Origin of the sequence: Flavobacterium pectinovorum, from assembly GCF_006438875.1 — a bacterium.
In the GTDB taxonomy this organism is placed as follows: domain Bacteria; phylum Bacteroidota; class Bacteroidia; order Flavobacteriales; family Flavobacteriaceae; genus Flavobacterium; species Flavobacterium pectinovorum_A.
Genome location: NZ_RCZH01000016.1, coordinates 1 through 57,671, shown reverse-complemented (window position 1 = coordinate 57,671; position 57,671 = coordinate 1). Strand labels below are relative to the sequence as shown.

Sequence of the window (57,671 nt, the reverse complement as noted above, 5' to 3'; positions counted from 1 at the left end):
GCTTCGACATAAGGATCGATTCCGTTTTTATTACCTAAACTATATTGATGTGCAAAAGCTTCGGTATATAATTCGATTCTGTCCGTTCCTATTTTTTTGGCTCCTTCGATAATTTCCAGAACCGGATCAACAAAAATCGAAGTTCTGATTCCGTTACGCTGAAATTCCTGAACAACTTCGATTAAGTATGCTTCATTTTTTTTAGTATCCCAACCCGCAGAAGATGTAATCGCTCCAATTGCGTCCGGAACCAAAGTTACCTGCGTAGGTTTGCATTCTAATACTAAATCGATAAAATTATGTTGGGGATTTCCTTCAATATTATATTCGGTATGTACGATTGCTTTTAAATCACGTGCATCCTGATAACGAATGTGACGCTCGTCCGGACGTGGGTGAATGGTGATTCCCTGAGCTCCGAAATTCTGAAGATCTGTGGCAACTTTCAATAAATCAGGAACATTTCCGCCACGCGCATTTCTTAAGGTTGCAATTTTATTGATATTTACACTTAACTTTGTCATATAAATAGATAATTAATTCTAGTAACACTATATTTGTTACGACAAAAATACAAAGTAAAACGTAGCAGTTTTTGCTATTTTTTGATTATTTTGCAATCAAATATCTCCAATTGATTTATGACAGAAATTACAAATTATATCACCAATGATTTCAGAGCGATTGATAGTCAGGAAACGATAGCCTCTGTTCAGGACTTTTTTGCGGATTTGAATTTCTCGCATTTTCCGGTTTTGGAGAATGGAATTTTCATTGGAAGTATTGCTTCTGATGATGTTGAAACTTTTGACACGGATAAAAAAGCTATTGATTACAAATATACTTTAGAACGTTTTTTTGCCCGAAAATCAATGCTTTGGCTGGATGTTTTAGAAGTTTTTGCTAAAAATCATACCAATGTGATTCCCGTTCTTGACGAAAATAATGCCTATATTGGTTATTATGAAATGGAAGATATCATGAAATTTTTTCAGGAAACTCCGTTTTTAAAAGAGCAAGGCGGAATTATTATTGTCCAAAAAGGTCTTTTAGATTATTCTATGGGTCAGGTAACGCAGATTGTAGAGAGTAATAATGGTAAAATTTTAGGCTGTTTTATATCCGAAGCTGATTTGGAAAATGTGCAAATCACGATAAAGATTGGCGTTGGTCCCATGAATGAAATCATTCAGACTTTTAGACGCTATAATTATGATATAATCTCAGAACATCAGGAAGACGCCTATATTAATAGCTTAAAAGAACGCTCAGACTACTTAGACAAGTATCTTAATATATAAAATTAGATAATGAGTCAATTAGATAATTAGATAATTTCTGAGTCCTTCTAATTGACACATTGCCAAATTATCTAATTGACACATTGCCAAATTATCTAATTAAAAAAAATGAAAGTAGCCATATACGGACAGTATTATCAAAACAGTACCGAACCTATTATTAAGGACATTTTTTCATTCTTCAATTCCAATAATGTTGAAATGGTAATTGAAGAAAATTTTCTAAAAATGCTTCACGAAAAACAACTCGTTGACAAAGGGTATGAAACTTTTTCGTCAACAACGTCTTTAGATAATAGTTTTGAAATGTTAATTAGTATTGGTGGCGACGGAACCATTTTGAGAGCAGCGACTTTAGTTCGTGATTCCGGTGTTCCTATTTTAGGAATTAATGCCGGAAGACTGGGATTTTTGGCTACAGTTCAAAAAGAAAACATCGACAGCTTCTTGCAATTTGTGATCGATAAAAACTACACTACTTCCGAAAGGACTTTACTAAGCCTTACTTGTGATCCAAAAAACGAAGCAATTGAAGATTTGAATTTTGCTATGAATGAGGTTACTGTCAGCCGAAAAGATACTACATCAATGATTACAGTTGAGACCTATCTAAATGATGAATACTTAAACTCATATTGGGCAGATGGTTTGATTATCTCAACTCCTACCGGTTCTACCGGATATTCCCTGAGTTGTGGCGGTCCGTTATTAACTCCGGATGTCAAAAGTTTAGTAATAACTCCTATCGCACCTCATAACTTAACAGCAAGACCTCTGGTTATTCCTGATGATACCGAAGTTAAATTGCGTGTTTCCGGACGAGAAGATCAATATTTAGTTTCCTTAGATTCGAGAATAGCTTCGGTAAAAAACGAATCTATTTTGACCATCAAAAAAACTGATTTTAAAATAAAAATGGTCGAAATACCGGGTGAAACTTTCTTGAAAACATTAAGAAATAAGCTACTTTGGGGAGAAGACAAAAGAAACTAAGTCCTTTTCTGACATCCCACTATACGATAATACCACTTTTTCTCGTTCTGCATGTATCGAATCTTCATTAAATGTCTGAAATTCATACCGTAAATTTAAAAAAAAGCACATTTAACTAAAGCAACGTTGATTCGTATCGATAATTATTATATTTGCACGCAATTTTGAATTAAATGAAGAAAATTTTTAATTTATTGTTATGTTTTTTCCCCTTTATCACACTAAATGCTCAAATCAATGAGATAGGTGTTTTTCTTGGCGGAAGTAACTTTGTTGGAGACGTAGGAAGTACAACCTATATCGCTCCCGAGAAACTAGCTTTTGGTGTTTTGTACAAGTGGAACAAAAGTCCACGTCATTCTTATCGCTTTTCTTATACACAATCTTCTGTAGCCGGAAATGATTACGATTCGAAAGAAACAGGACGAAATAAAAGAGGTTATAGTTTTGAAAATACGGTACAGGAATTATCTGCCGGTTTAGAATTTAATTTTTTTGATTTTAACCTGCACGATTATCATCCAAAAGTTACTCCTTATATATTCTCCGGTTTAAGTTATTTTAGATACGATGAATTGTATAGACAAGTATCCAACCCAAATATTACTACTTCACAAAGATCTGGTTCGTTTGCTATACCTATTATATTAGGTGTAAAATCGAATATAGCGCCACATTGGATTCTAGGTGCCGAAGTTGGAGCTCGCTATACTTTTACAGATGATATTGACGGAAGTAATCCTAATACAAGCAACTCGAATATAAAAAAATTCGGGAATTTAAATAATAATGACTGGTACGTCTTCTCAGGTATTACTTTAACCTATACCTTTGGACAAAAACCTTGCTATTGCGCATATTAATACAATGAACTTACTAGACTCTATAGATCAAACAAATTTACCCAAACATCTGGCCATTATTATGGACGGAAATGGTCGCTGGGCAAAACAGCAAGGCTTTTTAAGAGCTTTTGGCCATGAGAATGGAACGAAATCTGTTAAGAAAACAATTACCACTTGCGCCAAAATTGGCATTGAGTATCTTACCTTATATGCTTTTTCTACAGAAAACTGGAATCGCCCAAAACTGGAGGTTGATACATTAATGAAAATATTGATCAATTCTCTAAAAAAAGAGCTGGTTACTTTACAAGAAAACAACATCAAACTTAATGCAATTGGTAATCTTGATAAATTACCAAATTCTGCACAAAAAGAACTTCTTGATGTAATTGATAAGACCAAAAACAATACACGTCTCACGCTAACACTGGCTTTAAGTTACGGATCACGAGAAGAATTGGTAAATGCTGTGAGAATCATCAGTGATAAAGTTAAAAATAATATAATTTCAATAGACACTATTGACGATTCAATTATAAATGAGCATCTTTACACGCAAAATTTACCTGACGTAGATTTATTAATACGAACAAGTGGAGAACATAGAATAAGTAATTTTTTGCTGTGGCAAATAGCCTATGCAGAATTATATTTTACTAATGTCTTATGGCCAGACTTTAAAGACCAAGATTTATATGAGGCTATTATTAGTTATCAAAAAAGAGAACGTAGATTTGGAAAAACCAGTGAACAAATTAAATAATTTTTTAGTGTTACAAAAAAGAGTACAAATAGTCCTTACCCTTCTTCTTTTGGGTAGTTTTTCACAAATAAAAGCACAAGAAAGAGTTCCTTTTGATCAAGGGAAAAAATATATTCTTGCTAAAGTTTCTGTTGTTGGTAAAATAAGTTTCAATGAACAAACTGTAGTCACATTTTCCGGTCTTCAAAAAGGTCAGGAAATAACTGTACCTGGTGAAGAAATCAGTGGCGCTATCAAAAAATTAGGTAAACTTGGTCTTTTCGACGAAATTGCCTTCTATATTAATAAGGTAGAAAACGATAGTATTTATTTAGACTTAAATATTGTCGAACTGCCTAAACTAAACGAAGTAAAATTTGTTGGTATTAAGAAAAGTAAAGTCGAAGGATTAATTAAAGACAATAACTTAACAAAAAGTAAAATTGTCAACGAAAATTTAATTACTACTACCAAAAATTACATAGAAAACAAATACAAAAAAGACGGTTTTTATAATACCAAAGTTACCATTACCACTACTCCGGATACCATAAACGGACATCAGGTAAACATGCTCGTACGGGTAGACAAAGGTGATAAAGTAAAAATAAGCAGTATTGATTTCATTGGTAATACGCAACTTACAGACTCACAGTTAAGAGGCGCAATGAAAGACACAAAACAAAAAAATGTACTTCGCGTTTTAAAATCTTCAAAATTTATTCCTGAAAAATACAAAACCGATTTAGAAAAGGTTGTATCTACTTATAAAGAAAAAGGATATCGCGATGCTCGTATTATTTATGATTCTGTTGTTTACAACAAACAGAAGAATATGCTTGCAATCAAAATTAATGTCGAAGAAGGAAATAAATATTACTTCGGAAATATTAAATTTTTAGGAAATACGGTTTACTCTGATCAATTATTAAATCGTTATTTAGGAATCAAAAAAGGGGAAACCTATAATGGTGTTTTACTTGAAAAAAGAATTGCTGATAAATCAAAACCTGATGCAGAGGATATAACAAACTTATACCAAAACAATGGTTATTTGTTTTCGAACATCAATGCAGTAGAGGTAAAAACAGTAAACGACACGATCGATTTTGAAATTAGGGTAACTGAAGGACCAATTGCTTATTTCAATAAAATTTCGGTTGTTGGAAATGACAAAACAAATGACCACGTAATCTATCGTGAGCTTAGAACTAAGCCGGGAGAAAAATACAGTAAAGAACAATTAGTTAGAACTATTCGTGAAATTGGACAATTAGGGTTCTTCGATCCTGAAGCAATCGAGCCAAAATTCAAAAATGTAGATGCCGGAGCTGGAACTGTAGACATTGAATATAATGTTGTAGAAAAAGGATCCAGTCAGGTTGAACTTCAAGGAGGTTACGGTGGTGGAGGTTTCATTGGTACGTTAGGTTTATCATTTAACAACTTCTCTGCCAGAAAACTGTTTGATAAAGAAGCGTATAAGCCTTTACCTATGGGAGATGGACAAAAAGTAGCACTTCGTTTACAAGGAAGTACGTATTTCCAAACGTACAGTTTATCCTTCTCAGAACCATGGTTTGGAGGAAAGAAACCAGTACAGTTTAGTTCATCTATTTCATATAGTAAACAATTTCTTAATAATTATGTCACCAGAAGTGTTGACAAAAGCAAAAGTTTTAATATTTTTACCATTCAAGTTGGTTTAGCAAAAAGGCTAACAGTGCCGGATGATTATTTTGTATTGTCTCAATCTGTAAGTTACCAACATTATGATTTGAATAATTACAACACAGGTTTATTTACCTTTGGTAATGGAGCATCAAGAAACTTAGCATACACAATAGGAATTTCCAGAAGTAATAAAGGGGTTAACCCAATATTCCCAATGTACGGTTCTGAGTTTAGTGTTTCTGCAAAAATTACTCCTCCTTACTCATTATTTAATGGTATTGATTACGGTGATTTAGCAAATCAAAAAGAATACAAGACGAGATGGACCGGAGAATCAACTTCTGGTGCAGATGGAAAACCATTAAACAATGGTGATTATATTCAGACAGGAACTAATGGAACAGTAAGTGTTGGATCTGATTATGCAAGCGCAACCACTGATCAGGGTAAAGTGGATCAGAAAAGATATAATTGGTTAGAATATTATAAAATTAAATTTAAAGCTGATTGGTATACTAAAGTATATGGTAAATTAGTTTTAAGAACGTTGACTGAGTTTGGTTTCTTAGGAGCTTATGATCAGGCAAGAGGAGTTGTACCGTTTGAACGCTTCTATTTAGGAGGAGACGGAATGGCTCAATACTCAATGGATGGTAGAGAGACAATAGGATTAAGAGGGTATAAAAACAGCTCTTTGACTCCTGTAAATGCTAACGGAGATCAAATTGGAGCAACGATTTATAACAAGTTCTCTTTGGAATTACGTTATCCAATTACATTAAAATCGTCAGCATCTATTTATGCATTAACGTTTTTAGAAGCCGGATCATCATATCCAACGTTTAAAGATTATAACCCATTTGATTTATACCGTTCAGCAGGTGCTGGTTTACGTGTATTTATGCCGGCATTTGGATTATTAGGTATTGATTTCGGATACGGATTTGATGCTGCACCAGGAATGCCATCTAATAAACCTAACGGTTGGGAAACACACTTTATCATAGGACAACAGTTCTAGATAAATAAATTTGGTTAAAAATTTCCAAATAAAGTAATGTTATGAGAAAACAGTTTTTATTTATATTTTTAGCCTTGATTGTAGCTAATACAAGTCAGGCACAAGGAAAAACGACTAGGATTGGCTACATCGATATGGAATACATTTTGGAAAACGTTTCTGATTACAAGGAAGCGAAAGCCCAATTAGAGTTAAAAGCTCAAAAATGGAAACAAGAAATAGAAGCCAAGAAATTAAACATTAATACTCTTAAAGAAAGCCTTAAAGCCGAAAAAGCTTTACTTACTAAAGAATTAATTGATGAAAGAGAAACTGAGATCAAATTTCTTGAAGACGAAATGTTGGATTACCAACAAAAGCAATTTGGTGCTGACGGAAGTTTAATTCACCAAAAAAAGGCATTGGCAAAGCCTATTCAAGATCAGGTTTTTACAGCTGTTCAAGATATAGCTGAAGCTAAAAACTATGATTTTGTGTTTGACAAGTCATCAGATTTAACAATGCTTTTTAGCAACAAAAGATTTGATATTAGCGATCAGGTATTGCATATTTTAAATAGAACTGACAAACGTGAGCAGTTAACTAAAAAACAACTAAAAGATCAGGAAGCTAAAGAAAGTAAAGAAAATGCGATCGATGAAAGTCCTGCATTGCAAGACAGACAGAAAGTATTAGACGAAAAGAAAGCCGCCAGAGATAAACTAATTGAAGACAGACGATTAGAGCAGGAAGCTAAGAAAAAAGAATACGACGACAGAAGAAAAGCAATACAAGCCGAGCGTGAAGCTAAAAAAAATGGCACGGTTTCTGAAACAGCAAAAACAACTGACGCCACCAAAACGGATGCTACAGGAAAAACTGTAACTCCTGCAGCGACGGGGACAGGAACTGAAACAGCACCGGCAACACCGGCAGTTAATAAAGCAGAAGAAAGACAAAAGCTTTATGAGCAACGTAAAAAAGAATTAGAGGAAAGAAGACAAAAAATCTTAGAGGAAAGAGAAGCGGCGAAAAAAGCAAAAGAAGCCGAAACACAGAAAACAAATACGACCAATAATTAATTAATATTTTAAAAATGATGAAACAATTCAAAACTTTACTAATTGCTGCCATTTTAATTTTAGGAGCAAGTAACACAATTAACGCACAAGCTAAGGTAGCTCATGTTGATGTTAGCGAGATTATGTCGAAAATGCCTGCAATGCTAGATGCTCAAAACCAATTACAAAAATTAAGTGGTACATATGATGCAGAATACAAAAAAATGGTTGATGAATATCAAGTAAAAATCAAAAAGTATGAGACTGAAGCTGCAACAGTAACTGACGCTATAAACGGAGATCGTTCTAAAGAAGTTCAAGACATGCAAAAAAGAATTGTTGACTATAGAGACAATGCACAAAAAGAACTACAACAAAAAGAAACTGATATCGTAAAACCATTAATGGAAAAAGTAAGAGCTTCTATCCAAAAAGTTGGAAAAGCTAAAGGTTTCCAATATGTTCTTGATGGTTCTACTTTATTATTAGCTGATGGTCCAAACATTACTGCTGATGTTAAGAAAGACTTAGGATTCTAAGAAATAAATCTTATTATAAAAATGGCTCAACTTTTTAAGTTTGAGCCATTTTTTTTTGCTTTTATAAATTTATACTTTTTTTACATTTTATTAATTCATTTATTTAAAATCCTGATTGTAGAAAAACGTAGAAATATGTAACTTTGTAATATGACGAACAACAATCCTATAGGCGTTTTTGATTCCGGTATTGGAGGAACTTCCATCTGGAGCGCCATCCACAATCTACTTCCAAACGAAAAAACAATTTATTTAGCCGACAGCAAAAATGCTCCTTATGGTCAAAGAACCAAAGAAGAAATTGTTGCATTGAGTAAAAAAAATGTTGATTTTTTATTAGAGCAAAATTGTAAAATCATTGTTGTTGCCTGTAATACTGCGACAACAAATGCAATTCTGGAACTTCGTGCTGAATATGATGTTCCGTTTATAGGAATTGAGCCGGCAATAAAACCTGCAGCCAATAATTCAAAAACCCAAGTAATTGGTATTCTGGCTACAAAAGGAACATTAAATAGTGAGTTATTTAATAAAACTGCCGAGATGTTTCAGCATACTACAATAATTGAGCAAGTTGGTCATGGACTTGTACAGCTTATTGAAGACGGAAATCTAAATTCGCCGGAAATGACTCAATTACTGGAATCGTATTTACAACCTATGATTGATGCCAATATCGACTACCTGGTATTAGGTTGCAGTCACTATCCGTATTTGATTCCGCAAATAAAAAAAATCCTTCCGGAACATATTCAAATTATAGATTCCGGAGAGGCTGTTGCAAGACAAACGCAAAATGTCTTACGTGAAAAAGTAGGTTTTACAGATGCTCAAAATAGCGACGAACCAACATTTTATGTCAATTCAAATCCTGCTGTTTTAAAATCTATTTTAGATTATAAATATCCTGTTATCGAAAAAGATTTTTAAACTTCTAATCTATTTTTCGCTTGACGAACCATATTCCGTCCAAAGATAAATTTAGCGATAACTTATGATAATTCTCTTTAATAAGATTATCTGAGATTCTTCCTTTTTGTCCGTAGGAGTACGAAATATTCACGGCTGAAAAAGTATTTTCGATTGGCAGCGAAATCCCAAATGAGATTGCTGCATTATTAATTCTTTTTCCGTCGATTTCAAGATAACCGGTATCAAAATTCACTCCTGTTGAATATTGAACTGTATCCCAATATTTCCTGACATTTTTTTTGGCGCGATAAGAAAAACCAAGCGCAAACCTGTCCTGGTTAACAAAATTTCCATATAATTCAGACTGATTGGTATCATTCCACAAACTCTTTTCATAATCAAGAGTCAGGTTTAAATTATTTTTAAAGCGTTTGCTAATCCCTACTCCCATTTCTAATGGCATATAATAATCATCTACATCACTTGCTACATTTGATTCAATACTGGTTGCGACATCATTTGTAATCGTTTGAACAGATTGTACTTTTGATGCGTTGATTTGAGTTGGCAGTTTAAAAGTTGTAGCAATTGTAAAAGTTGAATCAATTTTATACTGTGCGCCAAACGTGGCTCGCAGACCATTATAATTGGTCTTTTTACTCATTGTTGTAATTGAATTCGCAATCAGAAAACTTCTGTCATCAGTTGTGCTTCCAAATAAAACAGCGGCTGAAACTCCCAGAGATAATTTTTTTCCAAATCGATATCCATATGAAAAATCAAAATTATTTAATCCGCCGGAACCTGCTGCGGTTAGATAATAGTATTCCTGGCTATCTGTAATTGGTAATTTTAAATTAGAAATCTTAAATGCGGAACTTGAATAAGGACGCAAAGCAAGACTAAATCCCGAATTTTTAGTCACAGGAAATGCGAAAGCAATATGCGAAAATTGAAAATTATTTCGCTTTTCACTTCTGGAACCGCTTTGATACGTTGTTGCAATAGCTTTTCCTCCTATATCAAACATAAAATGATTTTGAGGTAAATAACCTAACGATGCAGGATTTAAGTTGTTTATAAAAGTGTCCGAAGGCAATGCCATACCTGAAGATCCAATTGAGGGAAGTGAGCCAAAATCAGAATCGTATAAACTTCCAACTCCGTATAATGAATATGGAGAACTCGAAATACTTTGAGCAAATGAAGTCAACGACATTAAAATGGCGGCACTTAAAAAAACTATTTTCTTTTTCATTTAATAAGAGATGTAATAAATTTTCAATTGAATTTTATTGTTCAAATGTTTTTGATCGCCTAAAACAACTCTGTTAACTGCTTTAGAAAGTACGGGCAGAGTAAGAATTAAGGAAGATTTAGAATCAGATTGTTTTAGCATTTCTTTTTGCAGAAATCCGCCAATCGGAATTGTATAACCAATGTTTTCGTTAAACTCATCGGTTTTTTTGTTTAAAATCCCATACACTGTTTTACTTTGAGAATTCAGCAAAGGACCGCTGACTCTATTTAAATTATCGGCCACATAAACACTTAAGGAATCGGCTAAAGGATATTTGTCCGAATAAGAATTATTGACTGGTTTTAAAAGTAATTCGGCGTCAACGATTGCACCGCTCGCTGAGATACGTTTAAATTCTTTGATGCTGGGAAAATCGATTCTGCAGGAAACTCCTGTTCCGGATTGAATAAATCCCTGATGCTCTGTTAAAGAACTTGCCAGCTTGCTTGCCGGAACCGGTAAATTCTGAAGCAGGGTTCCTGATTTATCAGACGAAATAGCATTAAACTGCTTTGACTTGTCTAATATGGTAAAATCTATGACATAAGGTACCTCTTCAACATTTGCCTGATATTTTGAATAATACAACCTGACTTTACTCGTCGTTGCACTAAAACCTATTACACTCGAAGAATTAGAAGATGAGGGAACTAAAACAAACCCTTTTAAATATTCTGTGAAAGTGTCAAAATCTGTGACTTCTCTTTTCTTTAATTTCTGAAAAAGTTCTTCTCCAAAAGTACTGCTCATTTTAATATTAATGGAATCTTTTTCAATTGGACGTGGCTTATATGAAATTGTCCCAAGACTTTCAGGACTATAACTCAATGCCGAATTATTATAGAAATTATTGTCTTCTGTATTAGGCTTTACCTTCTGAATCAGTCGATGAATATCAAATGTCTGCACTTTTGTAGTGTCTCCATAATAATAGTTATCATATTTTAGAATCATCGAAATAGAATCAAAAACAAATTTGACTGCCTCTGTATCTGAACCGCTATTATTTAAAGCATATGTGGTAGTTGACAATTGAAAATAACTATCAGACTTTATTTTTCCAAATAAAGGATCATCGTAATTCCCAATCAAAATTCGGCTTTGGCCAGAAGTGATAAGCGAATCCAAATTTATCGTAGACATCTCGACCGTCATTGTATCTACCAGAATAACTTTATTATTCAATGCCAAATAATCAGACCCAACAACAAACTCACCCGCATCTGTATCAGTACCACATGAAATTAGCGATAACGCAAAAAAGAACATCAATATAAACTTGTGCATAATCAATTTTTTGAACAAATATAAAATGGACTCCTCTGCACAACACTATAACATATACCGTCACGCGTTTTTAGCCTATAAATGGCAAAAAAACATCTACAATGCGTTATTACCATCAAATCCTTCATTCAGCCTTAAAAAGGGGCGTTTAGTCTATCAAAAAGTGCCATACATATATCTTCTTTTTTTTAAAACCATTACCCACCTACTTTTGAACCAATAAATAAGTAATGAAAGCAAGGTTTTTAATTTGGTCGATTTTTTCAATTTCGTTTTTCAGTATGAATGCACAGGAAAATCTTTCGGTAAATATGAATTTGAAAACGGAACCAACGGATAAAATTAATTTTAATGAAAGTAGTATTGGAATCACATTCAGTAAAAAATTAAATGCTAAAAATCAAATCACAAATACATTAGAATACTCGGGTTTGAAAGTGAATTATGAATTACTCAGTTTTAAAAACACAGAAAATCTGAATCAATTTAATAAGATCGAAAACACGTTTGAAATTAAGCATGATATCTCGAATGCAACAAAATTGGAATTGGCAATTACTCCTTCTGTAAATTTTCAGCAAAACCTAGATGCTTCTGATTTTTCGCTTTTTGGAAGTTTTGATATTAGCCAACAATTAAATTCAAAGACAACTATTAAAATTGGAGTGGCAAGATCAGCCATTTTTGGTTATCCTAAATTCATTCCAACTTTATCTGTAAACTATCAGATGAACGATCATAGTAATATGTTGCTTGGATTTCCGGATTCAAACATTTCGTACTCAAACAATATTCGGAATAAATTTAGTCTGACAAATAGTTTTAATGGAACTTTTTATCATTTAGATACTCCAAACAGTTTTTATGAGAATGCCACAAAAGCGAGTTTATCACAAATGACTTCGGCTTTTGAGTATGAAAGAAATGTTACCAAAAACTGGTTTCTAAATTTTAAAGCCGGATATGACTTTAACAAAAAATATAACCTGCAAGATACTGATAATCACAGACTCTATGATTTCAATACAGGCAATGGATATATTCTGGGCATCGGGATCAAATACAAACAATAAATAAATTTAATACACTATGAATAATTTAAAAAAAGGAATATTATTCGCGGCAATGTTTTCGAGCCTCTTTTTTATAGGCTGTAGTCATGATGATGACGATGAAGATTTGGTAGGAAACTGGATTAAAAAATCTGCATTTGATGGACCTGCACGATCCAGTGCGACTAGTTTTGTGATAGGAGATTTTGCTTATATAGCAACTGGTTATACTGGAGATGTATATTTAAAAGATTTATGGGCATACAACTCTACCGGAGATTATTGGGAACAGAAAGCTGATTTTTCAGGAGTTGGAAGAAGTTCTGCTTCAAGTTTTACGCTTAACGGAAAAGGATATGTTGGTCTTGGCTATGACGGAACCAACAAATTGAAAGATTTTTATCAATACGATCCAACTGCTAATAGCTGGACTCAAAAAACTGATTTTGGAGGAACCGGACGTTATGGAGCTGTAGGTTTTCAGGTGGGCGGAAAAGCGTATTTTGGAACTGGTTACGACGGAAATTATCTAAAAGATTTTTATCAATATGACGATCAGGCTAACAGCTGGACTCTTGTAAACGGATTTAGCGGAAACAAAAGACGTAATGCTACTGTGTTTGTAATTGATGCTAAAGCGTATTTGGTAACGGGAATAAATAACGGTGTTTATCAGGAAGATTTTTGGGAATTTGATCCGGCAACGGATGTATGGACGAGAAAACGTGACGTTGATAAAGACACGGATGACGACCCAACTTACAATGATGATTATGCAATTGTACGTGCAAATGCTTCTAGTTTTTCTATGAACGGACTTGGATATATTGTAGGTGGTGAAACTATCAAAACGGTTTGGGAATACAATCCATCAAATGATTTATGGGTTGAAAGAACTCCTATGGAAGGTGCAACACGAGCAGATGCTGTAGGTTTTGCAATCAACAACCGTGGTTTTTATATGTTGGGAAGAATAGGTTCGACTTACTTTGATGATGCTTGGGAGTTCAAACCTTTAGACGCGCAAAATGACGATGATAATTAATACTCAAATAAAATTCTTCTGGGCCAAAATCCAGAAGAATTTACTGTTTCTTTTACTTGTTCTGCAATTCGTTGCTTGTACAAAAAATGAAACTTTTAAGACTGAATCTTTCAAAACTAAATCTGGTTGGGGATATACAATTGTCTACAAAAGTAAAATCATAATCAAGCAATCTATAATTCCTGTAATTAGTGATTCTAAAAGTTTTTCAACGGAAGATGACGCATTAAAAGTTGCACATTTGGTAGTTGAGAAACTCAATCAGCAGATATCGCCAACGGTAACGAAAAATGATTTAATTTTATTAAAAATAAAATTATAAATGAAAATAGATACCATTAAAAATACGAGTTCCAATAAAATTTTATTCCACTGTATGATCTGGGTTTTCTTTATTCTGACTTCATTAATTCAGTTTTACGAAAGTCCGTTCAGGATCAACAATGATTTCTATGTACAATGGATCACAGGAATTCTTTTGTTTTATCTCAACTATTTTTACTTGGTTCCGGCTTTGCTTTTGCAAAAAAAATATTGGCTGTATTTTACTTTTGTTCTTATTCTGATTGCCGCTTTTATGATTATCAGAATCAATTATTTTATTCCTGAATTTAAGCATATCAGACCAAGACTGATTCCGCCGGAAGAACTTAAACTAATGTATAAAGGAACCCGAATAAGAGGAATAATGGCAACAAGACAACCTCTTTTTTTTAAAATTGGCCCATCGCTTTTCTATATCTTAATCATTACAATAAGTGCTGCGATTAGAACGCTCACAGAATTTTATAACAACCAACAAAACAAACTTATTGCCGAAACACACCGAACAAATACTGAATTGATTTATTTGCGCAAACAAACCAATCCGCATTTTTTATTCAATTCTTTAAATAGTATTTATTCTCTGGCACACAAAAAATCTGATTTGGTCCCCGATGCCATCGTCACGTTATCTGAACTGATGCGTTATATGCTTTATGAAACAGATAATAAAACGGTGGCTTTGGAAAAAGAAATCAACTATATCCAGAATTACATTGAATTACAAAAACTGAGGCTGAACAACATCGAAGACATTGTTATCAATGTTCATGGTGACACAAAAAACAAATTTATTGAGCCCTTATTATTGATTTCATTTGTTGAAAATGCCTTTAAATACGGAACGGATTATAAAGGCGCAGCGCACGTAAAAATTAAGATCTTCATCTTAGACAACAGTCTTGATTTTTGGATCGAAAACACGATTGAGAACTATATAAAAGATCCCGAAAATTCAGGAATTGGATTAGTGAACATTCAAAATCGACTGGATTTGCTTTATCCGGATGCCCACGAACTTACGATCACACAAGACAGTGATTTTTATCGTGTGCATTTGAATTTAAAATTGGATGAAATTCAAAATGCAATCAATTAAACACAACAAATCATGTATCACAGTAAAAAAGAGTTTGAAAATGAATTTTGTTTTTTATGAAAATTTTAAAACTTAATTCACTGGTTTAAAACTACTTTTGAACACCAAAATAAGATTTTTTAAAATTTAATCTCCAAGAAATGAAATGTGTAATTATAGACGATGAACCTTTAGCGGTTGAATTATTAGAAGATTTTGTTCGAAAAATAGATTCTCTTGAATTGGTCAGCACTTTTAATAATGCAATTGACGCCGTTTCTTTTATCAATCAAAACAACGTCGATTTGATTTTTTTGGACATTCAGATGCCACATTTCTCCGGTATTGATTTTTTAAACACAATCGAAAAAAAGCCATTAATCATATTTACAACCGCTTATTCTGATTATGCTGTTGAAGGATTTAATCTTGGTGCAGTTGATTATTTAGTAAAACCAATTCCGTTTCATCGTTTTTTAAAATCTGTTGTCAGAGCACAGCAACTCTTGAATCCTACGGCTACTGTTCAGGCAATTTCCGAAAACACAACCGCTCCGGAATTAGAGCAGGATTTTATGTTTGTAAGAGCTGAATATGAAAACGTAAAAATGAATTTTTCGGATATTTTATTTATTGAAGGCTTAAAAGACTATGTAAAAATTTACACCACAGACAGTAAATTTACCTTAACCTTAATTAGCTTAATAAAGTTAGAAAATTTACTTTCCAGCAAAGGATTTTCACGAATTCACAGGTCTTACATAATCAATATAAAACATGTAAAATCAATACAAAAAAATAAAGTTTTGATTAGTGACAAACGAATTCCTATTAGCGAAAGCTACAAAAATGCTTTCTTCGAAAGAATCAATTTATAACTTTTTAAAATTCCAAAAAAAGGAAAATTCCAAATCCCAATAAGTGTAATACAATTGGAATTTTTGCTTTTTATTTTTTATTTTTTAAAATTTATTTTTCGTCTTTGAGCCAGCCGGAATACATTACATAATTGTTTGAAATACGCTCTATTTCGCCTGCAAAGTCAGATTGATCAATATCTTTTACTTTTTTGGCAGGAACACCCGCATAAATACTTCCGGAAGTTACAACCGTATTTTGAGTTAAAACTGCTCCGGCTGCTATAATAGAGTTACTTTCTATCACACAATTGTCCATTACAATCGCTCCCATTCCTATCAAAACATTATCATGAACCGTACAACCGTGCACAATTGCATTATGTCCTATTGAAACATTATTACCAATAATAGTTGGGTGTTTTTGGTACGTACAATGTAAAATTGCTCCGTCCTGAATGTTAACTTTATTTCCTATTTTGATAAAGTGAACATCGCCGCGAATTACGGCATTAAACCAAACACTACAAGAATCTCCAAAAGTAACATCTCCAATAATCGTAGCATTTTCGGCAACATAACAATCCTCAGGAATTTGAGGTGTTTTTCCGTTTACAGATTTGATTAACATAATATTGATTTAATTAATAGCAGGACAATTACAATCGTAACGTTCTCTTTTACAAAATAAATTAACTCCTAAAGTAATCTGGTGATACGCACCAGTGTCAAACTTCACATCGCCTACAACTTGAGAATATGTATAAGCAAACATGAAATTATTGAAATTCACCCCAATTATAGGTGTGAAATATTGTAGTTTTTGAGATGAAATCCCGCTTCCGGCTCTATATTCTGCGCCATCAAAACTTCTTCTGTACGATAATGCAGCCCATAGACTTCCAAAATCCATACTTTTATAAGCTTTCATATTTAAGTCGATAGATTTCTGTTTTGTCTTATCAAATAATTGAAACAAAATAGACGGTTCCCAGGTAATATTTTCTCTTTTTCCAAAAACATAACCTGCACTAAGCAAATACTTTCTCAAATTATCACTTTCATAATCTGTATATAAATCTCTTCTGGTCTCTAATAATCCCTGAACAGTTGCATGCGCATAAAAATCTAAATAATTATAGGATGCTCCAACATCAACATTAAAGTAAGAATCTTTCTGAATTTGACCTGTTACAAGTGGATCAAAAGTGGTCCCAAATTTAGTTTCGTCTAATTGATTTTGAATCAAACCTGCATTTATACCAAACGAAAGCTGATTTAAATCTATTTCGTCTCTCGAGAACATAATATGATGTGCATAAGTAAGCTTTACTCCTTTTTGAGAATGATAACCATTTTTATCATTAAAAAGGATAATACCAGCTCCTGATCGCTCGCCAATCCTGCCGTTCATGCTTAAAGTTTGAAGTGACGGTGCGTCTTCCTGACCAAACCATTGTTTTCTGGCAGTCAGTCTTATTTTGGTACAATTGGCAGCTCCCGCCATTGACGGGTGAATTAAATAGTAATTATCGGATAAATAATCTGAATAAACCGGAATTCCTTCTTGAGAATAAGAATAAAAAGATGTGATAAAAAAAATGAATAAAACCTTGATTCTAAATTCCATAAAGGCAATTTTGTTTACTTATATTTTTGACTCTCATAATTTAATACGATTTATTTGAAAAGAGTCTTAATTATTTTATTAAAAAATCAAATATAGGTATTAGTAGAAAATAACTTTACTAAATTTGTAAAAAATTACAAATCATGACAAAAATCACCATAAAGGAAACTCAAAATCCAGCGATCTTAAAGTTCGAGTTTGAAGATTTCATTACCCAAAATCAAAGTTTTGAGTTCAAAAATATAGATGAAGCAAACGCTTCTCCTCTTGCACAACAATTATTTTATCTTCCGTTTGTAAAAACGGTTTATATTTCAGGAAACTTTATCGCTATCGAAAGATATAGTATTGTAGAATGGGATGATGTAAAAGACGCTGTTGCAGAACAAATTACAGCATTTGTTGACAAAGGTGGTGTTATTATAAATATTGACGAAACTACGACTAAAAAGCAACCTATTACGGTTTACGGAGAAACTACTCCAAATCCTGCTGCGTTAAAATTTGTAGTGAGCAGAATGTTAACCAGAAATGCTGTAGAATATAAAAATATCGATCAGACGGCTTCTTCTCCTTTGGCAAAAGAATTATTCAAATTTCCTTATGTAAAAGAAGTTTTCATTGATGAAAATTATATTTCTGTTACTAAATATGACATTAATAATTGGGACGAAATCACATTGGAAGTACGATCTTTCATCAAACAATTTATCGAAAACGGAGGAACTGTTTTAGATGAAAGTTTGATTGAAGTTGCTACTAAAAATGACATCACGAAAGATGAAAATTTTGATAAACTGGATGTTACTTCTCAACAAATCATCAATATCTTAGAAGAGTATGTAAAACCTGCAGTTGCTGCTGATGGTGGAAATATTGCTTTTGACTCTTATAATGAAAATGACAAAACAGTAAAAGTAATTTTGCAAGGTGCTTGCAGCGGTTGTCCATCATCTACTTTTACTTTGAAAAGCGGAATCGAAAATATGCTAAAAAGCATGTTAAATGATGAAGCAATTAAAGTAGAAGCTGTGAATGCATAATATTATATTCTTAATAAATAGAAAACGTCTGCCAATGGTGGACGTTTTTTTTGGATCAAAGCTAAATGTTATGGAAATACTCAATACTTATTTTTAACGCAGAGAACACGAAGTTTTTATCTAAGAATGCTTTAGAAAGCACAGAGTTCGCAAAGCTAAATTAATACATCCCGAAGCTTCGGGATTGCGAACTTTGCCTTTTATAAAAGTTAAGAGAAAAAACTTCGCGTTCTCCTGCGGTAATTTTTTTACTCTCTTCACAAGTTTTTGGGATCGAGCCGTTTTTTTTTATATCTCATTTATTATCAGTAAATTATTTTAACATAACACTACAATTCTTGTGAAAATGATTTAATATTGTATTCTAAACAAATCAAATTTCAAACCATGGGAGTATCATCATTTTTTAAGAACTTATTTGGCTCAGCCAAAGAAACTGCTACAGATTTAGCTAACCAGGCAGAAACTACTATTGAACAAGCCAAAGAAGCAGCTGCACCTTATGTAGAAAAAGCAGAAACTTTTGCCGAAGAAACTTTTGCAAAAGCCAAAGAGGCTTCAGAGCCAATATTGGACAGTGCTGCAGAATATGCACATCAGGCAAAAGATATCGTAAGCGAATATGTTGAAAAAGCATCTGATTCAATAAGTGATGTAATTGATACTGTAAAAGAAAAAGCTAGTGATATTACTGGCGATACTAAAACGGTTGCTTCTGAAACAGTTGCTTCTGAAACGGTTGTCGATGTTGCTGAAAAAACGGAAGATGCAACAGATAAAATTGTTGACGAAACGGCAGATAAGGAGTAGATTCTTATTTTTCTTATAATAGAAATATCTTTATATTTGCACCTCTAATATACCTTCTCTTTTTGAGAAGGTTTTTTTATTCTATAAACATGATGAGTCCTGAACAACTTAGTAATTACGCCACAAAATTCATTGACGTATTAGTTGATTATTCGCCTAAATTAATTTCGGCATTTCTAATTTTATTTGTTGGTATTTATGCCATTAGATTGATAAATAAAATCATTACCAAAGTAATGATCCAAAGAAATTTAGATCCTACATTAACCAAATTCCTTTCAGACATTTTAATATGGGCACTCCGAATTTTATTGTTCGTTACTTTTATTTCAAAACTCGGTATCGAGACTTCCTCGTTTGTTGCCATTTTAGGAGCAATGGGACTTGCAGTTGGTTTGTCATTGCAAGGTTCACTTTCTAACTTTGCCGGAGGAATGCTAATTATCGTTTTTAAACCCTTTAAAGTTGGTGATACTATCGAATCACAAGGTGTAATTGCAACGGTATCAGAAATTCAAATTTTTGTCACCAAAATGCTTACTGCCAATAATCAGACTGTTTTTGTACCAAATGGTGCTTTGTCAAACGGAACAATTATTAACTATTCAATGCAGGGAGAAAGAAGAGCAGATTTAACTTTTGCAGTTTCCTATGATTCTGATATCAAAAAAGCAAAGGAAGTTCTGTTGAATGTTTTAAATACAAACCCTAAAGTACTTAAAAAGCCGGCTCCGGAGGTTTTTGTAAAAAACTTAACAGCTAGTTCTGTTGAATTTGCCGTACGTCCCTGGGCTAAAAATGTAAATTATGGTTCTGTTTTTTCAGAAACTTTAGAGAATTGCAAATCAGCGTTGGATGAAGCGGGAATTAAAATACAGCCTTTTACAATTCAAAAATAATATAGTTTTATTACTTTTTAGATGGTAATGTCATCATAAAATCTTTCAAATAATACGGTTCAAAATAAGCGACATCTACAGTGTCGCTTTTTTGATATTTATCATAACTGATTTTACTCATTGCCGAAGCTGATGGGTATTTTATTTCTTCCAGAAAAACAAAGTTGTCTTTCGTTAAAACTGGCTTGCATTTATCGGCACAATCTCCAACAAAGTAAAGTACATCTGTATATGCCGCAAAAGAATCTTCTGTAATAACTTCTGCTTCAATACCTCTTTCTACTTCTAATTGAGCATTAAAAACTTCGCTGTAAACTTCCATTCTTCTGGCATCTAACATTGGAATTATTTTTCCATCAGAAACTTTTGCCTGAGAAGCTAATGTTTTCAAAGTATCCACAGCAATCAACGGAAGATTTAATGCAAAACACAATCCTTTTGCTGCCGAAACTCCAATTCTTAATCCTGTGTAGGATCCTGGTCCCTGACTTACTGCAATTGCAACTAAATCCTGAACCGTTATTTTTGCAGCTTCTATTACTTCTTCAATAAATACGTGCAGTTTTTCGGCATGCGAATAGCCTTCCTCTGCAATTTCTTTACATATAATGGTTTCTCCATTTTTTGCAATAGAGACTGAACAGTTTTTCGTAGCCGTTTCGATATTGAGAATAAAAGACAATGTATTTATTTTTTAAGATGTTATTAAAAGTTTTTAATGAGGTAGCTTGAAATTACTCCACATACTAGCATAAATATAAAAAACAACGCATACGCTACGCAAAGATTAACTACAAGAAAACCAAGATAAAGGATAAACTTTCTACCGGATGAAAAATAGACATATTCTTCATTATAGTAATCGCTTTTATACATTCTATAATGTCTAAATATAAAAAATAGAAGCGCAATAAAAAATCCACCACCTAAACCATAAATCATTTCTTCAGACAAACCACCATGTAATGCGATCATCGTTGATTGAATTATTTCTTAGCCGTATCTGCTTTTTTAAGCTTCACTTTATCGCCGGAATTTAATTCTTTGGAAACCGTTGTATAAGGTCCTGTGATTACAACATCACCAGATTTTAAACCTGACATTACCTCAATATTAGTATCGTCCTGAATACCGGTTTTAATGATTCTGATTTTAGCTTTATCTCCTACTTTTACAAAAACACACTCAAACTTTTTATCGCTTTTTGGAGTAGCTTTTTTGTCTTCGCCTGGATCTTCGACTTTAATATCTTTTACTGCAGTTGTATCTGCTTTTACAACAACAGAACTAATTGGCACTGCCAAAACATTGTTCTTAGTTCTTGTAATAATATCAACAGTAGCAGTCATTCCTGGCCTAAAAGGCGAATATGAATTTGGCTTACCTTCTAATAAATCCTGATATGATTCTTTTAGAATACGAACTTTAACCTTAAAATTAGTTACCTGATCTGAGGTTAATGTAGTACTTGCCGAATTAGAAATACTAGTTACAGTACCTTTAAATTTCTTTTTTAAATAAGCATCTACTTCAACATTAGCTTCATCACCTATTTTTACTTTAACAATATCATTTTCGTTTACATCAACTTCAACTTCCATATTGTTTAGGTTTGCCACTCTCAAAAGCTCTGTTCCTGCCATTTGTTGGGTTCCTAAAACACGCTCTCCCAGTTCAACATTCAATACTGAAATTGTTCCATCCGCAGGAGCGTAAATTAAAGTACGTCCAAGATTATCTTTGGCTTCTGTTACAGACGCTGATGCACTTTGAACATTATAATAAGAACTTTGCTTAGTTGCTTTTGCCACTTCATAAGTAGAAATTGACTTATCCCAATCAGATTTTGAAATTACACCTTTATCATATAGTGTTTTATTACGCTCATAACTAGCCTTGGCTTCTCTATAACTTGCCTCAGATTGTGTTAAGCCCGCTTTTGTCCCAGATAAGTTTGCAACAGATCTATCTAGTCCTGATGTATATAAATCAGGATTTATTTTTACTAATAAATCGCCTTTTTTTACAACCTGACCTTCTTTTACATTTAGTGCAATAATCTCACCTGAAACCATTGAGGAAAGTTTTACTTCAATTTCCGGCTGGATTTTTCCAGTTGCCGAAACTGTTTCGACAATTGTAGAAGCCATTACTTTTGAAACTTCAACTTCTTTACCTTCATCCTTATTTCCTATTACTCCCGATTTCGAAAGACCAACCAAAGCAATAATCACAACCAGCGCTCCGCCTACTAAGAAATAAACCGTCTTTTTTTTCATATAACTATTTTTTGATAATCGGGACAATTGGAATTCCAAAATAGAATTCAAGTATCTTTATTTTAAATATATAATCGTATTTTGTTCTAATAACGTCTGATTGTGCATTGGTCAATAATGTTTGAGCCTGAGTAAAATCAAAAGAATTCATCAAACCTACATCATATTTTTCTTTAGCATAATTATAAGCTTGCTGTCTTGCTTCTAATGTTACAGTTGATGACTCATAAGTATTTAAAGCTCCTTTTGCATTTGTAAACGCAGTATAAACATTACGTTGCAAATCTAAACTTTTTTGCTCTAAATCTATTTTAGATTTCTCTAAACTTACTTTATTACGTTCTACATTATTTCTAACAGAGAAACCGTTGAAAATAGGTATTTGCAAGTCTAATCCAAAATTATGTCCTTTGTTATCGCTAAATTGTTGGAATACTGGAGCTGGTCCTACAGTATATGGTTGATTATTTGCATCTAATTTAACTTGATCACTGTAACTCGCCCTTGTATTAAAGCCATAAAAACCACTAAGTCTCGGCTGATAAGCTCCTCTTGCAATAGCAACATTTTTCTGAGCAATTTCAAGATTAGTTTGAGCCAATTTTAATTCTGTTCTTGTTTCTTTTGCTTTATTGTAAATATCAATTGGACTTTGCGCCATGATATTATTTTCATCTTTTGCATTTGTGTCATCTATTACATCAAAATCTGCAAATTCTTTTAATTGTAAAAGCTGCGCTAAACTTAATTTTGAGATCAATAAATTATTCTCAGACACCGTAATACCTTGCTGATCTGTTGCAATAGTCGCTTTTAGATCATACAAATCCCCTCTTGGAATTGTTCCGGCACTTACCATTTCTTCAGAACGCGCCAAACGTTTTTCATCAATTGTTAATTGCTCTTTTTTTACTTTTAATTCTTCTTTGTAAGATAAAATCTGAAGAAAAGCATTCGCAACATTTAACGAAATATCTTCCTGCATTTTCAGCAATTGATATTGTGATGCTATAATCGAAAGCTTTGTTCTTCGATATGTATTTTGGTTTTGCAAACCTTTGTAAATATCTACTCCGGCATTTAAACCTACAGATGAATATTGGGTAGTCTGATTACGCAAAAGACCTGTTGTAACATCCTGGTTCAAACCAATGTTCCAGGAGTGTGAAGCACTACCGCTTACTGATGGAAGATATTTACCAAATGCATCTTTTTTATCAATATCAGCATTTTTTACATCTAACTCTGACAACTTTATTGTGATATTATTATCTAATGCATATCGTACACATTCTTCTAAAGTCCATTGTTTTGATTGTGCGTGACCTGAAAATCCAAGTCCAAATAACGCGGCAAAAAGAAGACTATTATATTTATTTATTTTCATATATTTTGAATGAAAGCATAGTAAATGACTACGCAAATTTAACATTTTTTAAAACCAAAAAACCTTTACAATTTCAGATTATTTTTTTTCTCCTTCACTAATTAAACCCTGATTCCAAATTTTAATTTTATCAGTGTTTTTGATACCGCTTTTAACCTGAACATAAATCCCGTCGCTAACTCCTAATACAAGATCTTTTCTCTCAAATTTTTGAGGAACTGTTTCGATCTCAACGTATGGTTTTTGAGTTTTCTTGTCAAATTGAACCAAAGATTCCTTGATAGCCAAAACTTTATCTGCTTTTTCTAATATAATTGACGCATTTGCACTTAATCCGGCTCTGATAAAGGTAGCGTCTCTATTTTCTAAAGAAGCTTTAATTTCAAATTGAATTGCCCCATTTTCTACTACACCTTTTGGTGCAATATCAGTTAAACGGGCATCGAATTTTTTGTTTTCAATTGCTCCAACTGTAATCTCAATTGGCATTTGAACTTTAATTTTCCCAACTTCAGATTCGTCAATTTTTCCAATAAAAATCATTCTTCCAACATCTGCCACACTTGCAATTGTAGTTCCTTCGTTAAAGTTATTACTTTCAATAACCTGATTTCCAACTTTTACCGGAACAGCCAAAACCATTCCGTTTACTGTTGAACGAATCAAAGTATTTGCATAACTTCCTAATGATGTTGTTGTACCGGTTTTTACAATATCTAAACTTTGTCTTGCAGCAATATAGTTTTGTTTCGCTTGTGTATAAGCCAATTGAGCGGCATCAAAATCATTGGCAGAAATCACCTCTTTTTCAAACAAAGTTTTTTGTCTTTTGTAGATTTTTTCCTGATTGTCTAAAGCGATTTTAGCCGTTTGCACTTGATTTTGAGTAGAACTCACATTAGAAACATTTGCTACAACTCTAATTTTCGCAATCATATCACCCGCCTTAATTTTTTGACCGGCTTTGATATATACTTCTTCAATAATTCCAGAAATATTAGGCTTGATTAGAACCTCTTCATCCGGTTGAATATTACCTGTTGCGATTGTATTTTTTACAATCGTTTTAACTTCTGCTTTCTCTGTTTTGAAGACAATTGGCGACTCTTGATTTTTAGCATACAAATAGTACAGTGCGCCAAAGAAAACTAAAGCAATAAAAATTAAAATGGTTACAGTTACTCCTTTTTTCATTTTGTTTTTGGTTTAATCGATTATTTTTGATTGATAATTTATTCTGATCGTAAAGCATCTACCGGCTTCACATTAATTGCGGTTTGAGCCGGAATAAATCCTGCCAGCAAACCAGATCCTACTAATATTAATAAAGCTACAAACACAACCCTTAAGTCAACACTTGGATTCGCAAACATTGTATTGCTGTCGGGTGGCATGGAAGCTAATGCAACATTCAAAAGAGCAATAATTCCGGTTGCGACGGCAATACCCAACATTCCCGAAATAATAGTTAAAAAGATAGATTCAGATAAAATTTGTCCTCGAATAGCTGCCGGAGTTGCCCCCAAAGCTCTACGAATCCCAATCTCTTTTGTACGTTCTTTAACTACAATAAGCATGATGTTTGAAATACCAATTACGCCTGAAATCAATACTAATGTCCCAACAAAATAGGCGATGATTGTTAAGATGGTGAACAAACTTTGTACTTTATTGAATTGTTCGTATAAATCGAAATTCCCAACCGCACGGTCATCCGCAGGATTAATAGAATGCAGTGATTTAATTAAATCCAGAATTTTTGGTTTTAAAGCAGTAATAGAAGTTTCATCCTTTGCGGTAAGCGCCATCCATCCCACTTTATCTCCATAATTAAAAGCCTGTTGAAAAGTAGTAAACGGAACAAAAATATTTTTCTGCTCTTGTTCGGCGTTTCCTCCTTGTTGTTTAGAATGATAAACTCCAACCACCATAAAGTTAACTCCGTTTATTTTTACATAAGTTCCAACCGCCTCTTCTTCTTTGCCATAAAGATCAGTAATAACTCCTTGTCCAATTACAGCAATTTTTCTTCTCTCATTAATATCCTGTTGGTTTATAAAACGTCCTTTTATAATATCCATTGGCTGCTGTTTGATCAGTTCCGGATAATCACCATAGATTGTAAAAGAAGAAGTTTTAGTACCACGAACCACATTATTAGTTCCGTTAAAATCTCCTAACTGATTTCTTGGCGAAACATATAACAAATCCGGCAAAGCTGCTTTTAAGGCCGCTACATCACTGTTTCTAAAATCATATCGACGCGTTTTTGGCAATCCTTTATAAGCTTTAGATGTAGTTTGACTCCACATAAACATTGTATTTGTAGCGATTCCGTCAAACCCTTTTTTTACACCATTTTCAAGCCCTTTTCCTGCTGCAAGTAATATTACTAAAATAAATATACCCCAAAACACCCCAAAAGCAGTTAGAACTGTCCTGAAAACATTGGCTGTTAAAGCCTGTAAAATTTCGTCCCAATTATCTTTTTTAAACATAATTATTCGTCTCTAAGTGCTACAATAGGTTTAATTTTAGCCGCTCTGTATGCCGGAAAAAATCCCGCCATTGCGCCTGCAAATACAAGTAAAGCAAGTGTCGTTAATGCCACATTGAAATCTACCTGAGGATTTTGAAAATATTCACTTTGTACCATCGGCCCCACAAATTCTAACAATAACAAACTTGCCAGCAATCCTACAAAACCAGCGATTGTGGTAATAAAAATAGACTCGTGAAGTATCATAGAAATAATTGAAAACGGAGATGCCCCCAAAGCCTTTCTGATTCCAATTTCTTTAGTTCTTTCTTTTACGATAATAAGCATAATATTACTTACACCAACAACACCGGCAATAATGGTACAAATACCAACCCACCAAAAGAACAATCTGATATATAAGTTTAAGTCATAAAATTGCTTCGCATCTTTAACTGAATTATAAACCCCTACTCCGCCATCATCATCGGGAGCGACCATATTTCTGCTCTTAAGCAAATTTTTCAAATCCTGAGTGAATTTTTCAGATTGTGCCAAAGCTTCATCATAATTATCTGTTTTTTTCATCGTAAAAAACAAATTACTGATTTTATCTCCATTCCCAAAAGCTCTTTGTACAGTAGTTAACGGTAAATATGCTCTCGTTTCTTCTCTTTCTCCTCCCGGATCTGTAAAAACTCCAACTACTTTAAAATTGATCCCATTAATTATGATTTCTTTACCCAGGGCATCTTTGTCTTTAAAAAGATCCGTTTTGACCTTCATCCCAATACAAGCCACTTTTTCATTGTTGGCCATATCATTATCATTTACATATCGGCCTTGGACTATCGTTAGATTTTCAACTCTGCCATAGTCCGGGGTAACACCTCTATATTGATAACTTCCCGATTCTTTTCCATACGAAAAAGGAGCTCCCCAATAATTATAAGTTGACGCTCTTAAATCTAACTTATCATCAAATTTCTGTACAGATTGTTTGTAATCAGCATCTCTGTACTGAATTTGTCTTCCGGGATTTAGCCCTTTATATTCTTTAGTTGTTGTTCCTGACCAAACTTCAATAATCCCTGCTGCATCACGTTCAAATTGTTTTTCAATTCCGTTTTGAAGCCCTTTACCCGCACCCAGCAAAATCACAAGGATAAAAATACCTGAAGCCACAGAAACCCCGGTAAGAAATGTTCTTAACCGATTTTTTGAGATTGCCTCAAAAATTTCCTGCCAACGCTCAATGTTAAACATAAGATGAAGCTCTAACTTGTTCTACCATTTTATCATCGATAATTAATCCGTCTTTCAGGACCACATTTCTTTTGCACATTGCGGCAATATCAGGTTCGTGTGTAACGATCAGAATAGTTTTTCCTTCGTCGTTAATCCCTTGAATCAGTTCCATTACTTCATAAGAAGTTTTGGTATCTAAAGCTCCCGTTGGCTCATCTGCCAGTAAAACTTTTGGATTTGATGCCAACGCCCTTGCAATTGCAACACGTTGTTTTTGTCCTCCTGAAAGTTCATTTGGTAAATGATGAGAATGAGAACCTAAGCCAACTTTCTCCAAATATCTCATTGCAATCTCATAACGTTCTTTTCTTTTTACACCTTGATAGTACAATGGCATAGCAACATTATCGAGTGCTGTTTTATAATTTATTAAATTGAATGACTGAAATACAAATCCCAAAAACTTATTTCGGTATTTTGATGCTATTGTTTCGTTTAAGTTTTTAATAGGCGTTTTATCTAAAATATAATCACCAGAATCGGCCTCATCAAGAATTCCCAGAATATTAAGAAGCGTAGATTTACCAGATCCGGAAGATCCCATAATCGCAACTAATTCTCCCTCAGCAATATTAAAATTAATCCCTTTTAACACATGCAAACTTGAACTTCCCATTTTATAGGACTTATGTAAATCTTTGATTTCGATCATGATGATTGCTGAATTTTAAAACAATAATAACATTTTTATTAAGTAATTTATGATAAGAAAACGTTAATAATTTCGTTTTGTTATTTAGATAAGACTCTATTTGCTATCAATTGTTACACTTTTTTAAGATAATTTAATAGTTTTCTTAATTTTGCATCACTCAAAAAAATCTTAATCATGAAGTTTTTTTCAATTCTCTCTTTATCTACAGCACTTGCCGTACTTGTTAGCTGTTCTACAGCTCAAAAATTAGAAACGTTAAAACCTGAACCAGATGATGCAAGTCCGTTGGTTTATGACGCAAATCCTTCTTTTATAAACCTGCCAATAACAGTAAAACTCAGTGATATTGAGAACCAGACCAACACCTTATTGAACGGATTAATCTACGAAGACAATAACATTGAAGACGATGATATCGAAATGAAAATCTGGAAACAGGCTCCGATAAAAATTCAGAATGATCCGGCAAATCCGGATAAAAAAATCAAAACGATTTTACCATTAAAAGCAACTATAAAGTATAGAATTGGAACTAAAAAATTGGGGATTGAACTTTACGACACACGAGAATTTAACTTGAATGGAGTCATTACTTTATCAAGCGAAGTAGCATTGACCAATTGGAAATTAAATACTAAAACCGAATTCAAATCTCTGGATTGGAACGAAAGTCCAACGATGCTTGTTTTTGGAAAAAGCATGCCGATAACCTATTTGATAAATCCGGCTGTCTCCATCTTTAAATCGAAAATCGAAAAAAGTATCGATCAGGCGATTGAAAAATCAATGGATTTTAAACCGAATGTTTTATCTGCTTTAGAAAAAATATGCACTCCTTTTCAGATGAGCGATACGTATGAAACTTGGTTAAGAATTGTTCCTGTCGAAATTTATTCAACCAATGCAAAACTCAAAAATGATTTGTTTTTATTGGATATGGGAATGAAATGCAACATGGAAACCATCGTTGGTAAACAACCCGAATCAAAATTCAGCGCCAGTAAAATAGTTTTGAAACCTGTTGCAAAAATTCCGAATCAGATTTCAGCCAATATCGCTGCAATTTCAACATATATTGATGCTTCAAAAATAATGACCAAGAATTTTGCCGGTCAGGAATTTGGTTCGGGAAGTAAAAAAATAACCGTTAAAGATGTTGCGATTTGGCACAAAGACGGAAAAATGGTGATTGCACTTGACATTTTAGGATCTATAAACGGAACTATTTATTTAAACGGATTTCCGTCATATAATCCAAAAACCAAAGAAATCTATTTCGAAAAACTTGATTATGTTTTAGATACCAAAAGCAAGTTAATGAGAACTGCAAGTTGGTTAGGACAAGGTTATATCTTAAGAAAAATGGAAGAAAGCTGCCGTTATTCGATACAACCAAATCTGGAAGATGGAAAAAAGAATATTGCAGCTTATCTAAAAAACTATTCTCCGCTTCCTGGTGTATTTGTAAATGGAAAAATGGAAGACATTCAGTTTGATAAAATTCAATTGACAAATCAAGCCATAATAGCTTTTATAAAAATAAACGGAACTGTAAATGTTTCCGTTGATGGATTGAAATAAGATATATCGAATCTAAAAAAGAAAAAAGCAGAATAAAATTATTCTGCTTTTTTCTTTTTTGATCGGTACATTCTATAAATCATAACACCAATTATAGCAACAAGCAAATAGGGAATTACCATCAAATAAACGATTCCATTATTTACTGCTTCGGCTTTTTTCACATTCGAATCTCCTGCAAGCGCCGCGCGACACATTGCACATTGAGCGTTTGCGCTCAGAGAAAAGAAAATAGAGAAAAGAACATAGAAGCATTTCGTTGAGAAAAAATTCACAAATCTACTTCTATCTGCTATTCTATTTTCTGTATTCTTTATTCTATTTTCTATTTTAAACATAATAAGGGGAAATCATTAAGTAAACTACAACACCTGTAACCGCAACGTACAACCAAAGCGGAAAAGTTATTTTAGCAATTTTTTTATGTCTGTCAAATCGTTGTGCAAGTGCTCTCACATAAGTAATTAATACTAGCGGAATAATAGCAATAGACAATAAAATATGGGTTATTAAAATAAAGAAATAAATATAGCGTAATGCACCAATTTTTGCCGTTTCTGCCAAATCAAGAGTTCCGTCATGGTTTAAATCTCCAAATTTAGTAGAATCAGCGGTCATGTGATAAGCAACGTACATTAACAAAAAAGCAACTCCTAATACAATTGCAGAAGTCATTAAACGCTCGTGCAGTTTACGTTTTCCATTTTTAATAGCTACTACCGCCCAAACCAAAACTACAGCACAAATTCCATTTATTGTAGCATAAATAGGAGGCAAAAACGAAAGTGGTTCTACATTAATTCCAAAATCTTTTAATTTGACAGCAAACAAGATACCTACTAGTACCGGAATTATAATCGAAACAGCAACAATCAACTTGCTGTACTTTTTTTCTAATGAATGATCTTCCATTGTTATTCTTCTAATAATATTTTAATGTCTTCCTGAATTTCCCTTACGCCTTTTTTATCCAATCCATCGTAGTATAAAATTGGATTTCCAAAATCATCTTTTCTACAACGAATATTTCCATCTTTATCAATTAAAGCAAATAAACCTGAATGTTCAAAACCACCATTTACTTTAGAATTTTCGCCAGCGTACAAATTAAATCCTTTATTAGACAAATCCATAATAGTAGCTCTGTCACCAGTTAAAAAATTCCAGTTTGAAGATTTAACGCCTAAAAGTTTAGCATGATCTTTTAAAACCTGAGGAGTATCATGAACAGGATCGATCGTTATAGAAACAATTCCGAAATTTGGATTACCAAAAAAAGTTTTCTCAATTTCCAACATGCTTAAATTCATCTTTGGACAAATTGACGGGCATGTAGTAAAGAAAAACTCTAAAACATAAACTTTCCCTTTATAAGTTGCATTTGAAATTTTGACATTGTCCTGATTTGCTAATTCAAATTTAGGAGCCGGACCAATTGTCATTAATTTAGCATCCGATTTTGAAGTTTTCAAACCAACATTATCCAAACGGTTTCCTTGTACCACTTCGCCATTTTTAATTCTGTCGACGATTTTTGGCACTGCATAAATCCCAAAGATTAAAATGATAAACGAAATTCCGATATATGATTTATTTTTAAACATAATATAAAGATTAAAGTTCTTTTGTTGCGTTATGATTCTTTTTAAGAGCCGCACGATATTCGTATAAAATGATTTTAAAATCATCCAACATTTCGTTGCTCAATTCAGATGGATGAAAAGTGTTGTAACCTTCTTTATATTCATCTTTATCTTTTCTCCCTCTCAAATTTCGCTCTTTATCTACGATGTAAACATTTGGAGTTCCAAGATTCGCATCTAGTTTCCCTTTTAAGTGAAGCTGATCATAAAAAGTTTTTATTTCATCTGGCGAAGCAAAAATAAAATGCCAACCGGACACATCTGTAAAAGAGCCTAATGATTCTTCTATTTTTTTAGCGTCTTTCTCCGTTCCTAAAGGACAAACTACAACAAATTGCAAATCTTTGAAGCCATTATAGCGTTGGTAAATTTTTTCGTTTAAGTTGAAAAAATTTCCTCTGTTTTTTAAAATTTCGGAACCTGAAAAACCAAGAATCGTAATTTTATTATTTAAAGTTACTTTTTCTCCTTTGAGAGATTTCCAATTACCAAAATCGGCAATTTTAGGAGTTATTGTGGGAAGTTTAGTAAAACTATTTACACCAGAAGCAAAAAACAAATAGGCTACAATTGGCAAAACAAAAAGTACAAAGAGAACTATATTTTTTTTCATTTTATTACCGAAGTTATTGAGGTACAAAAATAAAAAAATCCCGATGTTATCGGGACTCTTTTCGAATTAATATCATGTTAAAAATTCCATTTAATAGTAGAATCTTTAAAAACCCCATAAATATAATGTCCTTCTGTCAACAGAATAAACAATAAATATAAAACTAGGAAAATAACTGGTGATACAACAGACCATCTAAGGCTGCTTTTTTCACCTTCCATGTGCATAAATGCCCATACTATATAATATGCTTTGAATATTGTTAAGATATAAAATATCCAGTTCAACAAATTCAAACCTACAAAATGATTAAATTCTAAAAATCCTGGTTTATAGATACCCAAAAAAACTTCAACTGTAGTTACAAGTGATAGTAATCCAAAAACAAACCAGATTCTTTTTGTATTTGATACGTATTCGTGATCGTGTGACATAATGATAAATCTTAAAATTAAACTAAGTAGAAAACTGTAAATACAAATACCCAAACTAAATCGACAAAGTGCCAGTATAAACCAACTTTCTCTACCATTTCATAACTTCTTCTTTTCTCGTAAGTCCCTAATAATACATTAAAGAAAATAATGATATTAATTATAACTCCGGAGAATACGTGGAATCCGTGGAATCCTGTAATGAAGAAAAAGAAATCAGCAAATAATTTACTTCCGTATTCATTTCTTGTTAAGTTAGCTCCTTCTACAACATATTTTGCAGTACTTAAACGAGCTTCAGATTCTGCTCTTGTCAATACTGTTTTTTTCTTTTCTGCTGTAAGATGCTCAGTTCTTATTAATAATTCAGGATGTGCTTTAAAACCTGCCTGAACATCAGCAACTGAATAGGTCGGCACTGTTTCAGCACTTTCCATAAACCATTTCCCTTTTGCTCTTGTAAGTTCTTCTGGCTGTTCCGGTAATTTTACTGCAAACTCCTCAAGAGCTACTCTTTTACCATCTTTATCAACAAACTGCAATAAGCTTCCTCCTACTGTTTCTACTGCGCCGTACTCCCCTTTAATGAAGTTTTTCCATTCCCAGGCTTGAGAACCCACGAAAATCAAACCTCCAATAATAGTTAAGAACATATAAATTGCAACTTTTGTTTTTTTCAAATGATGACCTGCATCAACAGCCAAAACCATTGTTACAGATGAGAAAATCAAAATAAAAGTCATTAAGGCCACATATAGCATTGGTTGTGGATTTCCATGCATAAATGGGAAGTGAGTAAACACTTCATCAGCCAAAGGCCAGGTTTCAATAAATTTAAATCTAGAAAAACCATAAGCTGCCAGAAATCCAGAGAATGTTAAGGCATCCGATACGATAAAAAACCACATCATCATTTTACCATAACTTGCTCCTAATGGCTCATTGCCGCCTCCCCAAGTTTTTTCGTTGTTTGCAGTAGTAACTGTCGCTTCCATAAAAGATATTCGTTAAAAAGTTCCCAAATTTACGTTTTTTTCTTATTTAAAGAAATATAAAAATAAAAATAAATATACCCACAATAAATCCAAAAAGTGCCAATACATCGCACCTAGTTCTATACCAAGAGTTTGAGTCGAATTGTATTTTTGTTTAAAATGATTATAAATTATAATTAAAAGTGAAATTAACCCTCCAGCCAAGTGTAATAAGTGTGTTACGGTCACTACGTAAAGAAAAGTTGTAGTAATTGAACTACCTTCTCCTGTAAAATAATAACCACTTTTTACGATTTGTCCAAAACCTACAAATTGTAAAACCACAAATAAAATCCCTAAAGCTAAAGTTCCTAAAAGCAATGCCGTAGTTGTAGCTCTATCATCTTTTTGAATTGCTTTTTTAGCCAAATAAAAAGTAACACTACATCCTATAATTACTGCTGTACTATAAAAAAATGCTGTTGGTAATTCAAAATTCTTCAACCAGTCAGCTCTTGATTTACTCACCACAAATGCACTCGTAAGTCCGGCAAACATCATAGTCATACTTACCATTGCGAACAACAAAATTAGTTTTGCCGATTTTGCGCTCCTTACTTGTTCCTCACCTTTTGTCATTGTCATTTCCATAACTATCTTAAAAATTTATCTACTATATATATTATTTGCAGCAGCGATATATACGAAACACTTACTAGCATTAATGTTCTTGCCGCTTTTGCTGTTCGTAACTTGTACAAACGTACCGCATAAAACAACATCCAAAGCCCTAATAAAAAGACTAAAACTGCTGCGATTGGCGAAATAAACAATTGTCCTGTATATCCTAAAACCGGCAACAGTGACGCTATAATAAGCCAAACTGTATATAACATAATCTGCATAGCGGTTCCTTTATCTTTTTTTCCTGTTGGAAGCATAAAGATTCCAGCTTTCTCATAATCTTCATACAAAAACCATCCAATTGCCCAAAAATGAGGAAATTGCCAGAAAAACTGAATCAAAAACAACGTTCCTGCCTCAATACCAAACTCTCCTGTTGCGGCAACCCAACCTAACATAAACGGAATTGCACCGGGAAAAGCGCCTACAAAAACCGATAACGAAGTTACTGTTTTTAAAGGTGTATAAATACTTGTATATAAAAATATTGAAATCGCAGCAAACATTGCCGACTTTGCATTGATTGTATACAACAAAGTAATACCAATTATTGTAAGCAAACTTGCCACAACCAAAGCCATTTGAGGGGACATACGTCCTGAAGGAACGGGACGATTTTTAGTACGATCCATTAACGAATCGATATCTTTTTCGATCACCTGATTAAAAGCATTTGATGCTCCAACCATGCAATAACCTCCAATCATCAAAACAATCAAAACACTCCACTTAAAAGGATGTGCATCATTAACACCTAACAAATATCCCGCAATGGAAGAAAACAATACGCTAATAGCTAAACCAGCCTTCGTTATCTCTTTGAAATCGTTAAATATTGATTTTATTGAAAATGTATTTTTAGTAGCGTTCAATACGGTAATTGTTTGTATGTTTTTTTTGAGTGGTGCAAATGTACAAATTAGATTGTAGAATCCAGACCTATAAAATTAGATTTTTTTCAATAAAACCTTTACAAAATAAGGACTTGCAAATCTTTAACACAATTATTTCGAAAAATCTTATTAAAAATACTAGTAATCAAAATACCAATTAAACACATCTGAACGTAATCCGATGCTAAACCAAGTTGTATTTTGCTTAAAAGTAGTAGCAGTTTCTTGCGTCGGATCAAAATTTCTATAAATCAAACTTCCGAACAATTTTAGATTTGTCATTGGATTAATTACATATCCTCCTTGAAAATCTGCAATAAAAACACTCGTTTTATTCCCCTGACCTACTTTTACTCCTGTATCATAGGGACGATTAAGATCGTAACTTTTGTAAATATTACTTCCATAATTGTAACTATTCTGAGCGGTATCAAAATCCAGTCCTCGCGTTCCAATTGTAATTTTTCCATCAGCATAATAACGACCTTTGTGGTAGCGTCCAATTGCAACAAGCTCTTCAAAATTACCTCCCCATTGATGTCCAAGACTCTGATTATTATGTCCGTAATTCGTAATAACCGCGCTATGGGAATACACATAAGGACGAACATGATTGTACTCTAATTGCAACAGCAAATCTTTGACTTTAAAAGCATTGAAATATTTAGCTCCTAATTGGTAACCAAATTTATTCTTCCAGCTCTGTTCTCCTTTTGCCATATCTCCTACCGAAAATTCGTCCAGCAAGAATTGTCCGTACAAATTAACATTATTGTTCCACTTATATTTACCTGTAAATCCTAAGAGCGCATTTCCGCTTTTTGAAGATGATGCAAACTCTACTGTACGATAAAAAATAATTGGATTTACAAAGTTGACATCAAAACCTCTATTATTGGTATCTGTCCAAACTACAGATTCAAAAAATCCTAAATTTAATTTATTCGAAACATTCCAGCTTAAGTAATGGTTTGCCATGAATTTTGTGGCGTATGTTTTATCAACCGTTACATCAGGACGAACATCCTTAAGCCACATATAGGTATTTGTATATTTTATCTTCCAGAAAGTAGTGTTTATTTTAAAATATGGATATGGGCTTGCCCCATCGCTTTCAAGCAGAGAACGATATCCGTCTCCAATAAAGTTTCTTCCATAACCTAACTGAAAATCAAAAATTTTACTTGGGGCATAGGTAATATTAGCTTCCGCTAAAGGAAAATCGTAAGCGTCAGTTTTAAATTGTTTTGCAATTCCAATTCCCGGAATAATTGCCGGATTCCCTCCCGAAGGTTTCAATGTATTAGCATAATCATTATAATAACCTGCAAATCTTCCCTGACTTTCAAAAACTGTCGTGGTAAAGTTAATTTGCTTACCTAAACCTCCTCTAAAATTCAGTGCTCTGGTATTTACATAAGTATAAGAACCATCAAGATCCGAAGCTTTACCCATTTGCAAATCAAGAATAGGATTTAATGCCAACCAATAATCTTCCCCTTGAATTTGTACTAAATTTTCATTCCAAAATTTTCTTCCCAACCAGGTCGAAACATTCTTTTGAAGCGATTCATTAACCGCTTTTAAATTATAATATTTTGAAACTTCAGCATAAGTATAAGGTTTAGAAGCAGTATGATTATTACTTCCAACCTGATTCATAGCTCCGTCAAATTGGGCATAGTAACTATGAGAAAACGGAATATTCAAATGACTTTCAAACTCAGGATTATGGTATTTTTTATACACAATACTATCCAATTCTGTCATTGGTTTTTCAACCTGTTTTACAATTTCGGCTGCAGCCAAAGCTTCGGCAGCAATTTGATCACCACTTTTTAGAGGCACAGCAATTGAAATTGTATATTTCGAATATGTTGGCTTTCCATTATATGTCGAAGGTTTTATTTTGGGAAACTTACCAAAAACACGTTTTGCCTCTTCTGATAATTCATCATTGGCAGCATTTACATAAAGCACTTTAAACTCCCCATTTGCATCAACTTCAAAAAGAACTTTTACTTCTCCTTTATAATTATTTTCTTTTAATTTTTGAGGAACTTCAAAATTATGAAACACAAAATCCTGTACTTCTTTATAAAAACAATTCTCCAATTTTTTTGCTTCTAAATTTTCACAATTTGGAAAAACAGGAAACTGCTCTGCTGTAAAACCGGGCTTTATGGACGAATTATTATTTTCCTGAGAAAAAGCAAATAAGACAGACATGGTAAAAGTAAAAGATAAAAAAATCTTATTCACGTAAATTTTGGTTTTCATTTAATATTGATTTGGGGTATTTTCTCCGCTTGCAATTGCTTTTGCAGCCGAAGTTCCGATACGTTTAACGCCTAAACGAATCATTTCTATTGCTTCATCATACGACCTTACTCCTCCGGCAGCTTTTACCTGCAAAGGCGATGCGTTTTCTAACATCATTATAATCGTTGGAATAGTTGCTCCATTTGGAGCATCGTCTTCGGTTTTAAAAAAACCTGTCGATGACTTTACAAAAACAGAAGCATAATTCTCTTCTTTAAAATTTGACATGACGACATTTTTTATCAATGCCGAAAGCTGAATAATTTCTTTATCGGTTAAGGCAGCAACTTCAATAATCCATTTTACTGTTTTATTATTTGCCAAACCTATCTGAGTTCCAATTAAAATTTCTTCCTTTAATAAAGCAATTTCGCCTCTTTTAAAAGCTTCATAATTACAGACAAAATCTAAATCCTCTGCTCCATTTTCGATTGCCTCATTTGCTTCTTTAATCTTAACTTCAATACTTGATTTGCCTTCCGGAAAATCGATAACTGTACCAATCAGTAAAGTAGAATTGGCTTTCACAATCATTTCTTTGGCTAAAACAACATATTCCGGACGAATCATAATTAACTTAAAACCTTCAAGAATTGCCTCAGCAATTGCATTTTTTACCACGACTTTATTTTCTGCTTCCGAAAGTCCGGCTTGAGAGGCAGTTTTTAAATAAGTCGAATCCAAATATTGCTTGACATTCATGATTTTAAAATTATATTGAATTGGGACAAAAATACATTTTAAATTCAAAAAAAACTCCTTGTAAAGCCTGATTTTTAGACAATAAAAAACCCACCGAAGTGGGTAGTTATATTCTTATATTTTATCGATATGCTTCTTGAAGGCTATTGCAGTAAAAACTGCTATAGTTGCACCAAGCGCATTTGCTAAAACATCTGTTACATCTGATGCTCTTGTTGTGGTAAGAAGACTTTGCAGGATCTCGATCGTAATTCCAAAAAAAACAGAAAATATGAACGAAATCAAATATGCTTTATAGTCATCTGCTTCTTTTCCTTTAAGTTCTTTTTTAAAGAATACAATCCAGGAGATTGTAAATCCAAAATGAAAACAAAAATGTACTATTTTATCAATACTCGGAATATTCACTACAGGAATACTACTCGAATCTATAAGACAGAAATAAGCAATAATTCCTGAACAAATAAGGGCCCAGATTAATAGAAATTGTTTAGGCACCGATTAATTGCGTATAAGCTTCTGCAGACAACAAACCATCTACTTCTGATGCATCAGCGATTTTTATTTTAATCATCCATCCCGCTCCATAAGGATCAGAATTTACTGTTTCAGGTGCACTTTCCAAGCTTTCATTAAAAGCAATAATTTCTCCTGTTAAAGGCAAAAACAAATCTGAAACTGTTTTAACAGCCTCAACTGTTCCAAAAACTTCATCTTTATCAAGTGTTTGATCTAAAGTTTCTACTTCAACATACACGATATCTCCTAACTCTTTTTGTGCAAAATGAGTAATTCCTACAGTTGCAACATCTCCTTCGATGCTAACCCATTCGTGATCTTTTGTGTACTTTAAATTTGCTGGTATGCTCATAATTGTGTTGTTTGAAAATTGATAATTTAGTAATTAAGCCACAAATGTAATAATCTTCTAATGAAATCTAGTTTAGAAACTAAAAATTAATTTCCGAAATTATATCGAAGCGTGAATCCTGATCTAATATTTGTTAACGGAAATGATGTTGAAATTACTGCTTTCGAGAACGAGTGGTCGTAATAGAATATCGCTGTAAGGTTTTTACTAAACGAATAATCTGCTGTCATTTTCACCGACCAAATGTTTTGACCTGCCGCCAATTGATTATTGTCATAATCCAGATAACGAACTAATGTTTGATTATTTCTATAAGAAAAATCAGCTTTTATATTGATATCACTTTTAATAATTCCCGTTGGACTATCGGCTAGTCTTGAAGAAAAAATAACATCTTTAAAACGATATCCCATTCCCACAATATACTCGAGTCCTTTAACTTCTGTCAACAAATTATTATCAAAACTCATAGACAACGCTCTGTCTTTTTTAATTTCCGTAAGGATACGCAAAGAGCTTTTCAACTCAAAATCAACACGAATAAGCGGACTAAACTGCTCTACCAAATTGACATTTGACATGATCGTTTTGTTGTAGAAATTAAAACTCTTTGAATCCAACATTGGATTTGGCAGATTATCAGGATTTGCTATAGCGTTATCATAATCAAAGTTTGACCTGAATTGATTGATCGTATAAGAAGCCCTGTAATTATTTTGCAATGAGAATCGCTTGAATTTATCTTTGAAAAACTTATAACGCATTAAACCGTTGTACTTAATACTCCAGTTTGGAATTGGGAAATCTCTAAAAATGCCCGTTGAAACTTTCGATGCATCGCTTCCGGTATAAGCCGCAAGAAAAGACGGTAACAATACAGCCTGATTGCTTTTACCATAACCAATTGGATACCCTTGATTTGACGCATAAATCTCTCTTTGTTTTTTAAACGGATCTTCCGCTGTTGGATCTGTTGGCGGTGGCGGAACATCATTTACATCATACCTTGGTATTGGACTTGATCCATAATGCTCTTCTGCAAGACGATTTGCAATCACCAAACGATTATTTCTAAAATCGTCAAATGCCGCTGATTGTGTTTCATCGCTTTTAGAAAAAGCTGTTTTTATTAACACCGTCGATATCGAAAACATTCCGTAAGTGTATGGCGATAAAGGCATATATTGATTATCAGACTCCCTAACACTATATTGCTCTGATGTATTTTGAGAATAAGCACGATCCATTGCCAGGTCGATTTTTAAATCCGGCAGTAAATCAATATTCGCAGTTATTTTCAAAAGCTTATTTGTTACTTGTGTAAAGTTTTGATTGAAATCCTGATAATCTGTCAACCATCCATTTTTAGCAGCTTCATATCGTACATCATCCTGACTTCCAAAGACAAAGCCTAATGTTGGTCTTGAAGTTCCAAAGAATCCTACACTTGGTGTATATCCCGGTAAAACAGTTCCGCTATTTTTGGTATAATTTACCTGAATGTTTTTCACACTGGTCAATATTCCTATTAAGCCATCATAAAAAGGACTATTGCTTACTACCGGTTTTGCCGTATTTACAATTTTTTCTCCCGGTTTTGGTGGTGCCGCAGCCTTAGGTTTTGCCTTCGAAGATTTTGCCCCAGGTGTTAATCCTAAATATTTATACAACATATTCATATTAAATGTCGTAGTCAATGTATTAGAATTTGCATTCTGAATAGTATTTCCCAAATTGTAATTTGTTATTGATCCATCCGGATTTGTTATCGGAAGATCAGCAAACGCTGAAGAAGAACGCTGCCAGCTATAATCAGCCGTATACGAATAACTTGCTTTTACGAAACTTAAAACTGGTATTTTATTAATTGGTATTTCGTAATTCAACACCAATTGCTGTATGTGTGAATTTGGCGTTCCGATGTCCAGATAATCGTCCCAAATATTAAAATCTTCTTTAGGTGTATTATCATCATTCAAGAAATTTTTAACAATATTATTTGATGCTGCCGTATAATTTACTTTCAATGATTTGGTCAAATTATATCCAAAGCCGTACTGATAATTGAACGCAAAATTTCGTCTAAAAAGCGGATCAACCGGAATTCCCTGTGTTTCAACATCCCTAAACTGCTGACGGTTACTTTGTCTTAGAATATTGGTATTAAATGTGATATTAGATGGTAAATAATTGAAATTAAAGTCGCTTAAAATCTTCCAGTATTCACTTGATTTCATGAATTTGGTTGTTTTAAAAGGTACTACTTCTTTTGGCTGAAAAGTATAAGCATAATTTACCGCTGTATTCGATTGCTGATCCTGATACGTTTCTACTTCATAATCGTGACGGTTAACCTCGTTATACGATTGTGAGAATGTTAAGTTTTCGACATCATAAACGTGTTGTTTTTGCTCCGGAGCTCTATCTTTTTTTACGCCAATAAAATTGATACTTCTTCGTTTTGTATAATCAACAGCACGAGTTCTGATATTATCCTTTTCAGCCTGATCTTTAGTTTCACTAATCAACTGATCTAATTTTATATCCTGATTAAAAGGATCATACTCTGGTGTAATTACTTCTTCTCCAATGGCATAATTAAAGGGTAAATTGATTCCCCATTTATGTGGCAATAATTGCCCCAGATTTAAATTGGTAACAATATTATACTGTTGAATGTCTTCACGACTTCTTTCATTTGCTCCTTGTTCTAGAGATCCAAAACCAATTGTACTCTTTTTACCTGTTGCCGAAACTGTAGCAAAATCAGCCATGTTGGTATCAATATTTAATATGGCTGCCATACCTCCTTTATTCTCTAAATCGGCCAAACGAAGTTCGTTAAACCAAACTTCCCCTTTAAGATCTTTATGATCTACTCTGCTTTTTACTCCGACCATTAAATTTCGGACTAAACCAAAATTCGGATTTCCTTTTATACCCAATGTCAATCTACCATCACCATCTCCGCCTTGAGCGTCAGGATCATTATCCGGATAATAAATACCATTAATATCTCTTTTAGGAGAATTAGGATCGAGACTCATGGCTTTAATTTTCATACTCGTAAGTAATTCCAATGCCAGATCAATATTATTATCTTCCATCCAAACCTGATCAGGACTTATCGTACATGAACCTCCGGTTCTGGTTACTTTTAATGGAATTTCGACCTGATAGAAGTTTTGTGTGAAGTCATTTCCAAAACGAATAAATCCAATCATTTCATCATCTTGCAACGTCGCTTCACTTGGTAAAGATTCAGCATGCAGGAACATTTTAAGTTTTTTGTATTGACGCATATCAACGCTTACATTCTTAAATACTGCTCTTGAGTCTAAAGGCTGTAAACCTGATCCTCCAACTCTTAATGCCAACGCTTGCTCATTTTGGTTGATGATTGTATTATTATTGTACAATTGTTCTCTTTGAACTCCTGGTGGAATCACATAGTTTACAGGACATTTTGTACTGTTTTCCTGAATGTTTACTGCCGAAACGTCAAATTCAGTCCCGTCATTTGTTGGGTCTGTATCATTTGCATCCAAAGTTCCTGTATATCTTCTCCACTCTCCACGAACTAAATCTAAAGCTCCAAAACGTACAGTCATCTGATCATTAAAACCAGTCATAAACATACGCATAAAACGAATTGATCTAAAATCTGAAATATTACCAATGGTCTTTTGAGGTTGAGAAACAGGAATCTTAAACTGAATCCATCTTGCATTTGTTGTTCCTCCGTTTGGCAACTCAATATTAGTTACATCACGAATATCTGTTATGTAGTTCTGTCCAACTTGCATTCCCGGTTTAATATCAATACTATATTGGTAATACGCATTTATAGTACTCATCGTATTATCACGATTAATATCTTCTACATCAGGCAATGTTGTTGCTCCACGATTAGGATCGTCTATACTTACTGCTGAGTTTCCTTCAACTCCATTGTACTTTTTATATCGATCCAGAACTCCACCGGTTGTATTTAAATAATAGGTATAATCGTCTGCTGCAGGATCTGCTTCTCCAGCATAATTTGTATATACTGAACCTTCTTTTGAATTTGGCAAACCGTCTAAACCAACGTCTTGATTTTTACGATTATCTGCATTTGTATCAAATGCATAGATTAAAGACTGAGAAGCCGGAACATCCCCCCAAATTGGTTGCGGGTTTACCATTATTTGGCCTGGCCCTAGTCCGTTTTCATATTGTTTTCTTCCATCTTTTAAGACATCTTCAGAAACTTCACCTAAATTAAAATAAAGCTTTCCTGTATTGTTTGCTGGCGCTTCTGCATTTCCAACATAGGGATCAAGAACCCAAAATTGAATATACTCAACATTTCCCTGCTCAAAATTCGTAGAATTCAAAGAACGCATAATCCCTCCAAAATTTGAAGCTGCCGGATCTGTACCAAAATTAGGATTGTTATTATAAGGACCTCTTTCTGATGGATAATAACTTAAATCAAGTGTATTGATAACCTGAATTTGTCCCTGAGCAATATCTGTATTTGGATATAATTCACGGCTATAAATTCTTCTGGTCGTATTTAATGATAAATCATCATTTGAAATACCCGATGGTTTTGAAGTATAAAATACAGGATCGATAGTATACCAAGCCAATTTTGCTCTTTTGTAACCATATCTTAAATCTTCAAAATTAGCATTAAAAGTAGGATCTCCCGCCGCATTAATAAATGGCGTAGAAGCTAAACTCCATGCATATGCTGAACGCATGTCTATAGTAGATTGTGATCCTTCAAAATCGTCTACATAAATTGTTGCTTCTCCTTCAAAATCACTTGCTTTTGGAGCATCTGGTCTTAAGAAAGCAACCTCGCCACGAATCGAAAGATTCGATGGAACATCTGTATCAATATTTGGTAATTTGTTTACTAATCTGGTAAAGAATGGAACTTCTGTAGAATAGTTTCCATTAAAACCAAAAATGGTGTTGTTTACAGATTCCTGACCATAGCTCGATTTTTGAGTAAAGGGTCTTTCTGTCATTTTTAAATAGGTTCCTCCAACAACAAAATTATCTGAAATTTTATGTTCGATATTGAATCCCATAAATCTTCGGGTTTGCTGTCCAAAAATTGAATTGTTTTCCAGCGAAACCTCAATTGGTGTATTTGAAGCCTGAAGTGATGGATCTAAAATTTGTACTCTTCCTAATTGATAATCTACACTATAATCGATTCCTTCGACTAATCGTCTTCCTGCAGCCATTACTACAACTGAACCTTGCGGGACATTAAATGCTCCAATTGGAATTCCGTTACTTCCTGATGATTTATATTTTCCTCTTAATAAGAATTTATTTTTATCACTGTCTTGCAATGCTCCTGATTGTGTATTTCTATACATGTTATTAAACACGTATTTTTGTTGGTTTGGATTATATGTTGAAGGATCATTATAATTTTCTCCTGAACCCGTATTTAATTTATCAAACAAAAGTTTTCCAAAAGGCTCTTTTGTTGTAAAAATAATTCGACCGTTTTGAACGTCTACCGTTATTCCTGGAAGATAATCAAAGAAACCATCTCCTCCTGTTTGCGGATCGTTATTATAATTTAATCGATCTAAGTTAAAGACATTCAATAATGGTGTTTGATCAACCTTATTGTCTGCCGTAGGATTTGCAGGAAAAGTACTTCCCTGAACTGGTGTAATATAATTTATAGGCGAAGGATCTGTATAAAGAATGTTTAATCTAAAATCATCTTGCTTAATTTGATATGCCTGAGGAATCTGATACACGTTTTTCATCATCAGGTTCCAAACCGGATTTTGCACGTTGGTTAAACTGCTTTTAAGCATTTTCAAGATCAAACTTTGTGTAATAATAGCCTGATTTGAAGGATTATTTCCGGTAACAATTGTTCCATCAACTCCATCACTACCAAATTCTCCAACCTGATAAACTTTACCACCAATGGTATATTCGTAAGCAACAGCCAAAATTTCATCATTTGCCAAACGCTGCTGCAAAGAGATATATCCTAACTGTGAATTAAAAGTAAATTCGTTCGTACTTAATTTTCTGGCATTTTCTAATACAGAATAATCAGTACCCTCACTTACGTTTGCATTATTAAATCCTGATTTTGCTGTTACGATTTCTCTAATATTTGAATTCAAAAATGAACCTGCCTGACCAATAGCTCCCGGATCATATTTATTATTATCATTTTCTGCTGGTGAATCAATAGCGTTATTAAAAAAACCTGTTGTAGGTGTTACAACCACAATTTGATTGTCCGGAATACCAGTTGCTTGTGCTTCTCCTAAATCCTGAAGTGCAATAACGTTGCGTAAGTTGTTACTGGTTGTACTTACTCTGTTTTGCTTGTTTGTTACCCAAACTTCAATTCTGGTTACCTGCACACGACTATCAATAAATGGATATCCTTTTAAAGAAGCATCGTATTTGTTTCTGAAATATTGTGATAAGAAGAAGTGTCTGTCATTATCATAGTCCAAAGCATACAAATCAAAATTTTGAACTGTACCGCCACCTTCTGCAACTATACTCTTTGTTTGTGACTTTTGTTCGGAGAAAACTCCGGTGATTGTTGTTTTACCAAATTGCAGCTGAGTTTTAACCCCAAATAAACTTTGAGCTCCACGTATAAGCGTACTATTCAAAGGCATACTAACGTTACCAACCTCAACTTTTTGGATAATATCATCTTCTGAAGGTGAGTAGGCAAGTTTAAATAAGTTTTGAAATGCAAATGTAGATTGCGTATCATAATTAGCATTTACATCTAATCTGGTTCCTACTTTACCCATTAAACTCATGCTGATTCTCTGATCAAAATCAAAAGTTAAACTTGATCTGTTTCTGGGTGAGAATGAAGGATTGTCTTGCTTGGTATATCTAATACCCAAATCCATTTCGACTGATCCTGTAGGCTTTACATCAATTGTATTACTTCCAAAAATGCTTTCGAAAAGACTTGAGTTAATATAATATCTTGGCAATAAATTCTTTTTATTAGCTTCGCTGCCCACTTTTTTACCGTCAATAGCATCTGATTTCTTTTTGAAATAATCTCTTCTGGATTCTTTCAAAACTAAATCTTCATATTCTTTAGGCGTTAAAATAATTGGGTAATTGATAGAAATACCATCAACTGAATTGGTATAAACATATCGATCCATAACCGGATCATATTTATAGGCAGAAAGTATGCTTGGTGGATCTTCAAGCTCTACTTTACCTACAGAAAATTGCGTCTTTGTTGTATCTTGTATTGGTTTATTTACTTGCGCACGCAAAACATTACCGCAAAATAAAACCAGCAAAAAAATACAAATTTTACGCATATCAATCCTTTATTTAAAATGAGTTTATAAGCTTTTTAAAGCTTTTTTGATGATTGTTTCAACAGTAGCTTCCGGATCTTCTTTAACGATCTTTTCGACTACTTTTTCAGAAGTTTTTCTAACAAAACCTAAAACTTCCAAAGCAGATAACGCCTCATCTCGATTTGTATTGTTTTGTACTACAGAAACTTCGTCTAAATCGTACAACTTTAACACTTTTTCTTTTAAATCAAGTATTACTCTTTGTGCCGTTTTGTTTCCAATTCCTTTAATTGACTGTATAACTAACACATCCCCAGAGGCAATAGCATTTATTATTTGTCTCGGCTCTATTGAAGACAACATTGTTCTGGCAATATTTGCTCCAATACCGGAAACTGACAACAACATTCTAAAAATTTCTCGCTCTGATTTTTCTACAAAACCAAATAATGTATGCGCATCTTCTTTGATTTGAAGATGCGTATACAACTTTATATTCTCTGCATTTGGAATTAATGAGAAGGTGTGTAAAGAGATATGTACTTGATACCCAACACCTCCGCAATCAATTACGACATCTGTAGGGTTTTTCTCAACTAGCTTGCCTTGCAAATGTGCTATCATAGTATAATTTATTAGGGTCAAATATAATAAAAATGCAATAAAAATACGACAATATTACTTCGACCCTTATTATTTCTACTATTTAGCTAATTTATTCTTTTTGTTCTCTTTTTCCTGAGCGTCAATAACTGCAATTGCAGCCATATTAACCATTTCTTCAACGCTTGCTCCTAATTGAAAAATGTGAACCGGTTTCCCCATTCCCATCATGATTGGACCAATCGAATTTACTTTATATAATTCTTTTAATAATTTATAAGTAATATTAGCCGACTCTAAATTAGGAAAAATCAATGTATTTACCTTTTTACCTGCTAATTTTGAGAAAGGAAATTTCTCTGCAAGCATTTCCTGATTCAAAGCAAAATCTGCCTGAATCTCTCCATCAACTACCATATCAGGATGATTTTTATGCAAATAAGCTACTGCTTCTCTTACTTTTGAAGCACTTTGACTTGTTGATGATCCAAAATTTGAAAAAGAGACCATTGCAATAACGGGCTCAACACCAAACATTTTTGCTGTTTTTGCTGTCATAATTGCAATATTAATCAAATCTTCGGCTGAAGGATTTATATTAATTGCAGTATCTGATAAGAACATTGGTCCGCGAGAAGTCAACATCATATTTGCCGTTGCAACAAGTGAAGCTCCATGCGCTTTTTCAATCAACTGTAACATTGGTTTTACAACACTTGGATAACTTCTGGTATGACCTGTAACTAAAGCATCTGCTTCGCCTTCATTGACCATCATTGCAGCAAAATAGTTTCTTTCGCGCATATATTTTTGAGCATCAAGTAGCGAAACGCCTCTTCTTTCTCTTGTTTCCCAATATGAAGTTGCAAATCTGTTACGTCTTGCTTCTTCTTCATTTGTTTTAGGGTCGATGATTTCAAGTTCAGCATCAAAACCTAATTCAGCTTTAAGCTCCAAAATCACTTCTTTGTTCCCTAATAAAATTGGAAAACCAATTCCGTCTTCATGAACAATTTGTGCCGCTTTTAATACATTTAATTGATCTGCTTCTGCAAAAACAATTCTTTTAGGATCCATTTTAGCACGGTTTGTCATCAAACGCACCATTTTATTATCATTACCCATACGTTCACGAAGCTGATCTTCATAAGCTGCCCAGTCTGTAATAGGATTTTTGGCCACACCAGATTCCATTGCTGCTTTTGCAACTGCCGGAGCAACTATAGTAATCAATCTTGGGTCAAATGGTTTAGGGATAATATAATCTCTTCCAAATCCTAATTTTGTTGCGCCATAAGCCACATTTACCTGCTCAGGAACGGGTTCTTTGGCCAAGATAGCCAAGGCTTTTACTGCAGCCATTTTCATAGCTTCATTAATTTTAGTAGCCCTAACATCTAGCGCTCCTCTAAAAATATATGGAAAACCTAATACGTTATTTACCTGATTAGGAAAATCTGAACGTCCTGTAGCCATAATAACATCTTTACGAGTTTCTGTGGCCAAATTATAATCGATTTCCGGATTTGGATTCGCCATTGCAAAAACAATCGGGTTATCTTTCATCGTCAATAACATTGCAGGCGTCAAAATATCTCCCGAAGACAATCCGATGAAAACATCTGCTCCTTTTATAGCTTCTGCCAATTCAATTTTAGCGCCATCTACGGCATATTTCAATTGCAATTCTGATAGTGAAGGATTATCTTTTGTTAAAAGTCCTTTACTATTAAACATTTTGATATTTTCTACTTTAACACCTAACAAAACATATAAATCTGTACAAGCGATCGCTGCAGAACCTGCACCTGAAACTACTACTTTTACATCTTCGGCTTTTTTTCCTGCTAATTCAAGTGCATTGATTAAAGCTGCCGAAGAAATAATTGCCGTTCCATGCTGATCATCGTGCATTACCGGAATATCCAATTCTTCTACCAGTCTTCTTTCGATTTCAAAAGATTCAGGTGCTTTAATATCTTCCAGATTTATTCCTCCAAAAGTTGGAGCAATATTTTTTACGGTTTGGATAAATTCTTCAATATCTTTTGTTCCGATTTCTATATCAAAAACATCAATATCAGAGAATATTTTAAACAATAAACCTTTTCCTTCCATAACTGGTTTAGAAGCTTCGGGACCGATATCTCCAAGCCCTAAAACAGCTGTACCGTTTGAGATTACGGCAACTAAATTTCCTTTTGCTGTGTATTTATAAACGTCGTCTACGTTTGCTGCAATTTCTAAACATGGCTCAGCAACACCCGGCGAATAAGCCAAAGATAAGTCTCTTTGGGTTGCATATTTTTTTGTTGGAACTACCTGAATTTTTCCTGGAGTTGGTTCTGAATGGTACAGTAACGCTTCTCTTCTTTTACTCTCTTTGTTCATTATATTTAGCTTTTATTCTAGCTTACAAAGATATAAGTCTTGGTTTAAAATGGCGTCTTTTTATGTTTTTCTTTTCCGAAAAAAACGTTTTCGCTGTGCCAAAAAAAATAGTCCATCATAATTTGGACTATTTAATAAAGTTTGCTTTTTGATTTTATATTACTGAGAAATATAAGAGTTTAAATGATTTATAGTGTCTTTTTGAATTTCTATAATCGCTTTTACAACATCACTGATCGAAATTATTCCTACCACGATTCCATCTTCCAAAACTGGTAAATGTCTGATTCTTTTCGTACTCATCAACTCCATGCAATCCTCAATATTATTTGAAAGGTTTACCGAAAAAACATTGCTTTCCATGATTTCATGCACAAAAGTTTCTTTTGATGACTTGTCTTTCAAAACAATTTTTCGGGCATAATCCCTCTCAGACAATATTCCCTTTAAATCGGCTTCATCGATAACCAGAATTGCCCCAATGTTTTTTTCTCCCATTACTTTCAGCGCTTCATAAACTGTTGTTGTTGAAAGTACGGAATAAACATTTTTTCCTTTTGCGTTTAGTATTTGATTTACAGTCATATCTGAAAAATTTTAGATCTATAAAGTTAGAAAAAAATGAATATAAAAAACAACGAAAACGATTTTTTAAAACTTAACACATTCATTTTTAAGATAATAAGTTAAAATTTAATTTAAAGGAAATTTACTTTAAAAAAATGAATGAATTTTAAGACTTTTTTGCGAAAAGCGCAGGGTTTGTGTCATCCTGACGGAGGAAAGATCACACGCGTAATTCCGCAAAGATTGTGGTTACATTACGAATGATGGATTGAAATCCATCTCTACAATATGTTTCGTTCCTCCGGAACTTTTTTATGAATTATTCTACGTTTTTGTAAACGATTTGTATTCATTACAATTTGTCATTTCGACGGAGGAGAAATCACACCAGAAACTCCGGTGCTAAAATCGCCAATCTTTGTCGATTAGCGCGTGAGATTTCTCCTCCGTCGAAATGACAAGGTTGCGGTATGATTGAGAAGGACGGATTAAAATCCATCCCTACAATATATTCCGTTAGGAATTAAATGTTGGTAGAAAGAGGAAATCACGTTTCCATAATATCCCGTAGGGATTACATAAAATTAAAAAAAGATATCAACACGACATATATGTCGTTCTATTATTCTTCTATGTTTAATAGATTTGATTTTTGAAAAAATGTAAAAAAATAATTAAACCACATATTATAGTATGTGAAAAATTACAATTAGATATTTCAACTTGCATAAAATTAAAAAAGCTTAAATACAGAACCATTTACAATCAAAAATATCATATAATGGAAACAATTGAAACTAAAAATTTAGAACGCCTAAAAAAATTATCCGCTCAATATTTCCGTACTATAAAACCGTTTCCGGATAAAAAAGGGCTTTTTACGGCTCAAATTAAGTTGTCAAATTATTCTGAACTCGGTTGTATTATTACAGAAACCCTAAAATTATGTATCGTAGCGCTGGATCAAGATGCGCATAAAACTTCGGATACCGTTAAAACTTCACCTATTAATGTGTCGCTCATTCTAGAAATGGTGTTAGAACTAATTCCCACGGATGAATTTGAGATTCTGGATGAAATCCATCAAATGTTTGTTGGCGATAATTAAAACACAATGCATAATGATTAAAGCAAACTGGACTAAAGTCCAGCCCTACAATATAAATGGAGCCGATGGCTCTTTTTGGATTTAGAAACGTAAAAAATTTTATAAGTTAAACTAGAGAAGAACTACAACATACATTAGACCTACTACTCTTAATAAAGTTCCGAAGGAACAAATTATATTGTAGAGCTGGACTTTAGTCCAGTTGAGAATATACGTTTACAATTTCCCAAAAAAAGACCTTTTCAAGATTAAAAAAGGTCTTTTTTAATTTTATAATTAGAGGCTAACAATTATAAATTCGCTTCGTCTGTTTTGCTGATGTTCTTTTTCGGTACATTTTACACCATCGGCACATTTATTTACTAATTGTGTTTCTCCGTATCCTTTTGCTGTTAATCGGTTGGCATTAATTCCTTTTTGTATTAGCCAATCCTTAGTCGATTCGGCTCTTTTATCTGATAAAATCTGATTACTTTCACTTGATGAACGACTGTCTGTATGCGAACGTATATCTAATTTTATTGTTGGATATTGGTTTAACATATCAACTAATTTCTGTAATTGAGGTTCAGATGTTTTTTTGATTGTAGCTTTTCCTAAATCAAAAAAGTTCATCGGAATTTGCAATAATTTCCCTAAATCGGTTCCAACGGTAATCGTAACCTTAACTGGTTTAATAGTATTATTTACTTTTATGACAACCGGAATTGCCGTTATTGGTTTTGGTTTCTTTTCTAAAGCTATTGGCAGAGAAGTTGAGCCTGTTGCTTTTTTTAGCGTCAAGGAAACTTCTTTAAACAAATATTCTTCTTTTGATGTTTTGATAAAATATTTCTTTCCGCATTTTACATTCGAAAAAACATAATTTCCATTAATATCTGATTTTGCTTCAACAGCAGATTTACCTGCTTCATCAAATAAAATTAGACTGACATTCGAAAGTGTTTCGTTTGTTTCCTGATCTGTAATCGTTCCTGATACAGACTGTTCGCAAATTAATCTGCGGTTTTCTGTAAATCGGTAAACATCATCTAATCCCTGACCGTTTATTCTGTTTGAAGAGAAAAATCCATTTCTGTTTTTGCTGTTAATTATAAAAGCAAAATCGTCTTGCTTACTATTAATTGGTTCTCCAATATTCTGAACTTCTTCAAAAGAACCATCTTTATTTATTTTTGAAACATAAATATCAAGTCCGCCTAAACCAGGTCTTCCGTCGCTGGAAAAATAAAGTTCTTTTTCATCCGAAATAAAAGGAAAGGTTTCTCTTCCTTCCGTATTGATTTCCGGACCTAAATTTTCAGGCTTGCCAAAAGTTCCATCAGTTTCTATACTTACTTTAAAAATATCTGAAAGCCCAAAAGTTCCCGGCATATCTGATGCAAAATACAATGTTTTTTCATCAATACTTAAAGCCGGATGCGCAACACTATATTCGTCACTATTAAAAGGAAGTTCCTGAACTTCTTTCCATTCGTCACCTATTAAGGTCGCTTTGTAAAGTTTTAAGAATGTAATTTTATTTTCATTCTGTCTTCTTTTTCCATCTACCGAATTATTTCTGGTGAAATACATTGTTCTGCCGTCTTTTGTAAAAACCGGAGTCGATTGATTGAAATTGACTTTTAAATTTTCTTTGTGAAACAACATTGGTTTTCCAATGCTTCCGTCAGGATTTAATTCAACAGAATACAAAGTTGAAATCGCTTTATTGGTCCATTTAAAGTTCTTTTTGATTATTGAACCTGTATCTCTGGCAGATGTAAATACTAGTTTATTATCTAAAATAGTACTTCCATAATCTGAATCTTTTGAATTAATTCCAGCATCTGCAATATCAAATCGGTCCGAATTTGCTTTAATATCTTCTAAATAGTTTCTGTTGTTTAAGAACAGAATTGCTCTTTTATCTGATGGTGCTTTTTGGCTGAGTTTTTCCAAAATTTCATCTGATTGCGTATAATTTCCTTCTGATTTTAAACATTGCGCATATTTGTACAAATACTCTGCTTCCTGATTTTCATTAAGGAAAAATAATTCCTGATAGTATTTTAGAGCTTCTTGTAATTCTCCAATAAGATAATAGGAATTGCCAAGCCTTTGAAACACTTTTTCGTCTCTAACTCCTTTTTCAACTAAACTTTCGTACGCTTTTATTGCATCCGCGTAAGCGTAATTGTCATATTTTTTATCTGCATTTTTTGTGCTGGCAGTTTGGGCATTTGCCATGAAAAAAATGTTACAGAACAAAAAGGAATAAAGTAAATTTTTAATCTTCATATCTTAAATCAATTAAAAGAATCTTGGTGATGTAAGTCTGCTGTAATTATTGAAAAATTCAAAACGAAGGAAAATTTCATGCGATCCTGAACTATATCTTCTTAAATTGGTGGTTTCATGATCGTAACCGTATCCTATATACATGCTTTTTGAAACCTGAAAACCTGCCATTGCACTTACCGAAGCACTCCAACGATATGCAAGTCCCACAACAAATTTATCATTAAACATAAAATTTCCAGAAAGATCAACTTGTAAAGGTGCTCCTTCTACCATTTTTGTTAATAGGGCAGGCTTGAATTTTATGTACTCTAAATGGTCTAAATTAAAGACGTAACCTGCCATAAAATAGTAGTTGATTTTGTCTTTGAAAATAGCAATATCATTATCATTATATCGATTGGTCTGGATGAAATTTGGTACTGATAAACCAATATAAGCTTTGTCTGAATGCCAATAAACACCGGCTCCAACATTTGGCGTAAACTTGTTATTCAGATCCTGAAATTGTGGATCGTTCTGATCTTCATAACTTAATTTGCTTATATCTAAATTGAAAAGATTCGCTGTTGCTTTTAATCCAAAAGACAGTTTAAAATCTTCTGAAGTTGGAATACTATAGGACAAATCTGCCGATAATGTGTTTTCGTTTGTTGGTCCAATTTTATCATTTACCAACGAAACTCCCAGTCCCAATTTACTATTGTTTAAAGGTGTATTTATCGAAAACGTACTTGTTTCCGGTGCTCCATCAAGTCCAACCCATTGTGTGCGGTACAAACCAAAAATGCTTAAAACACCTCGCGAACCTGCATAAGCGGGATTAATTGCAATAGTATTATACATATATTGTGTAAACTGCGCGTCTTGCTGTGCGGTACATACAACGGAAAAAAACATAAAAATTAAAACTAGTTTTTTCATTTGATAATCTTTAAAAAAACGGCTTAGCCAATTCTAAGCCGTTTATAATTTTTATTTATTAAGATATAAGTAACCTGATAATTCGTGTTGTGTCGATCCGCTATCTCTGTATTTCAGGATATAAAAATAAGTTCCTACCGGTAAACCGTCCGATTGCTTTACGGTTACACGTCCTTGGGAGATTCCAACAAAAGCTCGGTCTTCATTATTATAATGGTCTGTATCATAAACCAAAACTCCCCAACGATTGTATATTTCGACTGTATTATCCGGATAACATTCTAATCCCTGAATATAGAATCGTGCATTTTTTGCATCTCCGTTTGGAGAAAAAGCATTGAATACTTTAATCTCACATCCATTCAAGGCAAGAACAGTTGGTCTGTCTTCGGCATTGTTTTCATTATCTGATGTATCTCCAATAATAACTCCTTTTCCGCTTCGTCCTTCAACACTTGCCTGATTGGTAACACTTCCGTGGTTTATATCATTTTGTGTTATTTTGTATTGTGCAGTAAAGTTTGTGTCATTCGATTCATTTGGTTCCAGAGTCATGGCTTGTCCAGAGATTACAACGCCCGGTAAAGGATCTGTAATCATGATTTGTTTTAATGCAACATTACCTGTATTTGTTACTTTAAACTTGTACGTGATTGTTTCTCCAGCTTCTGCAACTCCGTCTCCGTTTTCATCATTAAATGAAGCGGTTTTAATAATGGCTATCGAAGGAACTTCAACAAAAACATCTAATATTGCTGTATTACAATTGGTTGGATTTGCTTTTTCACAAACTTGATAAGTCAATGGATAATTTCCTGCCGGCGTATTTGGTTTCACGCTTACCGTTCCATCTGCATTAAATTCAAAATAAGGACTGTTTGTAATATTCGTGAATACAATGTCTGATATATTAATTGGCAGTCCTTTTAATAAATCATTATCCAAAACATTTATAAATTCTAATTCTCCATTTATTCCATCAACACTTGCCGTATCATTCGTCAAAAGAATTGGAATTAATGGTGTTGGAGGATCCAGAAGATTCAACACTGTAACACTAACAATTGCCTGACTACAGCTTGATGGATTTAAAGCATCACAAATTTGATACGTTAATTGATATGTTCCTGTAGGTGTTTTTGGTTTAAGATCTACTGAACCATCTGCATTTAAAACCAAATTAGGATTCGGAATAATTGTAGTCAGGACAACATTTGCTGCACTTAACGCTACTCCGTTTAAAGTATCATTATTAAAAATATTCAATGATGTACTTATTTCTTTATTGGTATTAATTGGTCCCGCTTCATCATCATTTGCCTTAATGGTAAATGTTGGTTTTGCATTACATCCTGATGTTGCTGCAGGATAATTTACCACAACACTTACCGTTGGATTTAATGAAAACTCCATTGTTACACTTGGTCTTGTGTTTTCAAATCCGTCAGCACCTTCCGTCCATTGTCCATTTGTCAATATCCATCCCGGCCAATCTAAGCCATTTCCGTTACTGTCAATTGCTGCACCCGGCCAAAGAATATTTCCGCTTAATGGTAAGTTGGTTTGTGTTGCAACTACATTATTTGCACTGTCAATCCATCTTATTGTCAATAAGTTATTTGGTGTGAAATTATCCGGCGTCACATTATAAGAAACGTAAGGAACGTTGTTTGAGCAATAACTATCTGCTGTTATTGTCATTGTTGGCGCAACAACAGTAATTTTTACTATTGCTGTCGCACAATTTGTTGTGTTTAATTCGCAAACTTGGTATGTTAATTCATAAGTTCCTGCTGGTGCATCGGCTTTTAGAACGATTGTTCCGTCAGAATTTAGTTTAATATTTCCTGTTGGATCTGAAACTGTTTCTGAAATAGTAACTTCTGTTGCAACTATTGTTTGTCCGTTTTTAGTATCATTCCCAAGAACATTTAAAACATTCACAGGATGATTTACTCCAACTACTGAAGCTGCTGTATCGTCTATCAAAACTAATACTGCACCCGTTACCGGAATAATACTTTTTGCGATATCGCAATTATTTGTATTATTTACTTCGCAAATTCTGTATTCAACTTCATAGTTTCCTATTGGAGTTCCTGCCGCTACGGATATTGTTCCATCTGCATTTAAGGTTAATCCTGTTGGAACTGTGATTCCGGTTAAAGTAACCTGACCTGCCTGATTTCCTATAATTGCTGAACTTCCATTTAAGGTGTCATTTGTAATAAGTGAAGTTGTCGTTTTTCCTCCGATGCTTCCGTTAACTGAATCTGTTGTTTCAGGAACTGCGTCTATAACCGGAGCAACAACCGTAATTTTTACTGTTGCTGTTGCACAATTTGTTGTGTNACTTCGCAAATTCTGTATTCAACTTCATAGTTTCCTATTGGAGTTCCTGCCGCTACGGATATTGTTCCATCTGCATTTAAGGTTAATCCTGTTGGAACTGTGATTCCGGTTAAAGTAACCTGACCTGCCTGATTTCCTATAATTGCTGAACTTCCATTTAAGGTGTCATTTGTAATAAGTGAAGTTGTCGTTTTTCCTCCGATGCTTCCGTTAACTGAATCTGTTGTTTCAGGAACTGCGTCTATAACCGGAGCAACAACCGTAATTTTTACTGTTGCTGTTGCACAATTTGTTGTGTTTAATTCGCAAACCTGATATGTTAATTCATAAGTTCCTGCTGGTGTATTGGCTTTTAAAACAATTGTTCCGTCAGGATTTAGTTTAATATTTCCTGTTGGATCTGAAACTGTTTCTGAAATAGTAACTTCTGTTGCAACTATTGTTTGTCCGTTTTTAGTATCATTCCCAAGAACATTTAATATTGTTTTTGGCTGATTTGTACTTACAACTGAACTTGCTGTATCGTCTATCAACACTAATACCGCGCCCATTACGGGAATAATACTTTTTGCAATATCGCAGTTATTTGTATTATTGACTTCGCAAATTCTGTATTCAACTTCATAGTTTCCTATTGGAGTTCCTGCCGCTACGGATATTGTTCCATCTGCATTTAAGGTTAATCCTGTTGGAACTGTGATTCCGGTTAAAGTAACCTGACCTGCCTGATTTCCTATAATTGCTGAACTTCCATTTAAGGTGTCATTTGTAATAAGTGAAGTTGTCGTTTTTCCTCCGATGCTTCCGTTAACTGAATCTGTTGTTTCAGGAACTGCGTCTATAACCGGAGCAACAACCGTAATTTTTACTGTTGCTGTTGCACAATTTGTTGTGT

The 57,671-nt window shown here is 33.5% G+C and carries 50 protein-coding genes (1 of these 50 running past the window's edge); 18 read left to right on the top strand and 32 right to left on the bottom strand.

Annotated elements, in window-relative coordinates; genetic code table 11:
- Positions 1–524 carry the 5' portion of a pyridoxine 5'-phosphate synthase gene (locus EAH81_RS20595; RefSeq protein WP_140510772.1) on the bottom strand. Its footprint begins 190 nt before the window's first position, so 524 of the gene's 714 nt are visible here — the first part of the coding sequence; it begins with the start codon at positions 522–524; its stop codon lies beyond the left edge, outside the window.
- Between the two features lie 117 nt (positions 525–641).
- Here EAH81_RS20595 and EAH81_RS20590 point away from each other — a divergent pair, with 117 nt between their 5' ends.
- From EAH81_RS20590 to murI, 8 genes are all read left to right on the top strand, one after another.
- Complete coding sequence (locus EAH81_RS20590; RefSeq protein WP_140510770.1) at positions 642–1,301, top strand: CBS domain-containing protein; 660 nt, start codon at positions 642–644, stop codon at positions 1,299–1,301.
- Positions 1,302–1,409: 108 nt separating this feature from the next.
- On the top strand, positions 1,410–2,294 hold the full coding sequence (locus EAH81_RS20585; protein ID WP_140510768.1) for an NAD kinase: 885 nt from the start codon (positions 1,410–1,412) through the stop codon (positions 2,292–2,294).
- A 173-nt stretch (positions 2,295–2,467) separates the two neighbouring features.
- Entirely contained in the window at positions 2,468–3,157 is a 690-nt protein-coding gene (locus EAH81_RS20580; RefSeq protein WP_140510766.1) for a DUF6089 family protein, read from the top strand.
- 4 nt (positions 3,158–3,161) lie between these two features.
- The gene (locus EAH81_RS20575; protein WP_140510764.1) at positions 3,162–3,902 is read left to right on the top strand and encodes an isoprenyl transferase; all 741 of its coding nucleotides are present in this window, start codon (positions 3,162–3,164) and stop codon (positions 3,900–3,902) included.
- Positions 3,835–6,576 carry an outer membrane protein assembly factor gene (locus EAH81_RS20570; RefSeq protein WP_140510762.1) on the top strand — a complete coding sequence of 914 codons (2,742 nt, stop codon included), beginning with the start codon at positions 3,835–3,837 and terminating at the stop codon, positions 6,574–6,576. Before EAH81_RS20575 ends, EAH81_RS20570 begins: the two co-directional genes overlap by 68 nt.
- 41 nt (positions 6,577–6,617) lie before the next feature.
- Positions 6,618–7,637 carry an OmpH family outer membrane protein gene (locus EAH81_RS20565; protein WP_140510760.1) on the top strand — a complete coding sequence of 340 codons (1,020 nt, stop codon included), beginning with the start codon at positions 6,618–6,620 and terminating at the stop codon, positions 7,635–7,637.
- A gap of 14 nt (positions 7,638–7,651) precedes the next feature.
- Positions 7,652–8,155: an OmpH family outer membrane protein gene (locus EAH81_RS20560; RefSeq protein ID WP_410501114.1), complete on the top strand. Its 504-nt coding sequence runs from the start codon at positions 7,652–7,654 to the stop codon at positions 8,153–8,155.
- Positions 8,156–8,305: 150 nt separating this feature from the next.
- On the top strand, positions 8,306–9,085 hold the full coding sequence (gene murI / locus EAH81_RS20555; RefSeq protein WP_140510757.1) for a glutamate racemase: 780 nt from the start codon (positions 8,306–8,308) through the stop codon (positions 9,083–9,085).
- A 4-nt stretch (positions 9,086–9,089) separates the two neighbouring features.
- Here murI and EAH81_RS20550 read toward each other — a convergent pair whose 3' ends face one another.
- Together EAH81_RS20550 and EAH81_RS20545 are read right to left on the bottom strand one after the other, a co-directional pair.
- Positions 9,090–10,325: an aromatic hydrocarbon degradation protein gene (locus EAH81_RS20550; RefSeq protein ID WP_140510755.1), complete on the bottom strand. Its 1,236-nt coding sequence runs from the start codon at positions 10,323–10,325 to the stop codon at positions 9,090–9,092.
- Positions 10,326–11,654: a DUF4270 family protein gene (locus tag EAH81_RS20545; protein WP_140510752.1), complete on the bottom strand. Its 1,329-nt coding sequence runs from the start codon at positions 11,652–11,654 to the stop codon at positions 10,326–10,328.
- Positions 11,655–11,884: 230 nt separating this feature from the next.
- Here EAH81_RS20545 and EAH81_RS20540 point away from each other — a divergent pair, with 230 nt between their 5' ends.
- The 5 genes from EAH81_RS20540 (at position 11,885) to EAH81_RS20520 (ending at position 16,031) form a co-directional block, all read left to right on the top strand.
- The gene (locus EAH81_RS20540) at positions 11,885–12,727 is read left to right on the top strand and encodes a DUF6268 family outer membrane beta-barrel protein (RefSeq protein ID WP_140510749.1); all 843 of its coding nucleotides are present in this window, start codon (positions 11,885–11,887) and stop codon (positions 12,725–12,727) included.
- A 16-nt stretch (positions 12,728–12,743) separates the two neighbouring features.
- A complete protein-coding gene (locus EAH81_RS20535) occupies positions 12,744–13,751 on the top strand; it encodes a Kelch repeat-containing protein (RefSeq protein ID WP_140510746.1) in 1,008 nt (335 codons plus the stop codon).
- Complete coding sequence (locus EAH81_RS20530; protein WP_140510744.1) at positions 13,741–14,073, top strand: DUF4907 domain-containing protein; 333 nt, start codon at positions 13,741–13,743, stop codon at positions 14,071–14,073. Before EAH81_RS20535 ends, EAH81_RS20530 begins: the two co-directional genes overlap by 11 nt.
- Complete coding sequence (locus EAH81_RS20525; protein WP_140510741.1) at positions 14,074–15,174, top strand: sensor histidine kinase; 1,101 nt, start codon at positions 14,074–14,076, stop codon at positions 15,172–15,174.
- Positions 15,175–15,314: 140 nt separating this feature from the next.
- Positions 15,315–16,031: a LytR/AlgR family response regulator transcription factor gene (locus EAH81_RS20520; RefSeq protein WP_140510739.1), complete on the top strand. Its 717-nt coding sequence runs from the start codon at positions 15,315–15,317 to the stop codon at positions 16,029–16,031.
- Positions 16,032–16,122: 91 nt separating this feature from the next.
- Here EAH81_RS20520 and EAH81_RS20515 read toward each other — a convergent pair whose 3' ends face one another.
- Together EAH81_RS20515 and EAH81_RS20510 are read right to left on the bottom strand one after the other, a co-directional pair.
- Positions 16,123–16,641, bottom strand: a complete 519-nt coding sequence (locus EAH81_RS20515; protein ID WP_140510737.1) for a gamma carbonic anhydrase family protein — start codon at positions 16,639–16,641, stop codon at positions 16,123–16,125.
- A gap of 9 nt (positions 16,642–16,650) precedes the next feature.
- A complete protein-coding gene (locus tag EAH81_RS20510; protein WP_140510734.1) occupies positions 16,651–17,640 on the bottom strand; it encodes a type IX secretion system membrane protein PorP/SprF in 990 nt (329 codons plus the stop codon).
- Positions 17,641–17,783: 143 nt separating this feature from the next.
- Between EAH81_RS20510 and EAH81_RS20505 the strand changes: the two genes are divergently transcribed.
- The 3 genes from EAH81_RS20505 (at position 17,784) to EAH81_RS20495 (ending at position 20,392) form a co-directional block, all read left to right on the top strand.
- Positions 17,784–18,683, top strand: coding sequence for a NifU family protein (locus EAH81_RS20505; RefSeq protein ID WP_140510732.1), 900 nt, complete (start codon positions 17,784–17,786; stop codon positions 18,681–18,683).
- Between the two features lie 387 nt (positions 18,684–19,070).
- Positions 19,071–19,493 (top strand): YtxH domain-containing protein, encoded by a 423-nt coding sequence (locus EAH81_RS20500; protein ID WP_140510730.1) that lies wholly within the window; start codon positions 19,071–19,073, stop codon positions 19,491–19,493.
- Positions 19,494–19,582: 89 nt separating this feature from the next.
- Positions 19,583–20,392, top strand: a complete 810-nt coding sequence (locus EAH81_RS20495; protein WP_140510937.1) for a mechanosensitive ion channel family protein — start codon at positions 19,583–19,585, stop codon at positions 20,390–20,392.
- 10 nt (positions 20,393–20,402) lie between these two features.
- Here EAH81_RS20495 and tsaB read toward each other — a convergent pair whose 3' ends face one another.
- From tsaB to EAH81_RS20455, 8 genes are all read right to left on the bottom strand, one after another.
- On the bottom strand, positions 20,403–21,074 hold the full coding sequence (tsaB, locus tag EAH81_RS20490; protein WP_140510727.1) for a tRNA (adenosine(37)-N6)-threonylcarbamoyltransferase complex dimerization subunit type 1 TsaB: 672 nt from the start codon (positions 21,072–21,074) through the stop codon (positions 20,403–20,405).
- Positions 21,075–21,097: 23 nt separating this feature from the next.
- A complete protein-coding gene (locus EAH81_RS20485; RefSeq protein WP_140510725.1) occupies positions 21,098–21,367 on the bottom strand; it encodes a hypothetical protein in 270 nt (89 codons plus the stop codon).
- Positions 21,368–21,378: 11 nt separating this feature from the next.
- The gene (locus EAH81_RS20480) at positions 21,379–22,671 is read right to left on the bottom strand and encodes an efflux RND transporter periplasmic adaptor subunit (protein WP_140510723.1); all 1,293 of its coding nucleotides are present in this window, start codon (positions 22,669–22,671) and stop codon (positions 21,379–21,381) included.
- A gap of 4 nt (positions 22,672–22,675) precedes the next feature.
- On the bottom strand, positions 22,676–24,058 hold the full coding sequence (locus tag EAH81_RS20475; protein WP_140510721.1) for a TolC family protein: 1,383 nt from the start codon (positions 24,056–24,058) through the stop codon (positions 22,676–22,678).
- Positions 24,059–24,136: 78 nt separating this feature from the next.
- Entirely contained in the window at positions 24,137–25,252 is a 1,116-nt protein-coding gene (locus tag EAH81_RS20470) for an efflux RND transporter periplasmic adaptor subunit (RefSeq protein WP_140510718.1), read from the bottom strand.
- 38 nt (positions 25,253–25,290) lie between these two features.
- Positions 25,291–26,556, bottom strand: coding sequence for an ABC transporter permease (locus tag EAH81_RS20465; RefSeq protein ID WP_140510715.1), 1,266 nt, complete (start codon positions 26,554–26,556; stop codon positions 25,291–25,293).
- Positions 26,557–26,558: 2 nt separating this feature from the next.
- On the bottom strand, positions 26,559–27,803 hold the full coding sequence (locus EAH81_RS20460; RefSeq protein WP_140510712.1) for an ABC transporter permease: 1,245 nt from the start codon (positions 27,801–27,803) through the stop codon (positions 26,559–26,561).
- The gene (locus tag EAH81_RS20455; RefSeq protein ID WP_140510710.1) at positions 27,796–28,497 is read right to left on the bottom strand and encodes an ABC transporter ATP-binding protein; all 702 of its coding nucleotides are present in this window, start codon (positions 28,495–28,497) and stop codon (positions 27,796–27,798) included. Before EAH81_RS20455 ends, EAH81_RS20460 begins: the two co-directional genes overlap by 8 nt.
- A gap of 177 nt (positions 28,498–28,674) precedes the next feature.
- Between EAH81_RS20455 and EAH81_RS20450 the strand changes: the two genes are divergently transcribed.
- The gene (locus EAH81_RS20450; RefSeq protein ID WP_140510708.1) at positions 28,675–30,081 is read left to right on the top strand and encodes a DUF4403 family protein; all 1,407 of its coding nucleotides are present in this window, start codon (positions 28,675–28,677) and stop codon (positions 30,079–30,081) included.
- Positions 30,082–30,119: 38 nt separating this feature from the next.
- Here EAH81_RS20450 and EAH81_RS20445 read toward each other — a convergent pair whose 3' ends face one another.
- The 16 genes from EAH81_RS20445 to EAH81_RS20370 form a co-directional block, all read right to left on the bottom strand.
- Positions 30,120–30,419, bottom strand: coding sequence for a hypothetical protein (locus tag EAH81_RS20445; protein ID WP_140510705.1), 300 nt, complete (start codon positions 30,417–30,419; stop codon positions 30,120–30,122).
- Positions 30,412–30,993, bottom strand: coding sequence for a DUF420 domain-containing protein (locus EAH81_RS20440; RefSeq protein ID WP_140510703.1), 582 nt, complete (start codon positions 30,991–30,993; stop codon positions 30,412–30,414). The genes EAH81_RS20445 and EAH81_RS20440 overlap by 8 nt, the downstream gene beginning before the upstream one ends.
- 2 nt (positions 30,994–30,995) lie before the next feature.
- Positions 30,996–31,685: an SCO family protein gene (locus EAH81_RS20435; RefSeq protein WP_140510701.1), complete on the bottom strand. Its 690-nt coding sequence runs from the start codon at positions 31,683–31,685 to the stop codon at positions 30,996–30,998.
- Positions 31,686–31,695: 10 nt separating this feature from the next.
- A complete protein-coding gene (locus tag EAH81_RS20430; RefSeq protein ID WP_140510698.1) occupies positions 31,696–32,337 on the bottom strand; it encodes a hypothetical protein in 642 nt (213 codons plus the stop codon).
- Between the two features lie 77 nt (positions 32,338–32,414).
- A complete protein-coding gene (locus EAH81_RS20425; protein WP_140510696.1) occupies positions 32,415–32,771 on the bottom strand; it encodes a cytochrome C oxidase subunit IV family protein in 357 nt (118 codons plus the stop codon).
- A 17-nt stretch (positions 32,772–32,788) separates the two neighbouring features.
- Positions 32,789–33,766: a cytochrome c oxidase subunit 3 gene (locus tag EAH81_RS20420; RefSeq protein WP_140510694.1), complete on the bottom strand. Its 978-nt coding sequence runs from the start codon at positions 33,764–33,766 to the stop codon at positions 32,789–32,791.
- 42 nt (positions 33,767–33,808) lie between these two features.
- Positions 33,809–34,396 carry a heme-copper oxidase subunit III gene (locus tag EAH81_RS20415; protein WP_140510691.1) on the bottom strand — a complete coding sequence of 196 codons (588 nt, stop codon included), beginning with the start codon at positions 34,394–34,396 and terminating at the stop codon, positions 33,809–33,811.
- 2 nt (positions 34,397–34,398) lie between these two features.
- Positions 34,399–35,301 carry a heme o synthase gene (gene cyoE, locus EAH81_RS20410; protein ID WP_140510690.1) on the bottom strand — a complete coding sequence of 301 codons (903 nt, stop codon included), beginning with the start codon at positions 35,299–35,301 and terminating at the stop codon, positions 34,399–34,401.
- A 159-nt stretch (positions 35,302–35,460) separates the two neighbouring features.
- Entirely contained in the window at positions 35,461–37,602 is a 2,142-nt protein-coding gene (locus EAH81_RS20405) for an energy transducer TonB (RefSeq protein ID WP_140510687.1), read from the bottom strand.
- Positions 37,603–38,346 carry a deoxyribose-phosphate aldolase gene (gene deoC, locus EAH81_RS20400; RefSeq protein WP_140510685.1) on the bottom strand — a complete coding sequence of 248 codons (744 nt, stop codon included), beginning with the start codon at positions 38,344–38,346 and terminating at the stop codon, positions 37,603–37,605.
- Between the two features lie 114 nt (positions 38,347–38,460).
- Positions 38,461–38,844 (bottom strand): VanZ family protein, encoded by a 384-nt coding sequence (locus EAH81_RS20395; protein WP_140510682.1) that lies wholly within the window; start codon positions 38,842–38,844, stop codon positions 38,461–38,463.
- Positions 38,837–39,217, bottom strand: a complete 381-nt coding sequence (gcvH, locus tag EAH81_RS20390) for a glycine cleavage system protein GcvH (protein ID WP_140510679.1) — start codon at positions 39,215–39,217, stop codon at positions 38,837–38,839. The genes EAH81_RS20395 and gcvH overlap by 8 nt, the downstream gene beginning before the upstream one ends.
- A gap of 86 nt (positions 39,218–39,303) precedes the next feature.
- A complete protein-coding gene (gene sprA, locus EAH81_RS20385) occupies positions 39,304–46,569 on the bottom strand; it encodes a cell surface protein SprA (protein WP_140510676.1) in 7,266 nt (2,421 codons plus the stop codon).
- A gap of 24 nt (positions 46,570–46,593) precedes the next feature.
- Positions 46,594–47,175, bottom strand: coding sequence for a Holliday junction branch migration protein RuvA (gene ruvA, locus EAH81_RS20380; protein WP_140510673.1), 582 nt, complete (start codon positions 47,173–47,175; stop codon positions 46,594–46,596).
- Positions 47,176–47,253: 78 nt separating this feature from the next.
- A complete protein-coding gene (locus EAH81_RS20375) occupies positions 47,254–49,545 on the bottom strand; it encodes an NADP-dependent malic enzyme (protein WP_140510670.1) in 2,292 nt (763 codons plus the stop codon).
- Positions 49,546–49,704: 159 nt separating this feature from the next.
- On the bottom strand, positions 49,705–50,130 hold the full coding sequence (locus EAH81_RS20370) for a CBS domain-containing protein (protein WP_140510668.1): 426 nt from the start codon (positions 50,128–50,130) through the stop codon (positions 49,705–49,707).
- A gap of 763 nt (positions 50,131–50,893) precedes the next feature.
- On the opposite strand from EAH81_RS20370, the gene EAH81_RS20365 reads away from it, so the two are divergent.
- Complete coding sequence (locus EAH81_RS20365) at positions 50,894–51,220, top strand: hypothetical protein (RefSeq protein ID WP_140510666.1); 327 nt, start codon at positions 50,894–50,896, stop codon at positions 51,218–51,220.
- Positions 51,221–51,496: 276 nt separating this feature from the next.
- Here EAH81_RS20365 and EAH81_RS20360 read toward each other — a convergent pair whose 3' ends face one another.
- Genes EAH81_RS20360 through EAH81_RS20350 form a run of 3 tightly spaced genes read right to left on the bottom strand, consistent with a single transcriptional unit; the run spans position 51,497 to position 56,785 of the window.
- On the bottom strand, positions 51,497–53,500 hold the full coding sequence (locus EAH81_RS20360; protein ID WP_140510664.1) for an OmpA family protein: 2,004 nt from the start codon (positions 53,498–53,500) through the stop codon (positions 51,497–51,499).
- 12 nt (positions 53,501–53,512) lie between these two features.
- On the bottom strand, positions 53,513–54,424 hold the full coding sequence (locus tag EAH81_RS20355; RefSeq protein WP_140510662.1) for a type IX secretion system membrane protein PorP/SprF: 912 nt from the start codon (positions 54,422–54,424) through the stop codon (positions 53,513–53,515).
- 51 nt (positions 54,425–54,475) lie between these two features.
- Positions 54,476–56,785, bottom strand: coding sequence for a gliding motility-associated C-terminal domain-containing protein (locus EAH81_RS20350; protein WP_140510660.1), 2,310 nt, complete (start codon positions 56,783–56,785; stop codon positions 54,476–54,478).
- Positions 56,786–57,671 lie beyond the last annotated feature (886 nt).

What these genes read in the sequence shown, in the direction of transcription:
- EAH81_RS20465 (WP_140510715.1), bottom strand. Translation starts at nt 26,556, where the DNA reads ATGTTTAAAAAAGATAATTGGGACGAAATTTTACAGGCTTTAACAGCC.
- EAH81_RS20405 (WP_140510687.1), bottom strand. Translation starts at nt 37,602, where the DNA reads ATGAAAACCAAAATTTACGTGAATAAGATTTTTTTATCTTTTACTTTT.
- EAH81_RS20440 (WP_140510703.1), bottom strand. Translation starts at nt 30,993, where the DNA reads ATGGAAGATCATTCATTAGAAAAAAAGTACAGCAAGTTGATTGTTGCT.
- EAH81_RS20430 (WP_140510698.1), bottom strand. Translation starts at nt 32,337, where the DNA reads ATGAAAAAAAATATAGTTCTCTTTGTACTTTTTGTTTTGCCAATTGTA.
- EAH81_RS20455 (WP_140510710.1), bottom strand. Translation starts at nt 28,497, where the DNA reads ATGATCGAAATCAAAGATTTACATAAGTCCTATAAAATGGGAAGTTCA.
- murI (WP_140510757.1), top strand. Translation starts at nt 8,306, where the DNA reads ATGACGAACAACAATCCTATAGGCGTTTTTGATTCCGGTATTGGAGGA.
- EAH81_RS20515 (WP_140510737.1), bottom strand. Translation starts at nt 16,641, where the DNA reads ATGTTAATCAAATCTGTAAACGGAAAAACACCTCAAATTCCTGAGGAT.
- EAH81_RS20585 (WP_140510768.1), top strand. Translation starts at nt 1,410, where the DNA reads ATGAAAGTAGCCATATACGGACAGTATTATCAAAACAGTACCGAACCT.
- EAH81_RS20365 (WP_140510666.1), top strand. Translation starts at nt 50,894, where the DNA reads ATGGAAACAATTGAAACTAAAAATTTAGAACGCCTAAAAAAATTATCC.
- EAH81_RS20370 (WP_140510668.1), bottom strand. Translation starts at nt 50,130, where the DNA reads ATGACTGTAAATCAAATACTAAACGCAAAAGGAAAAAATGTTTATTCC.
- EAH81_RS20460 (WP_140510712.1), bottom strand. Translation starts at nt 27,803, where the DNA reads ATGTTTAACATTGAGCGTTGGCAGGAAATTTTTGAGGCAATCTCAAAA.
- EAH81_RS20520 (WP_140510739.1), top strand. Translation starts at nt 15,315, where the DNA reads ATGAAATGTGTAATTATAGACGATGAACCTTTAGCGGTTGAATTATTA.
- EAH81_RS20435 (WP_140510701.1), bottom strand. Translation starts at nt 31,685, where the DNA reads ATGTTTAAAAATAAATCATATATCGGAATTTCGTTTATCATTTTAATC.
- sprA (WP_140510676.1), bottom strand. Translation starts at nt 46,569, where the DNA reads ATGCGTAAAATTTGTATTTTTTTGCTGGTTTTATTTTGCGGTAATGTT.
- EAH81_RS20580 (WP_140510766.1), top strand. Translation starts at nt 2,468, where the DNA reads ATGAAGAAAATTTTTAATTTATTGTTATGTTTTTTCCCCTTTATCACA.
- EAH81_RS20355 (WP_140510662.1), bottom strand. Translation starts at nt 54,424, where the DNA reads ATGAAAAAACTAGTTTTAATTTTTATGTTTTTTTCCGTTGTATGTACC.
- EAH81_RS20545 (WP_140510752.1), bottom strand. Translation starts at nt 11,654, where the DNA reads ATGCACAAGTTTATATTGATGTTCTTTTTTGCGTTATCGCTAATTTCA.
- EAH81_RS20375 (WP_140510670.1), bottom strand. Translation starts at nt 49,545, where the DNA reads ATGAACAAAGAGAGTAAAAGAAGAGAAGCGTTACTGTACCATTCAGAA.
- EAH81_RS20415 (WP_140510691.1), bottom strand. Translation starts at nt 34,396, where the DNA reads ATGGAAATGACAATGACAAAAGGTGAGGAACAAGTAAGGAGCGCAAAA.
- EAH81_RS20360 (WP_140510664.1), bottom strand. Translation starts at nt 53,500, where the DNA reads ATGAAGATTAAAAATTTACTTTATTCCTTTTTGTTCTGTAACATTTTT.
- EAH81_RS20565 (WP_140510760.1), top strand. Translation starts at nt 6,618, where the DNA reads ATGAGAAAACAGTTTTTATTTATATTTTTAGCCTTGATTGTAGCTAAT.
- gcvH (WP_140510679.1), bottom strand. Translation starts at nt 39,217, where the DNA reads ATGAGCATACCAGCAAATTTAAAGTACACAAAAGATCACGAATGGGTT.
- EAH81_RS20590 (WP_140510770.1), top strand. Translation starts at nt 642, where the DNA reads ATGACAGAAATTACAAATTATATCACCAATGATTTCAGAGCGATTGAT.
- EAH81_RS20575 (WP_140510764.1), top strand. Translation starts at nt 3,162, where the DNA reads ATGAACTTACTAGACTCTATAGATCAAACAAATTTACCCAAACATCTG.
- deoC (WP_140510685.1), bottom strand. Translation starts at nt 38,346, where the DNA reads ATGAATGTCAAGCAATATTTGGATTCGACTTATTTAAAAACTGCCTCT.
- ruvA (WP_140510673.1), bottom strand. Translation starts at nt 47,175, where the DNA reads ATGATAGCACATTTGCAAGGCAAGCTAGTTGAGAAAAACCCTACAGAT.
- EAH81_RS20550 (WP_140510755.1), bottom strand. Translation starts at nt 10,325, where the DNA reads ATGAAAAAGAAAATAGTTTTTTTAAGTGCCGCCATTTTAATGTCGTTG.
- EAH81_RS20510 (WP_140510734.1), bottom strand. Translation starts at nt 17,640, where the DNA reads ATGGAATTTAGAATCAAGGTTTTATTCATTTTTTTTATCACATCTTTT.
- EAH81_RS20505 (WP_140510732.1), top strand. Translation starts at nt 17,784, where the DNA reads ATGACAAAAATCACCATAAAGGAAACTCAAAATCCAGCGATCTTAAAG.
- EAH81_RS20480 (WP_140510723.1), bottom strand. Translation starts at nt 22,671, where the DNA reads ATGAAAAAAAAGACGGTTTATTTCTTAGTAGGCGGAGCGCTGGTTGTG.
- EAH81_RS20535 (WP_140510746.1), top strand. Translation starts at nt 12,744, where the DNA reads ATGAATAATTTAAAAAAAGGAATATTATTCGCGGCAATGTTTTCGAGC.
- EAH81_RS20485 (WP_140510725.1), bottom strand. Translation starts at nt 21,367, where the DNA reads ATGATCGCATTACATGGTGGTTTGTCTGAAGAAATGATTTATGGTTTA.
- EAH81_RS20560 (WP_410501114.1), top strand. Translation starts at nt 7,652, where the DNA reads ATGATGAAACAATTCAAAACTTTACTAATTGCTGCCATTTTAATTTTA.
- EAH81_RS20425 (WP_140510696.1), bottom strand. Translation starts at nt 32,771, where the DNA reads ATGTCACACGATCACGAATACGTATCAAATACAAAAAGAATCTGGTTT.
- EAH81_RS20495 (WP_140510937.1), top strand. Translation starts at nt 19,583, where the DNA reads ATGATGAGTCCTGAACAACTTAGTAATTACGCCACAAAATTCATTGAC.
- EAH81_RS20530 (WP_140510744.1), top strand. Translation starts at nt 13,741, where the DNA reads ATGATAATTAATACTCAAATAAAATTCTTCTGGGCCAAAATCCAGAAG.
- EAH81_RS20570 (WP_140510762.1), top strand. Translation starts at nt 3,835, where the DNA reads ATGAGGCTATTATTAGTTATCAAAAAAGAGAACGTAGATTTGGAAAAA.
- EAH81_RS20470 (WP_140510718.1), bottom strand. Translation starts at nt 25,252, where the DNA reads ATGAAAAAAGGAGTAACTGTAACCATTTTAATTTTTATTGCTTTAGTT.
- EAH81_RS20475 (WP_140510721.1), bottom strand. Translation starts at nt 24,058, where the DNA reads ATGAAAATAAATAAATATAATAGTCTTCTTTTTGCCGCGTTATTTGGA.
- EAH81_RS20450 (WP_140510708.1), top strand. Translation starts at nt 28,675, where the DNA reads ATGAAGTTTTTTTCAATTCTCTCTTTATCTACAGCACTTGCCGTACTT.
- EAH81_RS20445 (WP_140510705.1), bottom strand. Translation starts at nt 30,419, where the DNA reads ATGTTTAAAATAGAAAATAGAATAAAGAATACAGAAAATAGAATAGCA.
- EAH81_RS20525 (WP_140510741.1), top strand. Translation starts at nt 14,074, where the DNA reads ATGAAAATAGATACCATTAAAAATACGAGTTCCAATAAAATTTTATTC.
- EAH81_RS20500 (WP_140510730.1), top strand. Translation starts at nt 19,071, where the DNA reads ATGGGAGTATCATCATTTTTTAAGAACTTATTTGGCTCAGCCAAAGAA.
- EAH81_RS20540 (WP_140510749.1), top strand. Translation starts at nt 11,885, where the DNA reads ATGAAAGCAAGGTTTTTAATTTGGTCGATTTTTTCAATTTCGTTTTTC.
- EAH81_RS20420 (WP_140510694.1), bottom strand. Translation starts at nt 33,766, where the DNA reads ATGGAAGCGACAGTTACTACTGCAAACAACGAAAAAACTTGGGGAGGC.